The sequence below is a fragment of the Paenibacillus sp. 1001270B_150601_E10 genome (assembly GCF_015558675.1).
Taxonomy (GTDB): domain Bacteria; phylum Bacillota; class Bacilli; order Paenibacillales; family Paenibacillaceae; genus Paenibacillus_B.
Genome location: NZ_JADMOL010000002.1, coordinates 161,975 through 219,645, shown reverse-complemented (window position 1 = coordinate 219,645; position 57,671 = coordinate 161,975). Strand labels below are relative to the sequence as shown.

Annotated in this window: 48 protein-coding genes (1 of these 48 cut by a window edge); 18 read left to right on the top strand and 30 right to left on the bottom strand. The window is 48.0% G+C overall.

The genetic code is table 11. From position 1 onward, the window contains the following. Positions 1 to 168, top strand: partial view of a glycosyltransferase family 4 protein gene (locus I2H74_RS05965; RefSeq protein ID WP_195572440.1) — the end only. Its footprint begins 969 nt before the window's first position; the window shows 168 of its 1,137 coding nt (coding positions 970-1,137); its start codon lies off the left edge, out of view; its stop codon occupies positions 166 to 168. Between the two features lie 94 nt (positions 169 to 262). Here I2H74_RS05965 and I2H74_RS05960 read toward each other — a convergent pair whose 3' ends face one another. The 3 genes from I2H74_RS05960 to I2H74_RS05950 are packed head-to-tail and all read right to left on the bottom strand — an operon-like array spanning position 263 to position 3,482. Further along, positions 263 to 1,216, bottom strand: coding sequence for an NAD-dependent epimerase/dehydratase family protein (locus tag I2H74_RS05960; protein ID WP_195572438.1), 954 nt, complete (start codon positions 1,214 to 1,216; stop codon positions 263 to 265). A gap of 5 nt (positions 1,217 to 1,221) precedes the next feature. Then, entirely contained in the window at positions 1,222 to 2,514 is a 1,293-nt protein-coding gene (locus I2H74_RS05955; RefSeq protein ID WP_195572435.1) for a UDP-glucose dehydrogenase family protein, read from the bottom strand. Next, positions 2,514 to 3,482: a sugar phosphate nucleotidyltransferase gene (locus I2H74_RS05950; RefSeq protein WP_195572433.1), complete on the bottom strand. Its 969-nt coding sequence runs from the start codon at positions 3,480 to 3,482 to the stop codon at positions 2,514 to 2,516. Before I2H74_RS05950 ends, I2H74_RS05955 begins: the two co-directional genes overlap by 1 nt. 223 nt (positions 3,483 to 3,705) lie before the next feature. Between I2H74_RS05950 and I2H74_RS05945 the strand changes: the two genes are divergently transcribed. Together I2H74_RS05945 and I2H74_RS05940 are read left to right on the top strand one after the other, a co-directional pair. Continuing rightward, positions 3,706 to 4,479: a hypothetical protein gene (locus tag I2H74_RS05945; protein WP_195572431.1), complete on the top strand. Its 774-nt coding sequence runs from the start codon at positions 3,706 to 3,708 to the stop codon at positions 4,477 to 4,479. 150 nt (positions 4,480 to 4,629) lie between these two features. Beyond that, positions 4,630 to 5,247 (top strand): TetR/AcrR family transcriptional regulator, encoded by a 618-nt coding sequence (locus I2H74_RS05940; RefSeq protein ID WP_195572429.1) that lies wholly within the window; start codon positions 4,630 to 4,632, stop codon positions 5,245 to 5,247. A gap of 87 nt (positions 5,248 to 5,334) precedes the next feature. Here I2H74_RS05940 and I2H74_RS05935 read toward each other — a convergent pair whose 3' ends face one another. Beyond that, positions 5,335 to 6,081 (bottom strand): SDR family NAD(P)-dependent oxidoreductase, encoded by a 747-nt coding sequence (locus I2H74_RS05935; RefSeq protein WP_195572427.1) that lies wholly within the window; start codon positions 6,079 to 6,081, stop codon positions 5,335 to 5,337. Positions 6,082 to 6,450: 369 nt separating this feature from the next. On the opposite strand from I2H74_RS05935, the gene I2H74_RS05930 reads away from it, so the two are divergent. Together I2H74_RS05930 and I2H74_RS05925 are read left to right on the top strand one after the other, a co-directional pair. Then, positions 6,451 to 8,289: an LTA synthase family protein gene (locus tag I2H74_RS05930; protein ID WP_229106473.1), complete on the top strand. Its 1,839-nt coding sequence runs from the start codon at positions 6,451 to 6,453 to the stop codon at positions 8,287 to 8,289. A 162-nt stretch (positions 8,290 to 8,451) separates the two neighbouring features. Further along, the gene (locus I2H74_RS05925; protein ID WP_195572423.1) at positions 8,452 to 9,117 is read left to right on the top strand and encodes an NAD-dependent epimerase/dehydratase family protein; all 666 of its coding nucleotides are present in this window, start codon (positions 8,452 to 8,454) and stop codon (positions 9,115 to 9,117) included. Here I2H74_RS05925 and I2H74_RS05920 read toward each other — a convergent pair. After that, the gene (locus I2H74_RS05920) at positions 9,114 to 9,917 is read right to left on the bottom strand and encodes an alpha/beta hydrolase (RefSeq protein ID WP_195572421.1); all 804 of its coding nucleotides are present in this window, start codon (positions 9,915 to 9,917) and stop codon (positions 9,114 to 9,116) included. The two genes, I2H74_RS05925 and I2H74_RS05920, sit on opposite strands and share 4 nt — an antisense overlap. A 407-nt stretch (positions 9,918 to 10,324) precedes the next feature. Further along, positions 10,325 to 11,176 carry a rhamnulose-1-phosphate aldolase gene (gene rhaD, locus I2H74_RS05915; RefSeq protein ID WP_195572419.1) on the bottom strand — a complete coding sequence of 284 codons (852 nt, stop codon included), beginning with the start codon at positions 11,174 to 11,176 and terminating at the stop codon, positions 10,325 to 10,327. Between the two features lie 355 nt (positions 11,177 to 11,531). Here rhaD and I2H74_RS05910 point away from each other — a divergent pair, with 355 nt between their 5' ends. Beyond that, positions 11,532 to 12,593, top strand: coding sequence for a LacI family DNA-binding transcriptional regulator (locus tag I2H74_RS05910; protein ID WP_195572417.1), 1,062 nt, complete (start codon positions 11,532 to 11,534; stop codon positions 12,591 to 12,593). 214 nt (positions 12,594 to 12,807) lie between these two features. Here I2H74_RS05910 and nadD read toward each other — a convergent pair whose 3' ends face one another. The 3 genes from nadD to I2H74_RS05895 all read right to left on the bottom strand — a co-directional run bounded on the left by nadD (position 12,808) and on the right by I2H74_RS05895 (position 15,800). Then, on the bottom strand, positions 12,808 to 13,440 hold the full coding sequence (gene nadD / locus I2H74_RS05905; RefSeq protein WP_195572415.1) for a nicotinate (nicotinamide) nucleotide adenylyltransferase: 633 nt from the start codon (positions 13,438 to 13,440) through the stop codon (positions 12,808 to 12,810). Between the two features lie 19 nt (positions 13,441 to 13,459). Continuing rightward, positions 13,460 to 14,908 carry a nicotinate phosphoribosyltransferase gene (locus I2H74_RS05900; RefSeq protein ID WP_195573383.1) on the bottom strand — a complete coding sequence of 483 codons (1,449 nt, stop codon included), beginning with the start codon at positions 14,906 to 14,908 and terminating at the stop codon, positions 13,460 to 13,462. A gap of 97 nt (positions 14,909 to 15,005) precedes the next feature. Further along, on the bottom strand, positions 15,006 to 15,800 hold the full coding sequence (locus tag I2H74_RS05895) for an NUDIX domain-containing protein (protein WP_229106425.1): 795 nt from the start codon (positions 15,798 to 15,800) through the stop codon (positions 15,006 to 15,008). Between the two features lie 333 nt (positions 15,801 to 16,133). Between I2H74_RS05895 and I2H74_RS05890 the strand changes: the two genes are divergently transcribed. Beyond that, positions 16,134 to 18,749 carry a TPM domain-containing protein gene (locus tag I2H74_RS05890; RefSeq protein ID WP_195572412.1) on the top strand — a complete coding sequence of 872 codons (2,616 nt, stop codon included), beginning with the start codon at positions 16,134 to 16,136 and terminating at the stop codon, positions 18,747 to 18,749. A 183-nt stretch (positions 18,750 to 18,932) separates the two neighbouring features. Here the strand turns inward: I2H74_RS05890 and I2H74_RS05885 are convergent, their stop codons facing one another. Genes I2H74_RS05885 through I2H74_RS05875 form a run of 3 tightly spaced genes read right to left on the bottom strand, consistent with a single transcriptional unit; the run spans position 18,933 to position 22,339 of the window. Then, on the bottom strand, positions 18,933 to 20,270 hold the full coding sequence (locus I2H74_RS05885) for a DUF4129 domain-containing protein (protein ID WP_195572410.1): 1,338 nt from the start codon (positions 20,268 to 20,270) through the stop codon (positions 18,933 to 18,935). After that, positions 20,267 to 21,373: a DUF58 domain-containing protein gene (locus I2H74_RS05880; RefSeq protein ID WP_195572408.1), complete on the bottom strand. Its 1,107-nt coding sequence runs from the start codon at positions 21,371 to 21,373 to the stop codon at positions 20,267 to 20,269. Before I2H74_RS05880 ends, I2H74_RS05885 begins: the two co-directional genes overlap by 4 nt. Positions 21,374 to 21,379: 6 nt before the next feature. Continuing rightward, positions 21,380 to 22,339 carry an AAA family ATPase gene (locus I2H74_RS05875; RefSeq protein WP_195572406.1) on the bottom strand — a complete coding sequence of 320 codons (960 nt, stop codon included), beginning with the start codon at positions 22,337 to 22,339 and terminating at the stop codon, positions 21,380 to 21,382. A 299-nt stretch (positions 22,340 to 22,638) separates the two neighbouring features. Between I2H74_RS05875 and trhA the strand changes: the two genes are divergently transcribed. Both trhA and I2H74_RS05865 read left to right on the top strand, forming a co-directional pair. Beyond that, positions 22,639 to 23,280, top strand: coding sequence for a PAQR family membrane homeostasis protein TrhA (gene trhA, locus I2H74_RS05870; RefSeq protein WP_195572404.1), 642 nt, complete (start codon positions 22,639 to 22,641; stop codon positions 23,278 to 23,280). Positions 23,281 to 23,522: 242 nt separating this feature from the next. Then, positions 23,523 to 24,017 (top strand): DinB family protein, encoded by a 495-nt coding sequence (locus tag I2H74_RS05865; RefSeq protein WP_195572402.1) that lies wholly within the window; start codon positions 23,523 to 23,525, stop codon positions 24,015 to 24,017. 103 nt (positions 24,018 to 24,120) lie between these two features. On the opposite strand, the gene pcp is transcribed toward I2H74_RS05865, so the two are convergent. Continuing rightward, entirely contained in the window at positions 24,121 to 24,783 is a 663-nt protein-coding gene (gene pcp, locus I2H74_RS05860; protein WP_195572400.1) for a pyroglutamyl-peptidase I, read from the bottom strand. Between the two features lie 135 nt (positions 24,784 to 24,918). Between pcp and I2H74_RS05855 the strand changes: the two genes are divergently transcribed. The 3 genes from I2H74_RS05855 (at position 24,919) to I2H74_RS05845 (ending at position 29,799) form a co-directional block, all read left to right on the top strand. Then, on the top strand, positions 24,919 to 25,362 hold the full coding sequence (locus tag I2H74_RS05855; protein WP_195573379.1) for a DUF441 domain-containing protein: 444 nt from the start codon (positions 24,919 to 24,921) through the stop codon (positions 25,360 to 25,362). 462 nt (positions 25,363 to 25,824) lie between these two features. Next, complete coding sequence (locus I2H74_RS05850; RefSeq protein ID WP_195572398.1) at positions 25,825 to 27,564, top strand: ABC transporter ATP-binding protein; 1,740 nt, start codon at positions 25,825 to 25,827, stop codon at positions 27,562 to 27,564. 60 nt (positions 27,565 to 27,624) lie between these two features. After that, on the top strand, positions 27,625 to 29,799 hold the full coding sequence (locus I2H74_RS05845) for an ABC transporter ATP-binding protein (RefSeq protein ID WP_195572396.1): 2,175 nt from the start codon (positions 27,625 to 27,627) through the stop codon (positions 29,797 to 29,799). A gap of 92 nt (positions 29,800 to 29,891) precedes the next feature. Here the strand turns inward: I2H74_RS05845 and I2H74_RS05840 are convergent, their stop codons facing one another. From I2H74_RS05840 to I2H74_RS05810, 7 genes are all read right to left on the bottom strand, one after another. Continuing rightward, positions 29,892 to 30,086 (bottom strand): DUF2524 domain-containing protein, encoded by a 195-nt coding sequence (locus I2H74_RS05840; RefSeq protein ID WP_195572394.1) that lies wholly within the window; start codon positions 30,084 to 30,086, stop codon positions 29,892 to 29,894. A gap of 149 nt (positions 30,087 to 30,235) precedes the next feature. Beyond that, positions 30,236 to 30,373, bottom strand: a complete 138-nt coding sequence (locus tag I2H74_RS05835) for a hypothetical protein (protein ID WP_195572392.1) — start codon at positions 30,371 to 30,373, stop codon at positions 30,236 to 30,238. 196 nt (positions 30,374 to 30,569) lie between these two features. Beyond that, complete coding sequence (locus I2H74_RS05830) at positions 30,570 to 31,436, bottom strand: SDR family oxidoreductase (protein WP_195572390.1); 867 nt, start codon at positions 31,434 to 31,436, stop codon at positions 30,570 to 30,572. Positions 31,437 to 31,439: 3 nt separating this feature from the next. Beyond that, complete coding sequence (locus I2H74_RS05825) at positions 31,440 to 33,185, bottom strand: methyl-accepting chemotaxis protein (RefSeq protein WP_195572388.1); 1,746 nt, start codon at positions 33,183 to 33,185, stop codon at positions 31,440 to 31,442. A 186-nt stretch (positions 33,186 to 33,371) separates the two neighbouring features. After that, positions 33,372 to 34,169 carry an ABC transporter ATP-binding protein gene (locus I2H74_RS05820; RefSeq protein ID WP_195572385.1) on the bottom strand — a complete coding sequence of 266 codons (798 nt, stop codon included), beginning with the start codon at positions 34,167 to 34,169 and terminating at the stop codon, positions 33,372 to 33,374. Next, a complete protein-coding gene (locus I2H74_RS05815; protein ID WP_195572382.1) occupies positions 34,162 to 35,088 on the bottom strand; it encodes an ABC transporter permease in 927 nt (308 codons plus the stop codon). The genes I2H74_RS05820 and I2H74_RS05815 overlap by 8 nt, the downstream gene beginning before the upstream one ends. 124 nt (positions 35,089 to 35,212) lie before the next feature. Further along, positions 35,213 to 36,250: an ABC transporter substrate-binding protein gene (locus I2H74_RS05810; protein ID WP_195573377.1), complete on the bottom strand. Its 1,038-nt coding sequence runs from the start codon at positions 36,248 to 36,250 to the stop codon at positions 35,213 to 35,215. Between the two features lie 655 nt (positions 36,251 to 36,905). Here I2H74_RS05810 and I2H74_RS05805 point away from each other — a divergent pair. From I2H74_RS05805 to I2H74_RS05795, 3 genes are read left to right on the top strand one after another with little or no spacing between them, the layout of a single operon-like run. After that, positions 36,906 to 37,151, top strand: a complete 246-nt coding sequence (locus I2H74_RS05805) for a FeoA family protein (RefSeq protein ID WP_195572380.1) — start codon at positions 36,906 to 36,908, stop codon at positions 37,149 to 37,151. Between the two features lie 4 nt (positions 37,152 to 37,155). Continuing rightward, positions 37,156 to 37,890, top strand: coding sequence for a FeoB small GTPase domain-containing protein (locus tag I2H74_RS05800; RefSeq protein WP_195572378.1), 735 nt, complete (start codon positions 37,156 to 37,158; stop codon positions 37,888 to 37,890). Further along, the gene (locus I2H74_RS05795) at positions 37,868 to 39,280 is read left to right on the top strand and encodes a ferrous iron transporter B (protein ID WP_195572376.1); all 1,413 of its coding nucleotides are present in this window, start codon (positions 37,868 to 37,870) and stop codon (positions 39,278 to 39,280) included. Before I2H74_RS05800 ends, I2H74_RS05795 begins: the two co-directional genes overlap by 23 nt. Before the next feature lie 137 nt (positions 39,281 to 39,417). Here the strand turns inward: I2H74_RS05795 and I2H74_RS05790 are convergent, their stop codons facing one another. The 6 genes from I2H74_RS05790 to I2H74_RS05765 all read right to left on the bottom strand — a co-directional run bounded on the left by I2H74_RS05790 (position 39,418) and on the right by I2H74_RS05765 (position 47,976). Next, entirely contained in the window at positions 39,418 to 40,842 is a 1,425-nt protein-coding gene (locus tag I2H74_RS05790) for an NAD-dependent malic enzyme (RefSeq protein WP_195572375.1), read from the bottom strand. Positions 40,843 to 41,325: 483 nt separating this feature from the next. Next, the gene (locus I2H74_RS05785; RefSeq protein ID WP_195572373.1) at positions 41,326 to 42,858 is read right to left on the bottom strand and encodes a copper amine oxidase N-terminal domain-containing protein; all 1,533 of its coding nucleotides are present in this window, start codon (positions 42,856 to 42,858) and stop codon (positions 41,326 to 41,328) included. 268 nt (positions 42,859 to 43,126) lie between these two features. Further along, positions 43,127 to 44,023: a hypothetical protein gene (locus I2H74_RS05780; RefSeq protein ID WP_195572371.1), complete on the bottom strand. Its 897-nt coding sequence runs from the start codon at positions 44,021 to 44,023 to the stop codon at positions 43,127 to 43,129. A gap of 49 nt (positions 44,024 to 44,072) precedes the next feature. Continuing rightward, positions 44,073 to 45,713, bottom strand: a complete 1,641-nt coding sequence (locus I2H74_RS05775; protein ID WP_420707426.1) for a UDP-glucose--hexose-1-phosphate uridylyltransferase — start codon at positions 45,711 to 45,713, stop codon at positions 44,073 to 44,075. A gap of 79 nt (positions 45,714 to 45,792) precedes the next feature. Then, complete coding sequence (galE, locus tag I2H74_RS05770) at positions 45,793 to 46,779, bottom strand: UDP-glucose 4-epimerase GalE (RefSeq protein WP_195572369.1); 987 nt, start codon at positions 46,777 to 46,779, stop codon at positions 45,793 to 45,795. Between the two features lie 3 nt (positions 46,780 to 46,782). Next, positions 46,783 to 47,976, bottom strand: coding sequence for a galactokinase (locus I2H74_RS05765; RefSeq protein WP_195572367.1), 1,194 nt, complete (start codon positions 47,974 to 47,976; stop codon positions 46,783 to 46,785). Between the two features lie 168 nt (positions 47,977 to 48,144). On the opposite strand from I2H74_RS05765, the gene I2H74_RS05760 reads away from it, so the two are divergent. The 3 genes from I2H74_RS05760 to I2H74_RS05750 all read left to right on the top strand — a co-directional run bounded on the left by I2H74_RS05760 (position 48,145) and on the right by I2H74_RS05750 (position 52,175). After that, positions 48,145 to 49,110, top strand: a complete 966-nt coding sequence (locus I2H74_RS05760; protein WP_195572365.1) for an AraC family transcriptional regulator — start codon at positions 48,145 to 48,147, stop codon at positions 49,108 to 49,110. A 252-nt stretch (positions 49,111 to 49,362) separates the two neighbouring features. Further along, entirely contained in the window at positions 49,363 to 50,367 is a 1,005-nt protein-coding gene (locus I2H74_RS05755; RefSeq protein WP_195572363.1) for an ABC transporter substrate-binding protein, read from the top strand. A gap of 128 nt (positions 50,368 to 50,495) precedes the next feature. Next, entirely contained in the window at positions 50,496 to 52,175 is a 1,680-nt protein-coding gene (locus I2H74_RS05750) for an AraC family transcriptional regulator (RefSeq protein ID WP_195572361.1), read from the top strand. A 67-nt stretch (positions 52,176 to 52,242) separates the two neighbouring features. On the opposite strand, the gene I2H74_RS05745 is transcribed toward I2H74_RS05750, so the two are convergent. The 4 genes from I2H74_RS05745 to I2H74_RS05730 all read right to left on the bottom strand — a co-directional run bounded on the left by I2H74_RS05745 (position 52,243) and on the right by I2H74_RS05730 (position 57,284). Next, a complete protein-coding gene (locus I2H74_RS05745; protein WP_195572359.1) occupies positions 52,243 to 53,256 on the bottom strand; it encodes an ABC transporter substrate-binding protein in 1,014 nt (337 codons plus the stop codon). A gap of 90 nt (positions 53,257 to 53,346) precedes the next feature. Further along, entirely contained in the window at positions 53,347 to 54,957 is a 1,611-nt protein-coding gene (locus I2H74_RS05740; protein ID WP_195572358.1) for an ABC transporter substrate-binding protein, read from the bottom strand. Positions 54,958 to 55,194: 237 nt separating this feature from the next. Beyond that, positions 55,195 to 56,205, bottom strand: coding sequence for a FecCD family ABC transporter permease (locus I2H74_RS05735; RefSeq protein WP_420707425.1), 1,011 nt, complete (start codon positions 56,203 to 56,205; stop codon positions 55,195 to 55,197). Between the two features lie 23 nt (positions 56,206 to 56,228). Beyond that, on the bottom strand, positions 56,229 to 57,284 hold the full coding sequence (locus I2H74_RS05730; RefSeq protein WP_195572356.1) for a FecCD family ABC transporter permease: 1,056 nt from the start codon (positions 57,282 to 57,284) through the stop codon (positions 56,229 to 56,231). Positions 57,285 to 57,671 lie beyond the last annotated feature (387 nt).

Genomic DNA, 57,671 nt, shown 5'->3' with positions numbered 1-57,671 from the left:
CTGCTCGTGACAGATCCTGAGAATCCGCTTGATTACGCAGAGAAGCTCAACAGCCTGCTGTCCAATATGGACGAATTGAGACAGATGGGCTTAAGAGGCCGGCGCCTGGCGGAAAGCCATTTCCATTGGGATCGAGTCGCTCAGGAGATCTTGTCCGTTTGGGGATAAGGATAGCATAATGAAATGCTTCAAAATGGACTTTTATCTCAAAAAGCAAAACCTCTGTGCTTCTCATCAAAACAGCACAGAGGTTTTCTCATCTCTATTGTTGATACAAAGCCTTTAGATAGCGGACCTCTTCGGCCAATCCTTCCTTCAGATCCACGACTGGTGCATAGCCTAACAACTTTTCCGCTTTGGATACATCCGCCCAAGTGCTCTTAGGCTCGCCCGGAGGGTGGCCCATCCAGCGAATGCTGGCCTTCTGCCCGATCAGCTGTTCAAGCAGTGCAATGCACGTATTGATCGAAGCCCTTTCCTTTCCTCCGATATTAATGGTCTCTCCGATCAGATGCTTCGCCGTCGAGGCAGCTGCAACCGCACGCACACAATCCCCTACATAAGTAAAATCCCTACTTTGAGTACCATCGCCATACAATGGAATGGGCTCTCCTTCAAGCATGTGCTTAATGAAGCGATGGAAGGCCATGTCAGGCCGCTGTCTTGGACCGTACACGGTAAAAAAGCGGAGAATCACAATCGGAATTCCTTCTTGCTCGCCATAAATGCGGCATAAGTGCTCACAGGTTAGCTTGCTGACTCCATATGGTGACAAAGGCAATTCGCTTGCATCCTCATCGACCTTCCCTCTTTTCTCTCCATATACAGAGGAAGTGGAAGCAAAGATAACCCTCTTCACAAGACTTTCTTTACAAGCTTCCAATAACCGCTGTGTTGCAACGATGTTGTTTTCCGCATACAAGGAGAAGTCTGGACCGAAGCTTGCTCTTACCCCAGGCATTCCTGCCAAATGATAGACAATATCTATTCCTGGGAGCAATAGCTCCCAGTTTACCTTCAACAAGTTAATGTTCATAAATGTAAAACGCGGGTGTGTGAGAAGCTGCTTCAGATTGCGTTCTTTTACCCATACTGGCGTTGTATAGTCAAGAAACGCATCGACCCCAATCACTTCGTTGCCTTCTTCCTTCAACAGCTCCTCGCACAGGTGCGAGCCAATAAAGCCTGCCGCGCCTGTAACCAAGATGCGACTCATATGCCTCACCTAACCCCTATACCTTCATAATGGTAACCTAACGCTTTAAGCTTCTTTGCATCGAGCGCATTTCGGCCATCGAATACATAAGGACTTTTGACGAGAGGCCTCCAGTCCTCCCAGGCTCCGCTCACATATTGCGGCCATTCCGTGCACAGGATGATCGCGTGCGCTCCAAGCAGCGTCTCTTCAATGCTTGGAAATGCTTTTATTGATGGAAACTGCAGCTCTCTTGGCAGCTTCGCTACAGGATCATGCACCTTAAGCAATGCCCCATTCTCCATCAGCTCACTCAATATAGCTAGTGATGGGGCCTCTCTTAAGTCGTCGGTGCCAGGCTTGAACGCTAGACCAAGAAGGGCAATTCGCTTGCCTCGAAGCAGTCCAAGCTGGCGCTTTACCTTTTTCAACAAGTAACGATACTGTGAATCATTCACCTTCACGACTCTTTTCAGGATGCCTAGCTCGGTGTAATGCTCATTTCCCAAAGCAATCAGAGATTTCACATCCTTCGGAAAGCAGGAGCCCCCATAACCGATTCCCGCTTGCAAAAAGGACTTCCCGATTCTCGGGTCATATCCCATTCCTTCTGCCACTGTTTGAACAGACACATCCACCTCGTCACATAATCTAGCAAGCTCATTCATATATGAGATTTTGGTTGCTAGAAATGCATTGGAAGCATACTTAATCATCTCGGCCGTCTCGGGATTCGTATGAACGACCGGACAATTCATGTCTCCATAGAGCCGTTCCACCTGACTGCGAGACTCCTCAGAGTCTCCTCCGATAATAATGCGGTCCGGGTGGAATGCATCATGAACGGCGCTTCCTTCTCTTAGAAATTCAGGATTAGACACAACATCAAACGATGTCTTGTACGTGAGCGCATCCTTGATCCAGCGCTTCACACGCTGCTGAGTCCCTGGCGGGACCGTACTCTTAATAACAATCAGCTTGTGGCTTGCCATCAACTGTCCAATTCGTGCTGAAACCTTGCGTACCGCAGACAAATCCGTGCTGCCATCAGGGAGAGACGGCGTCCCGACACAGATAAAAATGACGTCATGCTCTTGAATGGCCTGTACAGAGTCGGTCGTAAACATCAGATTTTCAAGCTGTAGCTGCTTTTGGAGCAAAGGCTCTAGTCCTGGTTCATAAAAAGTAAGCACGCCCTGCTGCAGCCGCTTAATCTTTTCCTCCTCCATATCAAGCCCTGTTACTTGATGACCAAGCTCTGATAACAATATGGCAGTTGTAGCTCCCACATAGCCTGTTCCTATGACTAAAATGTTCATTACGCATCCCCCTCAAGTGGCGGAACCGCATACTGGCGGCTTACAATCGACCCTTTCAGTTTGCAGCGGCTTAAAAAGACATCCTCCAGTATGATGCTATCTTCCATCTCGCAGTGGTTAAGCACGACTTGAGGACCAACTACCACATATGGCCCAACGACACAATGCTCCAAAACACTGCTAGAGTCGATTAGCACAGGTGGAATGATGGTGTTCGTGCCGCTCACATAGGAATCCTGATCGTCGGTTCCCGCAACCTTGTCAAGCATCCATCGATTGGCTTCAAGCCACCGTTCCGTTGTACCTACGTCCGTGTGAGAGTCATAAGTTACGACATAGGATATCGAGAGTCCAAGGTTAATGAGATAAGATATGGCATCTGTCATTTCATACTCTCCTCTTTTAGAAGGAGAGATGGCCTGTACGGCTTCAAAGATTCTTGAAGTGAATGCATAAGCCCCCATAATAGCGAGATTAGATTTCGGATGCTGCGGCTTTTCTTCCAATCCAACGATCTTTCCTTCCTGAATCTCTACAATGCCGTAATCTTGTGGCTTCTTGACTTCCCCAAGCAACAGCGCACCATCGAATCCTTCCGTTACAATTGACTGCTTTAATTCCAGCAAGGAATGCTCAATCAGATTGTCACCCAGCAGCAGCATAAAGGAATCCCTTCCTATGAAGCCCTCCGATTGCTTGACCGCATCCGCAATTCCATTCGGACCCTGCTGATAGATGTAGGTCAACTGGATGCCCCAACGCTCGCCCTTGCCTACAGCATCCATAAACATGTCATGCTGTGCGGGCTGAATAACAATTCCAATCTCGGTGATCCCTAGCGCGATCAGCTTTTCGATGTTATAAAAGATGAGTGGCTTGTTCGCAACGGGTAAAAGGACCTTGGATGTAAGATAAGAGAAAGGCTGGAGCCTGGTGCCTCTGCCTGCACAAAGAATCAACCCTTTCATATCATTCGCCCCTTCTCTTCTACGATATGGATTAAAGTATGTGATTTTAATAGAATCAGTAAGGGCGATTATAGGTTGATAGGGAAAATATACGTCTGTACAACAAGAAACATCCGCGCTTTCCTCTCTTCTATTCACCCAAGCAGTTACGACAACTTTACATAGAATAGATTGTAAATAGAGATTATTTATGTCTACTTCGAACAGAGAGGATTTGATACATTTGGAGAAATTCAATAAAGTGAAGGCTGATTTATTAAGCCACAATATTGAAAACATCGAAGATATCGAGATTGAATATGTAAATGGCGAATCAACGAGTTATAACTATGATGATCTTTTAGAAGCTGGACTTTCTGAAGATAAAGAATCCTCTCTATTATCCTGGTTATCTGATATTGATTGGGAAGAAGTAGAAGAGGTTGAGGTTGAGCTTCTCGACGGCACAAAGTTTGAAATCGATCTGGATCTTCTAGAAGATGAAGAGGACGATGAGGATGAAGTTCTTATCAGCAGTGACGATGAGGATGATGAAGATGAAGACGATGAGGATGAGGACGAAGACGATGAAGTAGACGGCGACGATGAGGATGAGGACGAAGACGACGAGGACTACGTTGGCGATGACGAGGATGAGGACGAAGACGATGAAGTAGACGGCGACGATGAGGATGAAGACGAGGACGACGAAGACTACATTGGCGATGACGAGGATGAAGACGAAGACGATGAAGTAGACGGCGACGATGAGGATGAAGACGAGGACGACGAAGACTACATTGGCGATGACGAGGATGAAGACGAAGACGAAGACTACGTTGGCGATGACGAGGATGAAGATGGAGACGATGAAGTAGACGGCGACGATGAGGATGAAGATGAAGACGACGAGGACTACGTCGGTGATGACGAGGATGAAGACGAAGACGAAGAAATAGTAGATTACGACGATGACGACGATGATGAGGACGAAGATGAAGATGAGGATGAGGACTAATTCTCCTCTTCATATATAGACCTTACCGCTCAGACTTTTTCATAGTTAGAGCGGTATTTTTTATTAAATCACGATTAACCTTCCTGCCTTTCTCCATGTGATCACGCATGTTATACTTAGTACAAAATATGGTTAAAGGAAACGTGAAATATGAGGACGGAACCTAGAAGAGATCCTCGTGTAATTCGAACCCATCGGCTGCTGCAGGAAGCCCTTATCCAGCTGATGGAAGAACAGGATTTCGATCAAATTACGGTGCAGGATATAGCAGACCGGGCAACAATCAAGCGTGCAACCTTCTATCTGCACTTTAAGGATAAGCATGAACTGCTTACTTGCATTGTAGATCAGATCATTAAGGAGCTTCATGACAAAGTGAATATCAAGTGGAAGAGTGCTCCACAAATTAATTTCACTTCCGATAAGCCTCACCCGCTATTTGTAGAGATCTTTCATCACATCGCAGAACATTACCATCTCTACCGAGCAATGCTTGTAACGAATCGAGTTGCTTATTTCACTACAGGATTGTCCGCTGTGCTTCATGAATTCGTCACCTATGGGATTAATCATACCGAACCGGACGATCAGAATCTTACCGCTAGGCGGGAAGTGATTATTAAATATGTCGAATCAGCCTTTCTTGAGGTCATCATATGGTGGGTCGAGCAGCACATGCCTTATGGCGAGGAAGAGATGGCGGAACAACTGCTTAATCTTTCCGTAAAAGGACCCTACATTCAAAATCCGATCACGCGTTATTCTTAGCATGATTTAATAAACAAAGCAGCAGCCGCTATCCAACAAGGGTAGCGGCTGCTTTATAACCTTAATCATAAGGGATCCGTCAAAATATTAGAGGGCTGTCCATCCACCATCAATCACAAGCTCTGCTCCTGTCATGAAGCGGGATTCGTCAGAGGCAAGGAAGAGCACCCCGTATGCAACATCCTCTGGCTGTCCAAAGTAAGGAAGCTGTGTAAAAGTACGGTAGAAAGGCTCAGCGTCCTTGAAGGAATCCTTGGTCATCGGTGTTTCGATAATACCAGGGTGAACGGAGTTCACACGGATATGATCCTTGCCGTATTCAACCGCCGCAGATTTAGACAGCGCCCGCAGTGCCCCTTTTGCAGCAGTGTAAGGACTAGAACCTGCCATCCCTACGATGCCGCCGATGGAGGAGATATTAATCAGCGAGCCGCCCCCTGCCTTCTTCATTTCCGGAATGACAGCCTTCATACCAAGCACGCAGCCATTCAGGTTAATGTTCATCACCTTGTTCCACTCCTCCATTCCCATTTGCACCATTGTTTTTGGAGAAGCTACACCAGCGTTATTTACAAGGATGTCCACCTTCCCGAATTGCTTAACAGCCTCAGCAACGACTTGCTCCCAACCTTCTTCAGATGTTACATCGTGCTTCATCACGATGCCTTCGCCGCCTGCTTCCTTCATTTGCTCAAGCAATTGCTGTAAAGCGCTTTCTTGGATATCCGTCGCAACGACTTTCGCACCTTCCTTTGCGAACAATACAGCTTCCGCTGCTCCCATGCCATTGGCTGCACCTGTAATAATTGCAACTTTCCCCGTCAAACGACCCATGAAAATCACTCCTCGATTGTCATTGTTATATGTGATTATTGTCATAGACTATTGCTTAGGTTTAGTATACATCTATTTGTCTAATTTGTGAAGTATTATACACCGTGTAAATTAAATTACTTTCCACCTGCTCTATGGTTGGAAAACCCCTCCTTTTTTTTATAAAGGGCAGGTCTCAAACGGAAAAGTTGCGGTTCTTTTCAAATATCATTCGATTTCTGAGGAGAAGAGCATTGAACCTGTTTTCGTTATGTGTCACTATATACAAGAACTTAATATTTCAGAGCCTGGTCCACTCTGTATGTAATCTTACAATGCTGAAAGTAGGTGTGTATGGTGTTGGAGTTGCAGACAACACCGAAACGGTGGATGCAAGTCAAGCCTTTTCTTTTTTTCACCGTGGCTCTTCTAGTCAAGAGCTGGTTGGCTTGGTTAGTTATTTTTGACGATGGTCCTTCTTGGACGCTGATCTTTAAGGAACTCCCATTCATTTGGATCATTTTCTGTTTTATTGAGTGGTTCTCTTCAAAACGAAAGATTCCTATTTATTTGACTGTTAATCTAGTTCTTACTGGAATATTATTTGCTGTCATTATGTACTACAAATACTATGGGGTCATCGTTAATTACAAAGCATTAGATCAAGTGAATCAGGTGACTGCAGTAAAGAATAGCGTCTTCTCACTGCTAGACCCATACTTTCTGTTTATTTTTATTGATATTGTTGTGCTTTGGGTTTGGCTCTACCGGAGCAATCATGCAAAAGCCTGGCGTTTAAAACATGCGGTGAAGGTAAAAAAGGGAATCGTTACGACTGTGTTTACCCTATCACTTGCGATATGCTTGTTTAATATCCTGCCAAACCGAGCTACCATGAATGAGCTTGTGAAGGCTGAACAAATGGGGATCTTGAATTATGAGGCTTATACCATCCTTTCTGCCGCGAAGAAGCCTGAGCTGATACCAGCTTCTGAGATCTCACAATCCACGATCGATTCAATTAAAGAGATCTCTACGAATGAGAGCCCTAAGCTTCAAGGCGCAGCCAAAGGGAAGAACTTGATCATTATTCAGTTGGAGTCGTTTCAGAACTTCCTGCTTGGACTTGAGGTAGACGGCCAAGAAGTTACGCCGAATATGAATCAATTGATGAAGGAATCCCTGTATTTCCCTAAATTCTATCAGCAGGTTGGTTCCGGCAACACGTCGGATGCGGAATTCGTCGTAAATGCTTCGATGTATATTCCAAGAACTGGTGCTGCTTCGCAAATGTATGCGCCAAAAGAAGTTCCTAGCTTGCCGAAGCTTCTGAAGAATGCAGGCTATCAATCGGCCACCTTCCATACAAATGTGGTCGAATTCTGGAATCGCGCAGAGCTGTATCAAGCCCTTGGCTTCGATCATTACTATGATGCGGATTACTTTGGCAACGAGGATGAGGTGTTCTTCGGAGCTTCCGATGAAGTGCTGTATCGCAAGACGTTGACAAAATTACAGGAAATGGAACAGACTGACCAGCCATTCTATGCGCAAGTCATTTCGATGACCGCTCATCATCCCTTTACAACTCCGCCTGAGAAGGACAAGATCGTCCTTCCGGAAGCTTATCAGAATACGATGGTTGGAGACTACTTAAGAGCACAAAGCTATGCAGATTATGCACTGGGGCAATTTATTAAGGAGTTAAAGCAATCCGGCATATGGGACAATAGCCTTGTTGTCATATACGGCGATCATCTTGGACTTCCTCTTTACTCATTGGATGCAAATGAAATCGAGCTCATGGAAGAGATTTATGGCCATGAGTATGGATATGCGGAAATGATCAATATCCCGCTTCTCATCCATAGTACGGGTATCGATCCTGAGATCATCAGCCATGCAGGCGGTCAGGTTGACCTTCTGCCTACGCTTGCCAATCTCTTGGGCGTTTCGTTAGAGCAGCAAATTCATTTTGGGCAGGATATCGTGAATCAGCCGAAGAATCTTCTGCCTGAACGCTATTATCTGCCGAGCGGATCCTTTGTAAACGACACAACCTTATTTGTGTCAGGCAGCGGCTATGAGGATGGAGACGAATATTTACTGCAGAAAGATGGAATCGAACCATTAGAATCAACGAACGATCAATATGTTCGTGCGCTCAAGCTTCTGCAGCTATCCGACAGCTTCGTTGAACAGCTTCCTGATCGCAACCCCAAACCGTAACGCAGCTAATTCTAAGAAAGCAAAAGAGCAGGGGTTTCCCCTGCTCTTTTGCTTTAGCTAATGTTTTTGCTCTAACATCTGTGTTGATTGACGTACAGCTCATTAATTAGATACCTTTACCTATAAAAGGCATACTGCATGCTAATGGAGGAGTTAACTAGTATGACTAAGCGAGCCCTGTTTCTAGGCGCAACTGGCCTTGTTGGAGGCCACTGCCTCTCCCTTCTTACCTTTCACTATGATCATATCATCGTGTTAACGAGGCGGCCACTAGACGTTAACCACCCAAAATGCGAGGTACATATCGTTTCATTTGATAACATGGAGGCGTTCTTGCCCCTGTTTCACGTAGACGATGTCTATTGCTGCTTAGGAACAACCATCAAGAAGGCCGGATCACAAGCGGCCTTCCGCAAGGTCGACTACGAATATCCGCTTACAGCAGCCCGCTTAGCGAAGCGGGCAGGGGCGAGTCGATTCCTCGTCATTACTGCAATGGGCTCAGACCAGAAGTCGCCTTTCTTCTACAGCCGTGTAAAAGGAGAGCTGGAGGCAGACTTGGAGTCGCTCAACCTCCATGAGCTGCATATTCTTCAGCCCTCTCTTATTCTTGGAGACCGCTCGGAATTTCGATTCGGGGAGAAGTTCGCGGCTTGGCTTAGCCCGCTCTTCGCATGGCTTCTCATCGGCTCACTCAAGCGTTATCGCCCTATTCAAGCACGCCGAATTGCGATGGCGATGATCGAAGCGGCAACCTTCTCTCAGCCTGGAATCCATCGCTATCGCTCTGATAAGCTGGAGGAGATGGCTGCTCGCTACCCGAGCTAGCACCATCCATGACGACGAAGCCACGATGCACACTGTTCCGTCCACGGCTTGGCATGAGGATGCTGCTCTGCTAATCCGAGACCATGAGGTCCGCTCTCGTAAATGTGCAGCTCATGCGGTACGCCTTGCTGCTTCAATGCTTCTGCAAACGATAGACTATTCTGAGCCGGAACAGCCTCATCATCGGCGGTATGCCAGATAAACGTCATCGGTGTATCCGAGGTTACATACCGTTCGTGCGACAGCTGAAGACGGAGTTCATCGTTAGGCTGATCTCCTAGCAGATGATGAACGGAGCCTTCATGAGTGTAAGGAGGCATGAATGTGATGACCGGGTAGCTCAAGATCATAGCATCCGGTCTGCTGCTCATTTGATCGATCGCTTCTTTGGCGTGAAGCTGACCGCGATCGTACCGGGTTCCCGCTCCTGCAGCAAGGTGTCCGCCAGCAGAGAATCCCAATATGCCGATGCGATGCGGGTCAATGCGCCACGTATCCGCATAATAGCGCACCAAGCGAATCGCCCTTGCTGCATCCATCTGCGCGCTTGGAAAACGATGCGGATGAACCCTGTAGTCCAGCACAAAGGCAGCCATGCCTAACTGATTCAGCCATCTAGCTACAGGCTCCCCCTCATGATAAGCCTTCATTGCATACCCGCCGCCAGGGCATATGATCCACGCCGCGGTTTGTTTCCCATGACCCAATGGATAGGCTGTTAAGGTTGGAATTGCAGATGGATGAATACCAGCAGCTTGAGCTTCCTGTTCGTTCCATAAAGGGAGTGTAAACGTTTGCATTGCAGCTTGACCTCCTCTGTCTCAAGTTGTACGCATCCCGATGAATCATCACATCACTCGCGCTAGCCTATACAGTCTGCTGCTGGGATATCGCGTATATGATGTCATAATTCTTCTTTATCCAACGACTTTGAAAAATGGAACGTACATGATAGGTTATTCGTTGCTGCCGTCCTATCCCCTTCCAGCCTGGATGACTTTCTTTATGTGAATCTTCTTCCAATCCTAATCTGTATGGGGCAAAATCAATGACTCCTCATCTGAGTTCATCCCTGCCATTCTATGATTATGCTGATGATTGCGCAAGAATCCATCGGAACAATAACAACAAAACGACCCAACTTCATCAAGGAAATTGGGTCGTTGCGATCAAATCGATCCTATTAAAGGTTAAGCATACTCGCGAATTAATCAAGGACACCTGGCATTGGCTCAACGCCAAAGGCTTTGGCGAGATCAATAAGCTCTTGATTCGTGATGCGCTGCAGGATAGGCTGATTCGAGCTTACAATCAGCATATAAATGATTGCAGCCTTCTCTATCGTCTCAATTAAGCCAAACGCCTCATCAATCGTTGTGCCTGTTCCGAAGATGCCATGATGCGGCCAAATAACCGCACGATGCTTCTTCATCTTCTCCGCCGTTGCACGACCGATCTCTGTGCTTCCTGGTACCATCCAAGGCAGAATGCCAATGCCGTCAGGGAAGACGACGAGGCATTCCGTGCACATTTCCCAAAGCGTTCTTGTGAAGCTCTTTTCATTCAGTTCATGAATAAAGGTCATCGCGATCACGTTGGTTGCATGGTTATGCATGACAACACGATGATTCGGATCCATCTTCAATCTTTCAATATGGCTCATAAAGTGCGAAGGCAATTCACTCGTTGGCACCGCATTGCCCTTTAATCCCCACAGAATATCAATGCTCTTGCCGTCTGCTGCTACGCGAATAACGCCAAGATTATGTTCAGGGTCAGCCATCATGTTTTTGAAATACTTGCCCGAGCCCGTAACAACAAAATATCGATTCGCAAGCTCTGCAACCGGGAATGTCAATGCGAGCGCACGATCCACTTTCGTAATATCGATGTACTTTGCCACTTCCGCTTCTTCTACAATATAGCTGACATTGCCGCCGTTACGCTCGTCCCAGCCATTTTTCCACATTGTAAACGTAATTTCCATCATTTCACGAAGGAAAGGAGCCTTCGTATGCACATCTTGAGCCGTTGGATTCACAATCGTCAATTGATCCATTATGATTCTCTCCCTTTGTTCTCTCTTGAGATCTATACCCTTATCGTACCAGAATCAATGGCTAAGTCAACATAAACAGACATTAAAATGTTTGTTTTATCTTTGTTTTATGAACTTTTTGTTAGAAAATCCATAATCACAGATGTTTCACTTCTGAACTTGCTGCACAAATGAAGAAATGTTTAATCTACTGACACATTCATTCAATATTTTGGATCGAGAGGATTCATCTGAATGGAGAATATTCATGCAGGCTCTTCTGATCAAGCTGAATAATGAAAAGGCTAAAACTTGCCAGTCCTAGGCCTTCCCTAGTACAATCAGGTTAACAACGGGCGTTATTCAAGGAGGAAGCATGCGCAGCGAAGATATTGCTAAGCTCGCCGGGGTATCCCGAAGTACCGTATCTCGTGTCATTAATAACTATCCAAACGTCCCCGAAGAGACGAAAGCCAAAGTATTGAAGGTCATTGAGGAGTATCACTATGAACCGAACAGCTTTGCTCGCGCCCTAGCCGGCAAGCGTACGGATACCATCGGATTGTTTGCCATCAGCTTGAGCGGAAAAGAACAAGGCAATCGGATTTATCAAAATAATTACTTTGCCCCATTCGTGGAGGCAGTCGTCGATACAGCTAATGCGAAGGGATTCTATGTGCTTATCCATACCGTGTACAGCCGCGAGGACTTTCAGAAGGTAAAACAGGCCTTTTTGCAAAAACGAATTGATGGCGGCATTCTGGTTGGCATCCAAAAGGATATCGAGATTGTCCGAGAGCTTGTGCAATTAAACGCTCCTCTTGTCATCATTGATTATGACATTACGGAGATTATTGCCGAACGTCTCGATAAGGGGCATCTTGCTGTTATCAATTCCAAGGATTACGACGGTACTGTAGAAGCCATGGAGTATTTGATCGGCCTAGGCCATCGCGACATCGGCATGCTGTGCGGCGAACGAAACACCTATTCCGGCAAAGAGCGATATACCGCCTATGTCGATACCATGAACAAGCATGGACTGCCAATCAACGATTCATATGTGCTGGAGGGACATTTCAGCAAGGAATGCGCAGCAGCTGAGATGAACAAGCTGATCGAGTCAGGCGAACGGCCAACTGCGATGTTTGCCGCTAATGACGACATGGCGCTATCCGCCATCGAGGTATTGCACGAACACGGCATCTCGGTACCCGATGAGATGGCGATCATTGGCTTTGATGACATTGATCTCGCATCCCGAACAGTGCCGAAGCTCTCCTCTGTGAAGCTTCCGCTCTATGACATGTCGAAGGCAGCAGTTCAGAAGATTATCAATATGGTCGGGACAACTGATCTTTCATTCAGCACGTTGAGTCTACCTGCGGAGCTTATGATTAGAGACTCAAGCGGAAAGAGCCTGCCGGAGAAGCCCTAAGGCCAGATAAGCATGAGTGGAAATAGAGCAACAGACTTATATCGTTAAAAAGGAAGAGCTTCTTTAAAAAAGCATCCATAAAAACAGGGGAATGTCAGGAAGCAGCATCTGCCGCTTCCTGACATTCCCCTTTCTATGTTCTAAGCCTTATTTTCTTTGGCAAAGCATGTTCAAATCCCGGCCCTGTTCCATTAAGGCTCAACATCAGCCAGAATTATGTTGTCGCCTGATACAGCTTGTGCTCAAGGATATAATCCTCAACCACCCTTGGCATAAGGTAGCGAGGCAAGCTTGCTCCCATCTTCAACTCCTCGCGTATATAGGTAGAAGAGATCTCGATAGCAAGACCCTTATGCAGAAGATCAAAGTTCATCTCGTATCTCCTAAGCAGCGGGTTCCTCGCGATAATCTCAAGCATGTCATATCCGCCTCTTGCCATCACGATAAAGCGGTGCTTTGCCACCAGCTCATCCCCATAACGCCATTCATGAAGATTCGGAAGCAAATCCGCTCCCATGATAAAAAACAGTTCATCCTCAGGGTATTGCTCCTTAAACTGGTTCATGGTATGCAGCGTATAATGCGAGCCTGCTGTCGCATCCAGTTCAATCCGACTCGCCTCGAATAGCGGCTGCCCTGCTTGATTCAAGGGGCCGTGCTCAATGCCTAGCAGCAGCATCTGCCACCGATGTTCATTGCCAGCTTGCAGTTCCTTATCTGTTCTTAGATCTGCTGATGGCACAAAAATCACCTTATCCAGCTTTCTTCGCTCTGCAATGCTGTATGCGGTAAAGCCATGTGCATTCGTAAACGGATCGAACGCACTGCCAAATATTCCGATTCGCACAAGGACAACCTCCTCTTCGCTAACCTTCCTTCTTCGTATGCTCAGCAATCAATCTCATCTTCGTATCCCACACCTGCTGGCTTAAGTCTACAGGGTAGCGCTCAGGATTCAAGTTCCGCAAATATTCGCTCCAGAACATTTCCTTCTGCGCCTCGTGATATTGCTTGAGCTCCTCAAGCGTAGGAGCGGCTTCGGCTCTCTTCCCATTGCGGTATACGAGCTTGTGCAGAGGAACAGCATCAAAGTCCGTAACAAACTTGTGGAGATACGTATGAATCGGATCAAACAGCTTAAGCTTCTGAACCCCCTCAAGGCTCTCCTCCATATCCATCAGGTAGTCCGCCTCAGCACGTCCTGAATGGCGATTGACGATCCGCATCAACTGCTTGCGCCCAGGAGTCGTCACTTTTTCAGGATTGCCAGATATCTTGATGGTAGGCAGCCATTCCTCACCCTCGAGCTTCGCAACAAGCTTATACACACCGCCTAGGGAAGGCGAATCCTGCGCAGTGATCAGCTTAGTGCCCACTCCCCATGTATCGATCTTGGCCCCCTGTGACTTCAAGCTCTGAATCGTGTATTCGTCAAGATCGTTCGAAGCCACGATCTTCACCTCGTTAAGCCCTGCTGCATCAAGCATCTTTCTGGCTTCACGAGACAGATACGCCAAGTCTCCGCTGTCTAGGCGAATGCCTCTTAATGTCTTGCCTTGCTCCTTAAGCAATAGCCCCACCTTGATGGCATTCGGAACCCCGCTCTTTAGCGTATCATACGTATCGACAAGCAGCGTCACATGATCAGGCAACGCTCTTGCATAAGCTTCGAACGCCTCCAACTCACTATTTGCGTCCTGAACAAAGGCATGGGCATGCGTCCCCTTCGTAGGAATGCCAAACAGCTTGCCGGCAAGCAGATTGCTCGTGGCATCGAAGCCGCCGATTACGGCCGCTCTTGCTCCCCACAAGGCAGCAGAAGCCTCCTGCGCGCGTCTCGTACCGAATTCCAGCAGAATGCCATCGGGCGCAGCATGCTTAATACGCGCCGCCTTTGTTGCAATTAGCGTCTGATAATTCATAAAGTTTAGAATCGCTGTCTCTACAAGCTGTATCTCAAACAAGCGACCCTCCACTCGAATAAGCGGCTCATTAGGGAATACAATCGTCCCCTCCTGCACGGCGTATACATCGCCTGTAAAAGCGAACTGCTTCAGCTCCTCCAGAAAGGCCTCATCGTAATTCTCTTCCTGTTCTCTTAAATAAGCGATATCGCTTTCGTCAAATCTGAGCTCCTCCAAATACTGCAGGATGCGCTCCAATCCAGCAAACACAGCATAACCGCCTTGAAACGGATTCTTGCGAAAGTAGGCCTCAAATGTGCGAATTTTCTGATGCGTCCCATTTTTCCAATGCGCATACATCATATTGATTTGGTACTTATCGGTATGTAAAGTTAGATGAGTCTGATCCATATCTCCAACAGCTCCTTCCATATGCTTCCCGTTATCCTTCATTATTCCCATTATGCTGAAGGCTAAGAATAGGCATTCAAATTCTGGTCAACCAGCATTACGAGCGGCTTGGTGCATCCACATATATCGAGAGCGACGGGACATACCCGTCTACAAAGCGGTAAAGCTGCGCCGGACGCTGTGAATAAGCAGTAGAGCATTCACCTTCAACTGGCTCTACGATCGGATGGCTTCTCGTATTCAGCATTTTTCGAATAAAATTGGTCTTCGTAATGGTATAGGAGGGTACCACGGTCTGAATGACCTGCAGCAGTTCTGCAAGCGTAAAGGTCAGATCAAGCAGCTCGCGAGCGATCGTGGTCACCAGCATCTTGCGCTCTGTATGCTTCCTGGCATCCTCCAAGATGTTACGATGGTCAAAGGCCAGCTCAAGCTGGAGCGCTTCTTCCATCGAAAACAATCGAACCTCCTCGGCATCGTCGTTCGCCTTGCGCTTCTCAAGATACCGCTCATTCACCAAGGCCACGAATGCAGCGGAGATAACCCAGCCGCGCTTATCTCGTCCCGGCGTATCATATAAGCCCAGCAGCTCCAAGTGAATATCATCGACACCTGTCTCCTCTACGAGCTCCCGCTTGGCAGCCTCGTACAGCGTCTCCTGTGGAGAAGAGAAGCCGCCTGGCAGCGCCCACTTCCCTCTGTCCGGATGGCCTTTCCGCTTAATCAGCATCACCTTAAGCTCTCGCTTAGGCAGGCTCTTCGTGCTGCCCGTTATCGACTCACTCGTTACGGTGAATAGCACAATATCCGCCGGGACCCCAATCGGACGTTCATAGCGGGTAGGATCATAGCTTTGTAAAAATTGTTCCTCGGTCATGGTTGTATCGGACATGAACATCACCTCATACGCGAATTCGTTATCTGTATCTTATATGGAATGATGGCAGAAGTCAATAATACCATTTCAATAATATTGTTTAATGTATTAAAAATGTTTTTCTACCCTCCCTTAACCCCTACGAGCTTTTTCCGTACTTATCATAGACAAACGCTACCTTTTCGCTTTCAATAGAAATAAATCAACCGATTGATCATTTGATTCGTATACATAGGTATATCCACATCGGTATTGCCGTTCATGCTGTATGCCTTGCCCATTGCATCCTTGCAATGAGGGATGGCTGTACGGCTAAAACAGAGTACTCATCATTAAAGGAGTGAAGAAATGAACCACCCTAAGCAAACTGCTGTCCGCAGCTGTCATATGCTTGCCATTCCCTTTATGGTCTTGCTGCTTATTTTGGGAACAGTCTTACCTGGTTCAGTATCGGCTGCTGCCTCACTGCCTAAGAAGCAAGGGCTTGTCCAAGATACAGCCGGTATGATCCCGAAGGAATCCATTTTCTATATTAAGCAGGCTGCCCAAGGCCAGAAGTATACCTATTACCTGCTCACGGTGGACAGCTTTGAAGGAGAAGAGCCAAGCACCTACGCCACCAATGTCTATCGCTCCTGGGAGCTTACCACGGATGAGATCCTGATCGTTCTCTCCAAGCAGGAGCGCCGCGTGGAGATGAATTTTAACAATGCTGCGCTTCGGGACAAGATTGACGCGCTGCCAGATGACTATAACGGAGACGGCCAGGTTGGGCAGAAGCTGAGTGAATTTGTGGACGCCCACTTCATCCCGGAGGCTAAGAAAGGGAATTTCGCTCGAGCGGCCATACGGCTGATGCAGGCAACCGAGAATTTAAAGGCCGCGCCTGGTGCGGATACACCTGAAGATAAAGCTCCAGCAGACACAGATCAACAGGACTCATCCAATACAACATCCCCTTCCAATCCATCCAAGGATGCAAGCAGCAATGGAGTCTCTAGCCCTCATAGTGGCACGAACTCTCAAGTGAATAAGGGGCCTAGCCTAGCCGAGCGCCTTCAAAGCTTGCCTTGGTCCACCATTGCGCTGGTTATGCTTATCTCGGTGGCAGCTGTGTTTGTATTGCTGTTCTTTTATCGACTGTTCATGTATAAACGGCTCATGCAGCGTATTCCGGACACCATGTCGGATGCAAGCAAAGGGCTCGGCCGTGTTCAAACGTATTCGAATATTTATCAAGGCAATACGCTCCAAGAGGCGAAGGAGATTGAGGTTCAATTGACTGACAATCTCATCATCATCCAAAAAGCTGGTGAAGAGCTTCGCCGCATTAAGCTGCTGCAGCTTCTGATGCCGAGCTATAAGCAGCAGTACAAAACGGCAAAGGAACTGGTTGAAGCTCGCAATGAGAGCAACAACCTGCAAATCGCTCGAATTGCGAAGATTGAGGAGACAGAAAAGGAACTTGTGCAAGAGCTGCAGACAAGTCGTGAACGGATGCAGCAGCTAGAGCGGCTCTATCGTGCAGAGCAGCACACAAGAAGCTGGTCGCTCATTGAGCTTGAACAGCGAGGCCATCAGATCATCCATCAGCTTCAAACCGTTGATGATATGGATGCCTTCGATCCCGTTGGTGCGAATGAGCTTATGAATCAAGTTCAAAGAGCGCTCGAGCAATATGACACGGATGTAAAAGCGGTTTCTGGCTTTGCGGAGCGGTATCGCCAATTTGCAGACACAAGACAGCAGGCCGTTCAAAAAATAGAATCGATCGTAAACGAGCATCGGCTGAAGCTGATCCGGATCGATCCTTATGGAACGCTTGACCAAGCTCAGCAGCAGAATGAGCAAATGCTGGAGCAGTTGAAGCTCGGCCGAATGGCCGAAGTCGCGAAGCTTGCCCAGTCTTCTGCCCAGTTGGTGACTGATGCCGTGCAAATGACCATTCGCATCAAAGAGCTGAAGCTCCGAAATGATCAAGATATCGAGACGCTTCAACAACAAGTTGTTGCCTATTCGAAGCTGGACCTGACTACACAGTCCTGGTCCACCCATGCAGAGCAGCAGTATCGGAAGAAGCATTGGGAGAATGAATACATGGAGGTCCATCATGGCCGTTCTGCCATTACGGAGGCTCAGCGGGAACTCGCACGCATTCGACACTTGAGCTCAGAGGAAATACAGGAATATGAGGAAGCTCATCAAATGCTTGATCTGCACCTCAGACAGGTGCAAGAGCAGCATGAGCTGGCAAAGCGATTCGAATCCCTCGTGCAAGGACTGGATCAGTCATTCGAGCAATCACGCCGTCTGCAAGGCCGGGGCGATCAGGCATTGGATAAAGGGATGACCCTTATCGTCCGTCATGGCTTGGTTCGCATGTGGTCACAGGAGGAAAGTGAGCTCTCGAAGCTGAAGAACGGGATTCAGCAAATGATGACAGCCCCACCATATGATGTAGAGCTGTTAGCTGATCTCGCCATGCAGTATCAAGAGCGAGCAGAGCGCTATCTTCAACAGGTGGAATACGCGTCCGTGCAGAAGAAAAACGCCGAGCGGGAAATTCAGCAGCTGGAGCGCCGGTATCAGTCAACCTATCGAAAAGCGAATCGCAAGATTCATGTGTCAAGATATCAGGCGCAGCATGCAAGCATCATGTCTTCAGTGAATGATCTAATGCGAAGAGGCTCCTATGACCAAGCTGCTCGGGAAGTCGCGCTCTTGGCTGGCCTCATTTCTACTATGGATGCCGCTTACCAATCTGTTCTGGCAGAGGAACGGCGCATCGAAGAAGCGAAACGTGCAGAGCAGCGAAGACGTGAGCAGGCAGCGTGGAACAATAGCAGCAATAGTTCGGTGGGATCAAGCTGGGGAAGCAGCGATAGCTCTAACAGCTCCGGCGGTTCTAGCTGGGGTTCAGATAACAACAATAACAATCAATCCTCTGGCGGTTCCAACTGGTAGATTAAGTTCACGAAGGACTTTATCTTTCATCATGTAAACAAAAAGAAAAGACCTTTCTCTTCAGGATCAAGCATGCGTCCACTCTAGATTTGAATTTGGAAGAATGCCTATTCTTCCAACTGCTTTCAAGGCATGCTCGATCGCTTAGTCTGAAGAGTGAAGGTCTCTTTCTTATGCGATCGATTAACGATCCAACTGCCGACGGAGCTTCTTGACATCCTCATCGGAAACGTCCTTGTCTCCATAGCGGACATCATTATACACGGATGCAAGCTGTGATAACGAGTTCTGTTCTTCTCCGCGCCGATCGCTTGCAATGCTGTGCAGCGTTTCTGAAGGAGTAAGATACTCGTGGCGCTCATAGCCGTCTTTAACCGCACGCTTCACCTGGTCTCGATACAGGAACCGAATCCGCTCCTTGTTCGTCGCGAAGTCCTCGATGCGCGTGCTTCTCCTGCTTATTCGCTCCATCACCTTAGAAAAAGGCTCTGTCATACGATGGCGAAGGCGTTCCCACTGGAACAAATCCGTCTCCTCATCCACATATCCTTGACTGATCGTTCCCCCTTCTTGGCGCTTTAGCCAACGGGTGAGCTTCTTCCATAGTCCTGGCATCCAGGTTTTGATCATTTTTTTGAATAAAAGATACAATACCCATGCCGTCAGCGCTATGACAAGCAGCCATCCTGCTCCAATCATGATGCGCTCAAGCAGCTTGGCGAATGCACTCGGCTCCTTCGCCTCACCAAGTCCCGCTAAGAGGTCATTCGGATTACTAGTCGATGACGGTGGCAGCGCAGGCTCTCCTGTCTCACCCGGCTTCAAGATCATGGCCAGCCAATCATGCAGAAGCTGCGTTACCCGGTCCATAACGGAACTGAACAGAAGCAGAACGATGACCACCACTCCAACGATAAACCATACGAGATATCTTCTGTTAAAGGAATGAATGGATCTCGGAACCTGTCCTTCGCTTCCCTTCAACGCTCGGTTTGCTCTTACTAGCTGCTGATGATTGCTATCAAAGAGCAGGATCAATAGAGCGATCATGCCCGTTACGGATAAATATCCATTTAACACCTCGATGTCATCCACATAGTGAGATGCTGCGTAAACAACAAGAGTTAATCCGATTCCAGTAAACTGCCAATGCCGCTCGATCATGGCTCTAGGACGAGACATCGCTTGAATGCCTCTTATGAACAAGAAGTATAGAACTAATCCAAGCACCGCTTCCTGCCAAGTAAGCCAGAACTGGGTCATCCCTGCGATCAGCCCAATCCCCAAAAGGAAACCGATAGCCACAAGCCACAGCCGTTCCCTCTTCCAGGGAATAAGCAATCGCCAGACAGCACCTGCCAGTGCCATCAGTGGAAACCAAAGGAACCACCATATATTCCATTCGCTCTCAGGAAGCAGCAGGCATGCCAATCCTCCGTAGATCGGAAAGAACATCACATATTCAACCCATACCGCTAGCCATCTTTTGATGAAGTAGGAAGCCCTTTTGGAGGTCGTCATGCGCTTGCCCCCTCCCCTGTAGTCTTCTCATCCTTTTGCAGCTTGATGATATCCACCGTATTGCCGCGCTGGCGTATCCGTCGGATGCTCGCTTCCGCGTCATAAGGCTCAATTGGCGATAAAATAAGAAAGTCTGTGTTCGAGGCTTCCTCCCATTCCTTCATCATCGTCATAAAGGATAAGGACAGCTCAAGCTTAAGCTTCGCCATCGCTTCCATCATCGCCTGCAAGTGATGAGACCCTGCGGCTGACGGGATCAGCATCATCTGTCCCTTTGGCATCTCAGGCAAATAGGCGTTGCAGCAGAAGCCTGTCTCGATGCCTTGCTGGATCGAGACATGAGCGATCGAGGCTGCATAAGACAGCGCCTGCTCTACAAGCTCAGGCTTGGTTACCTTGTCCCACATCTTCTCATCGGTTTCCACATTCACAACAATCATCAACTTGCGATCAGCGGTGTAATCCAATTGATGCACTTGCAGCGACTGCGTTCTCGCTGTCGCCTTCCAATGGACAGACTTTAGAGAGTCCCCCGCCTGATAAGGACGGACCCCCGACTTCCAGAATGGATCCTCCATGATCCAGCGCCGTACCGTAATATCGCCAATCCAGCTTTTATTCGAGAATGGAATATCTCGTAGATTGACGATCGCAGGATAGACCATTAGCTCAATCTGAAGCGGGATTTGCTTAACCTTCTCCGATACCCCGAACAGATCTCCTACTGTTAGCGTAGCCGTATCCAGCTTGAAGACACCGCGCTTGGTGCAAGTTAATTGATGCCTTCTTATCACCTGACGGTAACCGTTTAACGAAAATAAGCTTTTATGATTCTGAGACACGTCGCCAATGCTCATCTCTAGATTCGTCTGGCTTTCAAAAAGTAATGAACTTGGGATCATGGACTCAAGCCGCACCCACGGCAAAGGCAGAAGCTTATCATTTCGGATCATCTCGACCATTTCAAGCGATTCACCTGCATACATGCGATCTTTCGTAAAGTGACGTGAGTAGCTTAGCCGTTTAAGGGATAACCGATTATAGAGCAGACCAAGTCCCGCAACTCCAATGCCTGCGAATAACAGCAACCAATGCAGAGGCATGTTCGATCACTCCGATACAGAAGGCTCGGCAGGAACCGCAACCTGCTTCACAATCGCTTGAAGCGCTTTTTCTGCCTGCACATCGCGTGAATGCTGATTATGATGAAATAGCAGGCGGTGTCCAAGCACAGGGACGAGCATAGCCTTTACATCATCTGGAGTGACATAATCTCTTCCTTTGATGATGGCATACGCTTGAACCGCACGAAGCAGCGCCTGACTGGCACGAGGACTTGCACCAAGGGCAACATCCGGATGCTGTCTGGTAGCCTCTACAAGGCGAACGATATAGCTGATGATCGCTTCATCCACTCGGACATCGACATAATGCTTCTGGCAGGCTACGATCTCTTCCTTCGCCGCTACCGGCTTAATGGAAGCTAGCGGGTCGTCCGCACGGAAGCGTTTAAGAATATCGATGCCTTCCTCAAAGCTTGGATACCCTATAGCAAGCTTAATCATGAAGCGATCAAGCTGAGCCTCCGGCAAAGGGAATGTCCCATAATTGTCCAATGGATTCTGTGTCGCCAATACGAGAAACGGCTTGTCGAGAATATACGTCTCTCCATCAATGCTGACCTGCCGCTCCTCCATGCATTCGAGCAAGCTGGACTGCGTCCTAGGCGTTGCTCGGTTAATCTCATCTGCCAATAAGATATTTGTAAATACAGGACCTGGTCGGAAATGAAACTCTCCGCTTTTCTGGCTGTAGACATTCATGCCGGACAAATCCGTTGGCAGCAAGTCAGGTGTAAATTGAATGCGCTTGAATTGCCCATCGATCGACTTGGCAATCGCCTTTGCGAGCAAGGTCTTTCCTGTTCCCGGCACATCTTCCAACAGGACATGCCCTCCTGTAAACAACGCTACAAATAACAGGTCAATCGTCTCTTCCTTCCCCACAATCACCTGGCTCACATTTTGTTTAATTCGGCGTGCAAGATTTGTAATTTCTAAACGTTCCATCGTATCCCTCCAGTGGTCAAGAAGCAGCCGCTTTACCTGACCGACGGTCTCTTGTCGGCTTGAGTAAGTGCTTACAATTCAAGCGAGATCATATGTATCGAATATGCTTCTCGATGATGCTTATTCCTTTTGTGTTCGACAGCTGTCTTCATTATCCTGCCTTCCCTGCTCCTTTCGCCCCTTGTCCATGATTCATGAAAGCTTCATTTGCAGGGGCAAGCCGAGTTCGATACAATAGAGAAAGAAGATACGCTGTCTGCTTTTCTTGGCAGAAGCACGTGGAAGGAAGTTGATAGACGATGGCGAACACCCACACGTATTCACGCGGTGAAGAGATTGCCAACGCCATAACACACGGCATCGGCGTTGTGCTCAGTATTGCAGCCTTAACCCTACTGATCGTATTTGCAGCAATCTATGGCGGTCCGATGCATGTCGTAAGCTTTACGATTTATGGCGTAACCATGGTATTGTTGTACACGGCCTCAACCCTGGTACACAGCTTTCCTGAAGGAAAGGTCAAAGACTTGTTTGAGACGTTTGACCATTCTTCCATCTACTTGTTTATTGCCGGAACCTATACGCCAATTGTATTGCTTGCCCTGCCTCCTAAGCTTGGATGGACACTGTTCGGGATTGTATGGGCCATTGCCATCGGTGGTGTCGTATTTAAAGCCTTTTTCACGAAAAAGTTCCTATTTGCTTCCACAGCCCTGTATCTCTTAATGGGATGGATTATTGTGATTGCTTGGGGGCCACTGACCAGCACAATGCCTGCAGTCGGGCTTAACCTGCTTGTTACAGGCGGGATCCTGTATTCGGTCGGCACCATTTTTTATGTATGGCGTGCATTTCCGTTCCACCACATGATCTGGCATCTCTTTGTACTTGCAGGATCCATTACTCACTTCTTGAGTGTATTGACTCTCGTGCAGATTTAGCTGACCTATTATTCCTTTATGGAATGAAGCCGTGGTGTTTTCAATACCATAAGATCTTCAATTTTATATGATTATGGAAAGCAGCTCTTTCGCCTATGGAGGAGCTGCTTTTTTTGATGGATTCGCTCATCCCTTCTCTATTTGCATTGCAAACAAGAGTTCGCTATACTACGAGTGACACAAAATGCCAACCCAATACGCGCTGATGATGGTCATCATGCAATCCTTTTAGGAGGGATACAATGTTTAGAACCGTGGAAGAGTTTTTGAACGAATGGAATGTTGAAACCCAAACCACAATGAAAGTACTGCAGCAGCTTACTGATGCCTCTCTTTCGCAGCAAATTGCGCCTGAACACTATAAGCTAGGCGAGCTTGCTTGGCACATTGCCCACAGTATCCCAGTATTCGCACAACAGATTGGTCTTGAAACCATCAGCCTCGGAGACTATCGCAACACGCCTGAGGAAGCTTCAACGATTGTTGAAGGATATGAACAATCCAATAACAGCTTCGTAGAGGTTATCAAATCCTCGTTTAACGATGAAGCTTTGAGCGAAGTTCGCAATGTCTTTGGACGCGACAGTTCCAATGCGAATACTCTTCGCTTCCTCATTCAGCATCAAGCCCATCATCGTGGACAGATGACCGTTCTGATGCGTCAAGCAGGACTTGTGGTACCTGGCGTATATGGGCCAAGCCGTGAAGAATGGGCTGCCATGCAGGCTCAAGGATAATTCATCCTTTGGATAAGAAAGAGACGGGTCTCTTAAATAGAGCCCGCCTCTTTTTTTCATATGTCAATCCTATATGGATCATGGATTCAATTCGGCCATACATTTAATGAAGAGTCCCCGCGCTGAATGTCGATGTCTCCTCGACATCCAATGCCTCAATCGTCTTCTTCAGCGCTTCGATAACCTGCTCAAGCGGCATGCTCGGCTTGCCGGGGTGTTGCACGGCCTGTTCCGGCAAAAAAGGAATATGAATAAAGCCTCCGCGAGCGCTTTGTTCTGCTCCTATAAGACGAAGCTCATGCATGAGGGCGTAGAATGTGGAATTGCACACATACGTACCCGCCGAATAAGAGACCTGGCACGGAATGCCTGCTTGCTTCACGTGCTCTACAATCGTTTTGATCGGCAGCGTCGTCCAATAGGCTGCCGGTCCTCCTTCAACGACGGCAGCATCTACTGGCGCTTGACCGTCATTGTCTGGAATTCTCGCATCCATCAAATTAATCGCAATGCGCTCTACCGTAATCTCCGCTCGTCCTCCTGCTTGACCTACGCATATTACAACATCGGGCTGAAGCTCTTGAATATGCTTCCTTAGCTCGTTCTGTGCTCGATCGAATACGGTAGGCAGCTCGCGGGACTTTACCTCATACGAACCAATCACCTGCCCGTCTATTCGGCGAACCGCTTCCCAGGATGGGTTAATCTTCTCTTCCATAAAAGGCTCGAAGCCTGTCAGCAATATGCGCTTTCCTTGTTTGTTCATTGTTGTCCCTCCTCTGCCTGATACGATTGAATCTTCTTGGTCATCCTGTTAATAGCTTCATTTTCAATCCTGCTTCATTATGTTATGGTAGTAAAATTGAAAGGAGTTGTCCATCACATGAGTCAATTAAGCCAAATCGATATCCCCTCAATCATCCTGCTCGTGCTCGCTGGATTAGGGCTAATTAGCGGCAACTCAACCGTTACCATTGCGATGGTCGTGCTGCTGCTGCTTCGAGTAACAAAGCTTGATGCTCTCTTTCCTTGGATTGAGAAATACGGGCTTACTATAGGGATTATCATCCTTACAATCGGGGTCATGTCCCCCATAGCCAGTGGAAAATATACGCTCGAGACGATGCTCTCATCGTTTATGAACTGGAAATCGCTGCTTGGCATTGCGATCGGGATCTTCGTCTCGTATCTGGGCGGTCGCGGGGCCCATCTTATGAGCCAATCGCCTACAATCGTAGCGGGTCTCCTCCTTGGAACCGTCATTGGGGTTGCCCTCTTCCGCGGCGTGCCAGTGGGACCATTGATCGCAGCAGGATTGCTGTCCCTTATCATTGGGAAAGGCTAAGGATATTTATAGAACAAAGGCTAAAAAAGCTCACCATATAGCGAATCCCTATAATTGTTTTTTACCAATTTCATTGCAAAATTTGGATTGACAATGCAAAGAAATGGATGCTAGAATCTACAAGGCAGGCATGACGATCGTGCCCATAATGAAGTGAAAGGCAGGTGCTAACTGTGTATATGATGATTGATCTACATCACCATGATCTAACAAACCATAATTTCATACATGGAGCCCTGCAGAAGCGTACATAACCTCTCTTACGGATCGCGAGAAGATGTTGACTCTAGGTGTCGACTGAACCATCGCTCGATTTGTAACCTCTTTAGAGAGCAATGCATCATCATACGGGCTCATCGGCTCGTATGCATATTCCATTGTTGCCCACAAGGTATATCGTTTACGACGGTATACCTTTTTTGTTTGCCTGTACCTTTAATCAGAAAAGGAAGTGAAAGATTCATGTTTGACGTATTAAAAAAGCTCGGCTGGTTTTTCCGTGAGCATCGCAAGCGTTATGCGATAGGGATCGCCCTGCTAGTGATCGTTGGCATCCTAGAGCTTGTTCCACCACGTCTCCTTGGCTCTGCCATTGATGACATTGTGTTCGGCACGATAACGTGGGACAGCCTAACGTACTATATCCTCTATATATTAGTATCGATGGCGATTATCTATGTAATCACATATATATGGATGTATTTGTTGTTCGGCGGCTCTATCCTGGTAGAGCGCAAGCTGCGCTCCAAGTACATGGGGCATTTGCTGAAGATGACCCCGCCTTTCTACGAAAAATTCCGTACGGGCGATCTCATGGCCCGCGCTACGAATGATCTTCGCTCCGTATCCGAGACTGCCGGCTACGGCATGCTGCTCATTACCGACTCCACCGTCTTCCTGCTTGTCGTGCTCGTTGCGATGATCAGCTTGATTAGCTGGAAGCTTACCCTTGCGGCGCTGCTGCCGCTTCCTATTATCGCGCTGGCGATGAAGGTGTTCGGTAAGATGATTCATGAGCGCTATACCATTGCACAGGATGCCTTCGGCGCCATGAATGATCAGGTGCTGGAATCCGTAGGCGGTGTACGCGTTATTCGCGCGTATGTTCAAGAGCAGCATGATGAGAAGCGATTCCGGGATATTGTTCAGGACGTGTATAAAAAGAATGTGGATGTAGCCAAGGTTGACGCCATGTTCGACCCTACGATACGGTTCTGCATCGGCCTAAGCTATATGATTGGGCTTGGCTATGGCGCATATCTAATCATCCATAACGAGATCTCTATTGGCGATCTTGTCGCATTTAATATGTATCTTGGGATGCTGATCTGGCCGATGTTTGCTATTGGCGACCTGATTAATATTATGCAGCGCGGCAATGCCTCGCTAGACCGTGTAAATGAGACTTTGAACTATGAGCCGGATGTTAAGGATGGCAAGGAGAGCCTTCCTATCGATCTTCCAGAAACATTGACATGGAAAAACTATCAGTTTCGTTATCCGACCTCTACCGTGGATAACTTGATCCATATCAATCTGACGCTGCAAAAAGGCCAGACGCTAGGCATTGTTGGCCGCACCGGCAGCGGAAAGTCCACCTTTGTGAAACAGTTGATCAGAGAATACCCTGTCGGATCTGGCCAACTGCTTGTAAATGGCCATGACATTACAAAAGTTCCTCTCGACCAGCTCAGAGGCTGGATTGGATATGTGCCGCAGGAGCAAATTCTGTTCTCGAAGACCGTGAAGCAAAATATTCTGTATGGACATGGGCAAGGTTCAGAACAGGATGTGCACGATTCCATTGAAACGGCTTCCTTTACACAGGATGTGCCTACTCTTGCAAACGGCATTGAGACGCTTGTCGGGGAAAAAGGGGTTGCCCTGTCTGGCGGTCAGAAGCAGCGCGTTTCCTTGGCCCGCGCCTTTATCGCGAAGAGTGAAATTCTTATTCTGGATGACGCCCTGTCCGCAGTCGATGCACGGACGGAAGCAAACATTATTGCCAATATTCGCGCTGAGCGTGCAGGCAAGACAACGTTTATTACGACGCACCGCCTCTCTGCCGTAGAGCATGCGGATCTCATTATCGTGATGGATGAAGGCCAAATTGTGGAGCAAGGCACTCATGAGGAGTTAATGCAGCGGGGCGGCTGGTATCGTGAGCAATATGAGCGCCAGCAGTTGGAGTCTTCTTTATAAGCATGTGAAGAATGAGAATATGATTTTAACCACCGATATAGAAATGGAGGGATTCCTCTTATGCATTCCGAAGAATTGGATCAGCCCGTCGAGGCTGTAAAGGCTAAGCGAGTGGGAAGGCGCTTATGGCAGTACGCAATGAAGTACAAAGTCAGCTTTATCGTTGCTCTGCTCATGCTGACGATATCCGTCGCTGCCGAATTGACTGCCCCATTTATTGCAAAGGCCATTATCGATCAGCATATCCTTGGAATCGAGCAGCCTTATTATGAGACGAAGACCGATTCCAAATATAACGTGGCCTATGAGGGCCATACCTATAAGCGCGTAGACCGCTTTGAGCCCGGTGAGACACGCGGCGAAGGCGTCCATATCATTCAGGTCGGCACCTCTTTCTACCTGACGAACGAGGTCGTTCCGAACCCGACAGGGACTCGGAAATATAAGGACGGAATATTAACCATTACCTTGCGAGATCAAGCATGGCAAGGTGAAGCTCGGCTTCTTCCTTTGAAGGAAATGCTCATTTTCTATGAGCCAGAGGTTAATGGCATTATAAAATGGCTCGGTATCTATCTGCTCATGCTGGGTATCAGCATCGTGATGAGCTTTGGTAAGATTCTGGGACTGCAAAGCGCAGCGAACAAGGTTATCCGCAAGCTGCGCGGGGATATTTATGCTCACGTTCAACGTTTGCCGATCCCGTACTTTGATAATTTGCCTGCTGGAAAAGTAGTGTCCCGCATCACGAATGATACGGAGGCGGTGAAAGACTTGTTCGTTGCCGTCTTGTCCAACTTTACATCAGGAATCATCACCATCGTGGGGATCTATACCGCATTGTTTATTCTTGATGCAAAGCTCGCGCTCATGAGCTTGATCCTAATTCCCATACTTATCGCATGGATCGTGCTTTATCGCAAATACGCAACGAAATTCAATACCATTATTCGTTCGCGCCTCAGCTCCATTAATGCAATCATCAACGAGTCCATTCAAGGGATGGCTGTTATTCGCGCGTTCCGTCGCGAGAAGGAAACGATGGAGGAGTTCGAGAAGCTTAATGAGGACTACTTAACGTATTCCAACAAGATGCTCTCGCTCAACTCTCTCACCTCCCACAACCTGGTTACAGTGCTTAGGAACCTGTCCTTTGCTGCCGTGCTGTGGTACTTCGGCGGGGCATCTCTTAGCGGTTCAGGCATGATTACGCTTGGTGTGCTTTACGCATTTACAGACCTGCTTTCACGGATTTTCCAACCTATTACGGGTATGGTCAATCAGCTCGCCAAGCTCGATCAATCCATCGTATCGGCTGGCCGCGCCTTTGAATTAATGGATGAGCAGGGAGAAGAGCTTCATGAGGGTTCTATGCCTAGATACAAAGGACACGTTGAGTTCGACAATGTATCCTTTGCCTATAAAGGCGGCGACTATGTGCTTAAAAACATTAACTTTGAAGCTAAGCCTGGCGAGACCGTAGCCTTGGTCGGGCACACAGGATCAGGTAAAAGCTCCATTATGAACTTGCTGTTCCGCTTCTATGATCCGCAGCTTGGCGAGGTACGGATAGATGGCAAGCGAATTGCAGATCTGCCGAAGCAGTGGCTTCGTCAGCATATGGGCATTGTGCTCCAAGATCCATACCTGTTTACGGGTACGATCGCTTCAAATGTAAGCTTAGGCGATCCACGTATTTCCCGGGAAAAGATTGAGGCTTCCTTGAACGCCGTAGGTGCCGATCGTGTATTAAAGCAGCTTCCTAACGGCATTGATGAGCCTGTTATTGAAAAAGGAAGCACCCTTTCCGCTGGCCAGCGTCAGCTTATCTCGTTTGCAAGAGCATTGGCCTTTGAACCTGCCATTCTTATCTTGGATGAGGCGACAGCTAACATTGATACCGAGACGGAAGCTTTGATTCAAGATGCACTAGACGTGTTAAAACGAGGACGTACAACGTTTATCATCGCTCATCGTCTCTCTACGATTCGATCAGCTGACAAAATTCTCGTTCTTCACCGTGGGGAAATTGTAGAGCAAGGGACACACGATGAACTGATGGCACTGGAAGGACGATACTTCCGTATGTATCAGCTGCAGCTTGGCGGTCAAGCGAAGGATACAGAGCAAGCTGCCGATCAAGTTGATGCAGAGGATCAGGAGCTGGAGTCTGAGGCTCAGTCCCATCCAGATATGAATCAAAAGCTGTCAGCAGCGTCCATTACAGCAACCTAGAAAAGCTGTGAGAAAGAGAGCAGCAATATTTTATACAAAAGACCTGATGCGTAAAAACGCGTATCAGGTCTTTTTTCATAATACATTATGAATTATCGTAGGTCGCACTTATTCTTGATAAAGCTTAATTGATTGTTCAGGTGATTCAGCAGCTGCTGCTGTTCCTCCGTTAAGGAAGCGGATGAAACTGCCGATAAACGCTCTAGCTCCGATTGGATGCGCGGAACGTCAACATGGGCTGCAGCACAGTCATAATTACTATTTAGATCCAAGTTATCCAATGTCATAGCCTAATCTCCTAACGATGCTGACCTTTGTCGTGATTTGCGTCAGCTGTACGTGTCGTTTTATTTTGCTTAGAATGACCAGGTTGTTTGCGTGACATAGCGATCTTCTCCTTTACGGTAGCGCTCACCCTTGAGGGTCGCCGCTCACATTATGATTCTTGCTTGGGAATATGGTTCAAATTCGGTGCACGATTCGCAGCTTTCTTTGGCTTCAATGTAATGCTCTCTTCATTCCATTTGGACTTGTTCTGAAGCTCATGGATACGCTCTGATTTGTTATGCGGCATGATCTACACCTCCTGCAATATAGCGTATCCAGAACCGCAGCAGTTATGAGGGATGGCAGCAATTCCTGTACAGGAGATCACTCTGCAAAAGAAAAGAAGCATCTTCGCCGTACAAGCCGTTCAGATCCTTCTTATTCTTCCATTTATTTCGTTTACAATACTTAACGCAAGCTATAGCCATTTGCCAATGGATGAATTACCTTTTCTTCATCGAAAACCCAAGCACCTTCCAGATCAGTCGCTCAAACAGTCTCCAAGGCATAATCGCTCTTGCTATAAGATTCATCGTGACACCCTTCCCAATCTTATAACGAAGCCGCCGCTTGCCAGCCGGAAGCGCTGCAATTCGAAGCAGCAGATCAACAACCTCCATCGGATCAGCAGCCTGCTCTCCGGTCTTGCTCACCTGCTCCATGATACGGTCAACAAATGGCTTGTTTGGCGAATCGCTCTTTTCTGCAGAGGCCAAGCCACGCCCCCAAATGCTCGTCTTGTAGCTTCCCGGTTCAACCAGCACCACATCCACACCATAGGGCAGCAGCTCGAGTCGAAGCGTCTCGCTGAATCCTTCAACTGCAAACTTTGAGCTGACATAAGGACCTAGCGCTGGAAATGCCATTCTTCCACTGATGCTGCTCATCTGAATGATGCAGCCTGAGCGAGCTTCTCTCATATAAGGAATCACCGCTTTAGTAGCTTGGATAAGGCCGAACACATTCGTCTCGAACTGCTCACGCCATACATTCATTTCAAGATCTTCTATATAGCCGCCTGCTGCAAACCCTGCATTGTTAATAAGCAGATCAATCCTCCCAAATTGATCCCTTATCCGCTGAGCTGTAGCCTGAACCTCTGATTCATCCCGTACATCGAGCTCCCATATATGAACGAAAGACGCATACTGTTCGCCAATCTCCCTTAACAGCTCTTGATAACGCGCATCTCGCTGTCTTATTGACGCAATGACCGTGCAGCCCGATCTGGCAAATGCAGAGGCCGCAAGCTTCCCAAATCCGCTTGAAGCCCCTGTAATCCACACAACCTTAGACGCTATACGAATCACCTCTTACATTTTGAAATGGGTAAGCTGCCGCTCTAACTGTGTGCTTAGATTCTGTAATTGATCCACTGACGCCTTCATTTGCTCCGTCATAGCGGTCTGCTCCTCCGTAGCCGCAGAGACCTGCTCACTGAAGTCATGGCTTTGTACTGCAATATGCGTTAATTCATCCAAAGATGCGGTTACTTCTTCGCACGCAGCAGACATTTCCATCGCTATAATGTTGGCATCCTTGACCTGCTCAGATATCTCATGGACAGCATGGGATATGCTCACGAACGCTTCATCTGCGTCTTGAACCACCTTTAAACCTTGGGTGACAGCAAGCTGCTGCTCTGAAGCAGCTTGTTCTGTTGCCTCACGTCTAGAATGAATATTCGTAATGAGCTGCATAATATGATCAAGCGAGCTCTTTGAATGCTCGGCAAGCTTGCGTACCTCATGAGCTACAACTTGGAATCCCTTGCCGTGCTCCCCTGCTCTCGCTGCCTCAATGGATGCATTGAGGGCAAGCAGTTCGGTCTGCTTCACAACACCTTGAATGAACTTCACAGCGTCGCTAATCTCGGATACTTCCTTCGTCAACCCGGCAAGCGAAGCGTTTGTTTCCTCCGATGCCTGCTGGATCGCGACCATCTGCTCGACCGTGCGAGTAATGACTTCACGCCCCTCGTCAGCTTGAGTGGAGGAAGCATTCATTTTATCAAATACAAAAGATGACGTCTCGGATAGGGCCTGAACCCCCACCGCAATTTCTGCCATCGCCTGTTTTGTTTGCTCTGTGCTTTGCAGCTGCACTTGAACCCCTGAGGCTACCTGCTGCATCGATGCGCTGACATCCGATGCACTAAGCGCTGTCTCTTCTGCTGCCGTCCCGAGCTCCTTCGTGGCTCGTGATACCCCATCCGAAGCGGACTTGACATCAATCAAGAGAGAATTCAGCTTGCCTATCATGAGATTGAAGGCTTGCGCTACCTGGCTGATCTCGCTCTTGCCGGATACCTGCAGCCTTACGGTCATATCTCCGTCCGCCGCCTGCGCAGCAAGTGCCTTCATCCGAATGAGCGGCTTCAACTGGAAGCGTATATACCAGATAAGGGCTAGAATCCCCACCAATTCAATGGCAATAGAAATGGCGATTGTTTCCATCGTCATCTGGTTAAGCTGCTTTTTAATAATCGTGTAATCATAATCCATGCCGAAGACGCCAACCATCTTGCCCTGATTGTCCTTGATCGGTGCAAGAGCCGTAACCAGAATTTGATCATCCACTTGGAACTCCTCGGATAAGGCGATGCCGTTCTTCAGCATCTTGGCATAAGCCGCCTCCATTTGAGGCTGCAAGGGCAGCATGCTTCCTGGCTTAAAGCCTTGCGCATCAAAGTTGGAGCTGCCTTGAATGACTTTAATCTCCTTCGCACCTTCTGACCTTGGCATCATGATAAAAGCATTCAGAATATCATCATTAGCAATAACATCCAATTTTCCCTTCATCAAACGGAAGTTGGGGTTACTTGCAAGATTGTCAGAATTCTTGTTACTATTGAAACTAAAGGAAGCGTTTGTTATAGAAGAAACAATTTCACGGACCTCAAGATTCATGATCACTTCTAACCGCTGTTCAAATGATTGCATGAGGAGTCGTTCTTGTTGGTTATTCTGTCTGAACACAAATAGTGTACAAACGACAATTAGCAAGATTCCGATCACCGCGATCATCTTTACGATAATACTATGCCTTAACCCTCTCATCTTTACATCCCCTCATTCACCAAACATAATAGGCACAAATACCCCTAATCATTTATCGGTTAAGAATGGGCTTTTAATAAGATAGTTAAAGGCGCTTCATTAAAAAAAATCACACTTTTCAACCCTAAAACTTCCTTGCAGGGCATAGAAGTGTGACAGATAAAAGTGCATTTTCCAAATCCAAGATTAGCTCCCTAATACTACACGGTCATCGACGAATTTTTCTCCTCTTAGGAGCTCAAATTCCCGCAGCAGCTTCTCTACGGTCAGCGTCCGTTTTTCCTCTGGACCAATGTTTAATATAATCCGGCCCTTATCCATCATAATAAGCCGATTGCCAAGTCGTATCGCCTGCTCCATGTTATGCGTAACCATCAACGTTGTCAAACCGCTCTCGCGAACGAATTTTTCTGTAAGTCTTGTTACCATCTCAGCACGAGCTGGATCAAGAGCGGCTGTATGCTCATCCAAGAGCAGTAGATTCGGCTTCATAAAGGTTGCCATCAATAGGCTCAGCGCCTGTCGTTCTCCTCCAGACAAAAGTCCCACCTTCGCGGTAAGCCGTTCCTCCAAGCCTAGACCAAGCTCATACAGTTGGGTCCTGAACCATTCACGCCTTCTTTTACCGAGTCCGGGCCGGAGCCCTCTTCTGCCGCCGCGAGCAAAGGCCAGTGCCAAATTCTCTTCAATCGTCATAGATGGAGCCGTTCCAGCCATCGGGTCCTGAAAGACACGGCCAATCCATTTGCTACGGACATGCTCAGACAAGGATGTAACCTCCTTGCCCTGGATGTGAATCGATCCGATATCTGGAATCATGACGCCGGATATGACATTCATAAGTGTTGATTTTCCAGCGCCATTGCTTCCAATAATCGTGACAAAGTCACCTTCATTCAGCTGCAGATTCACATGCTGAAGCGCAAACTTCTCATCAGCGGTTCCTGCGTTGAACAGCTTGCATACCTGCTCAATTCTAAGCATCGATGTGCCCTCCCTTCTGAAGCAGTTCCCCTGCACGCTTGCGGCTAATGCTTCGCTCACGCATGGATCGTCTGGTCATCGGAAGAATCAAGGCTACGATTACGATGCCAGCAGTCAACAGCTTCAAGTCCGTCGAGTTAAGCTCAAGCTGCAATGCAATCGCAATGATCATCCGATAGAGCACTGCTCCTAGGATGACAGCCATCGTCGTTCTAACGATCGTCTTGTGCCCAAAGATCGCTTCTCCGATGATAACGGAGGCTAGACCAATAACGATCATCCCCACTCCTGACTGAATATCTGCGTAGCCTTGGTACTGTGCCACCAGTCCACCCGAGAGGGCGACAAGACCATTGGACAGGCTCACGCCAATAATGATCGTATTGTCTGTATGCACCCCGAAGCTTCGGATCATCCGTGGGTTATCGCCTGTTGCTCGGAGCGCAAGGCCAATCTCCGTTCGCAAGAAGGCGTTCAGCATGAAGCGAATAACAAGGATAAACAGCAGCATCACGATCACAAGCGAGTAGCCACCGCTAAGCGGCGTCAATACCGTATCCTGATTCAATAAGGAGATATTGGACTTCCCCATAATTCGCAAGTTAATGGAATATAAAGCGATCATCATCAAAATACCGGACAATAATGGATTGATCTTGCCCTTCGTATGGATAATCCCGGTTAATGCACCAGCCGCGCAGCCGCCTGCAAAGGCAAGAATAGTACCAATAATCGGCGGCAATCCCGTCGTAATACTGAGCGCTGCAATTGCAGCTCCTGTCGTAAAGCTTCCATCTACTGTCAAATCAGGGAAATCCAGAATGCGAAACGTAATGTATACGCCTAAAGCCATTATCGCGTATATAAGCCCCGCTTCCACAGACTTAAGCAGCGCTTCTGCAAGTGCTGATCCAAGCATCGTATCTTCCTCCCATGTTAGCAGAACAGTCCGAAAGCAACAGAGCTTGATCGAGCACTCTAAAGGCTAACGGACTGCATATTTGTTAAGCTTCATTCATTGAAGATCTTATAAGAAGAACCTGTTATTCAAACAAATTCTCTGGTTTGACCTCAGACTTGATTGCATCTGTCACCTCAAATCCCTGTGCTGCTGCCGATTTAAGATTCAAGGCAAGATCAAGGGTCTCAGGATATTGAACAGCAAGCTCCGCTGGATTTTTGCCGTTCTTCAAAATGTCTACAGCCATCTTCCCTGTCGTGTATCCAATGTCAAAGTACTCAAAGCCAAATGATGCAACGCCGCCATTTTTCACAGAGTCTTTCTCGGCAACAAAGAGCGGAATCTTCTTGTCATTCGCTACCCCGACAACCGTGCTTAATGCACTGACGATCGTATTGTCCTGCGGAACGTAGATTGCTTGAACCTTGCCTGCTAATGATTCAGCGGCCTGCTTCACCTCGGAGCTGTTTGTTACGGGCGCCTTCACGACTTTCAAGCCCAGTTCCTGAATGGCCGCTTCTGCTTCTTTTACATTAGCAACCGTGTTCTGCTCGCCTTCATTGGCCATAATGCCAATTGCACTTACATCCTTTACATTCTGTTGAATAAATTTCATCAAGGTGGATACTGCCTCCGGATGCATGTCGGTCGTGCCGGTCACATTGCCGCCTGGAGCCTCCATGCTCTTCACTAGTCCTGCACCAAGCGGATCAGTTACCGCTGTAAACAAGATCGGCACATCCTTAATATTTTGAGCTGCCGCTTGGGCAGACGGTGTCGCAATCGCTAATACTAAATCCAATTTGTCAGTCGAAAACTTTTGAGCAATCGTCGAGGCGTTGTTCAAATCATTCTGAGCATTCTGGAAATCAACCTCCAGATTCTTGCCCTCTTCATAACCATTATCCTGAAGCGCTTTCAGAAATCCTTTTCTCGCTTCGTCCAACGAGGCATGCTCCACAATCTGCGTAATGCCGATCTTAATCTTCTTTTCCGAGCTGCTGGAAGCTTGTCCTCCACTTGAGCTCGGCTCGCTCTCTGTCTTTGCCCCGCAAGCCGTCATGATCAACATGCAGCTTAAGCATATTGCAAGCAGTACTCGAAAGTTCCTTTTCTTCATCATGACATTCGTCCCCTTTTCTTATCATTTCGATATCATTCGTCACTACAGAAGTCGACTTCGCTTCGGCAGAATGTCAAAGAAGTATAGAGCGTTGAAGAATATTTACCGATGGTTTTACCCATTTAAAGCGAATCTGCATAATCCCTGTAACGCATTATAGTGTTATTGTAATGGCTCTAATTGGCAAGTCAATACTAAAGACTGATATAATTTACATTTTATGGCTAAGTAACAATAAAAAAAGCTGCAGTCATCTTATGAACCTACAGCTTGTTTTAGCTTGTTCCATTCTTTTAAAATAGAGCCCTTCAACAGAGCCGTCAGAGAGACATGACTGTAAGAGTGTACGCCTAACAAATTCCGTTCCAAAATAGGCATTCTCCCATATCCCTTAAGGTCTTTCCCGTACATAAAGCAGGCGAAAAACCTAGGAATTTTGTATACTCCGAAAGTTTCCCTAGGGAAAAATTATGTTGCCGAAGAAACATCTTTGCTATATACTAAACCTGTAATCGCCTATGATATTCGTGATCTCGCGGATCACGCTATTTTTTTTAAATGCATCATCCTTTTTATAAACAAGGGCATATGCTAATGGAAAAGTTGCCTTATTGAAACATTCTGTCCCACGCGAAAACAGGAGGTCCAGCTCATGGCTTCAGCAGAAACGAATTTATTAGAAGCAGGAATAGGCAATCACGTACGCATCACTCGCCTTGAAGTTCAGGGTGTCATGCGCAGACGCTTGTTGGATTTAGGCTTTGTGCCTGGGAATCGGATTGAAGTACTGCAAAAAAGTCCGCTTGGAGACCCTATCGCCTTTCGAGTGAACAATACAACGATTGCCTTGCGCAGTGAAGAAAGCTCCCTGATCTGGGGAGAACGGATAGGAGAGTAAGAGCATGAGATCATACACCATTGCACTAGCAGGGAACCCGAATACGGGTAAAAGCACCCTTTTCAATGCGCTCACCGGAATGCATCAGCATACCGGCAACTGGGCAGGAAAAACGGTGACAAGCGCAGAGGGATATTTTGAGTTTCAACAAACACCGTTCAAGATCGTCGATCTTCCCGGAACGTATTCCTTGTACTCCAACTCCGCGGATGAGGAGGCTGCAAGAGATTATATTATTTTTGAGAATCCAGACGTCACAATCGTCGTTCTTGACGCTACTTCATTGGAGCGCAACCTCAATCTTGCGCTTCAGGTGCTGGAGATGACCAACCGTGCGGTCGTCTGCATCAATCTTATGGATGAAGCAAAGCGGCTCGGCATCAAGATTGACCTGAACAAGATGCAGCAGAAGCTTGGTGTTCCGACGGTAGCCATCTCTGCCCGCAGCAAAAAAGGCATCGGTGAGCTGCTTCAGCAGGTGCTGCTCGTTGCCAGCGGGGAGCTTGTTCCTGAACCTATTACGATTACCTATAGTGAAGACATTGAGCAGAAGATCAAGCAGCTTGAGCCACAAGTTCGCGATATGTTCGGCAGCCATCTGCCGGCAAGATGGATTGCGCTGCGTCTATTAGATAATGATGAGAGCTTGCTTACATCCATAAAAAATTGGCTGCAGCGTGGGCAGACGACAGCACAGCTTGAGGGGGTGATTCGGTATGGAGAGACCGCTTGCCACTAGTGCTGCGAATGTTTCCGCTCTTGATGCCCTGCTGGAGAAGGCACGCGGCCTGTCACAGGGCGATGCCGTAAGGGACGGAATCGTCGGTGACATCTATAAAGTCACTCATGAGATCTGTGATACCGCGATTCACTACGAGAATCGGGAGAAGCTTGCCAGCACAAGCAGGCTGGATCGCATCGTCACCTCGAAGATATGGGGATTCCCGATTATGCTTGCGATGCTGGCTGTTGTGTTCTGGCTGACGATCGCCGGAGCGAACGTTCCTTCCGCCATGCTCGCGGATATGTTTGGCGTCATCGAAGGCTATATCACGATGTTCTTTCATGCGATTCATGCTCCGGATTGGCTGCATGGACTGCTCGTTCTAGGCCTGTTCAGAGGCTCTGCATGGGTTATTAGCGTCATGCTGCCGCCGATGGCCATCTTCTTTCCTACGTTCGCGCTGCTTGAGAACTTCGGTTATCTGCCTCGGGTTGCTTTTAACATGGACCGAATCTTCAAGCGTGCAGGCGGACACGGGAAGCAGGCATTAACCATGTCGATGGGATTTGGCTGCAATGCTGCCGCCATTCTGTCTACGCGCATTATCGAATCGCCGCGTGAGCGAATGCTTGCCATCCTTACGAACAACTTCGTGCCCTGCAATGGCAGATGGCCGACGCTGATTCTGCTTGCTTCCTTATTTATGACTGTAAGCGTCAGCGGTGGACTGCAATCGTTCGCTACAGCCGGCGTCGTGCTTGGCATGGTCATGTTCGGAATTATCGTAACCTTTACGGTATCTTGGGTACTGTCCAAAACAGTGCTTCGCGGCGTCCCGACGCACTATACACTGGAATTGCCTCCATATCGTCGTCCACAGTTCTGGAAGACGATCCTGCTTGCTACACGTGACAAATCGTGGAACGTGCTGAAGCGTGCGGTCATCGTCGCAGCGCCTGCCGGTGTTATTACTTGGATTCTAGGGAACGTATTTGTCGGCGGGGACAGCATTCTCAACCATATGGCGGGCTTCTTTGATCCATTCGGCCAACTGCTTGGCATGGACGGCTTTATCATCATGGCCTTCCTGCTCGGGCTTCCAGCCAATGAAATTGTCCTGCCAATCCTTCTTATGGGCTACCTGTCCTCAGGAGCTATGGTAGATGCGGACGGTATTGATAATATTAAGGAAATCTTCGTTAACCACGGTTGGACATGGCTGACGGCACTGAATATGATGTTGTTTTCCTTGCTGCATTACCCTTGCGGAACAACGCTCTTCAACATCTACAAGGAAACGCACAGCAAGAAATGGACGCTGTTATCCGCCCTCATTCCATTAGGTATTGCGATCTTAGTTACCTTTATCACTGCTCAGCTTGCACGCGCATTTGGCTGGGTGTAAGAAGCACAGCAACGATACGGAAAAATGAATCATAAAAAAAGGACTTCCGGCAACCACTGACCCGTGGTGCTGAAAGTCCTTTTTCTTTTATGCTCGATTCTTTATCTGAATCAAAGCAATTCATCCCTTAATCGATGCTATTTCTTATCTCTAAAGTCACGGCGGCGTGCAACGCCATCCGCATAAGCGGCATCAATAACCGCATCGCGCACCTTAGGAACGACTTTATCATTAAATACAGATGGAATAATGTACAGTTCGCTCAGTTCATCCTCAGATACAACCTCTGCAATCGCATGCGCAGCCGCAAGCTTCATGTTCTCCGTAACGCGTGAAGCACGGCAGTCCAGCAATCCGCGGAACAGACCTGGGAAGCACAGCACGTTGTTGATCTGGTTTGGATAATCGGAACGGCCTGTAGCTACAATTCGAGCAATTCCTTCAATCTCGTCCGGATCAATCTCAGGTGTTGGGTTCGCCATTGCGAATACAATCGGATCCTTCGCCATTGCTTCAACATCCTCGCGCTTCAGCACGCCAGGGCCGGATACGCCGATAAAGATATCTGCGCCTTTAATGACATCCGACAGCGTCCCCTGCTCTAGATCAGGATTCGTCTTCGCTGCAAAAGCATTCCATGCTTCATTCTCATACGGAGTCGTGCGAACGAGCACGCCCTGACGATCGACCCCGATCACCTTCGTAGCCCCTGCCGATAGAAGCATTTCCGTACAAGCCATACCTGCAGCTCCAATACCGCACAGTACGATCTTGCAATCCTCAATCTTCTTGTTCACAATGCGAAGCGAATTGAGAATGCCTGCAAGCAGTACAACCGCCGTTCCATGCTGATCATCATGGAATACCGGAATGTCCAGCGCTTCGGTCAGACGACGCTCGATATCGAAGCAGCGCGGTGCAGAGATATCTTCCAGGTTGATGCCTCCAAGACCTGGTGCAATCGCTACAATGGTTCTTACGATCTCGTCAGCATCTTGCGTATCTAGACAGATCGGGAATGCATCTACTCCAGCCAGCTGCTTGAAGAGCATTGCTTTCCCTTCCATGACAGGCATTGCTGCTCGTGGACCGATGTTGCCGAGTCCTAGCACCGCTGTGCCGTCGGAAATAACCGCAACCGTATCGCGCTTAATGGTTAGCGTAAAGGCACGGTTTGGATCCTCATGGATCGCCATGCATACGCGAGCGACTCCTGGTGTGTATACACGTGATAAATCATCGCGATTTCGAATAGGAATCTTAGGCTGCATCTCGATCTTGCCGCCCAAGTGCATCAGGAACGTCTGGTCAGATACGTTGATGACCTGGATGCCCTCAATCAGTTTCAAGCGTGCTACAATGCGGTCCCCTACACTTCCATCAAACACATTAACCGTTAAATCCCTCAGTGTCACTGCGCCACTGCTGCGAATAACGTCGATCGCCACGATATCACCGCCGCTTTCGCCAATCGCTTGGGCAACCTGAGCGAAATTGCACTTGCTCTTGTCGATCTCGATCCGGATAATGATGTTCGTGCTCGATCCTAATGATTTGGCCATGAAAGTTATTCTCCCCTTGTTCCTTACAGGCATCGCAAATCCTATGCGCCTTTGGATAATGAATTGCAAATTAATTCCACTATTCTATCAATTCTACTGCTACCGCATCGGGTCTGCCTAAGCAATAAACCCCATGCGCATAGACTGAGTCATGTTGTCCAAAGAGGACGATCTGCTCAGCCAGATCCTAGTTTACCACTAACAAACAACGTGTGGAAAGGATGTCTATCATAACTCTTCTTCGTCTTTTTCCAAATTCCTTCAATTTCTAATTATTTTGACCACTGGATGATATAAATTTCTTTATGATGCCGCTTAAAAACTTTTATTCGTCTCGCAATGGAACGGACAGCTGCATGCTATTTCATTTCCTACAGCATACAATTCTATTAAAAAGGACAAAAAGCCCAAGCAGGAATGAATCACAAGGATTACTTTACTTCCTGCTTGAGCTTTTGAGTTCCTATCTTTACAATGTACAAATTATTGGCGTTCAACTGTTACATAGCTGCCATAGCCCGAATCCGGCTCAAATTGTACTTTTGCACCTAGCAGCTCAGAAACAGAACGAAGCGGTACATATACCGTGCCATCTTTGCTAATGACCAGCTTGCCGCTGATCTTCTTCTGAACGCCATCTACAAGGGCGATATTACTGCCCAGCTTAAGCACAATCTTGCTGCCAGTAATGTCATCCATCATCGTAACTTGCTTCTGCTTGCTGTCCCATTTTACAACCGCATCCAGCTCTTCTGCAACATAGCGAAGCGGTACCATTGTTACTCCTTTTTCCACATAAGGAAGCGGAGAATCGTTCAGCCACTCATCGTATTCACCTTGAGACATTGGAAGATAGATGAATTTGTATGTGATGCCCATTTGTTTGAGCAGGTCCTTTGCAAGTGAGCCCTCCTCGAAGAATCTCAGCCATTCACCTGGCGTCAATTCTTCTTCCATCACATTTACCGCATTTTCAACGTTGATAGGTTCAACCTTCACCGTATTATTATGATTTTTCAGCTCCGATGTCGTTTGAATCAGAATGCTGTTTACTGGCATATCGTCTGTAGATGGAAGCTGAATATTCAATTCCATATTCGTCTTATGAATATTTTTGGCGGAATCGCTATACATATCGAGCTTCAGCTTCGTCTTATCGCTTAGCACCTGTGCAAGCTCTGGAGATTCCTTAATCGCCTGCTCCCAGCCTGTCGTAAGCTCTTTTAGCATCTGGTCCGCATTTTCTTTCAACCATTTGTAGGCAAAGGTAGCAAAGAGTTCGCCATCCTTGTAGATGTTAGCGCCGCCAATCTCCTCTTCCTCCAGCATCGTGGTAAGGAGCGGTCCGTAAAGCTTGCCAATCTCTTCAAGGAAAGCCTTCGTTCCTTCTTCATCGGCAATTGCAGCCTTCACGAAGCCTTGGATCCAGCCAAGAGTCTCGTCTGCTCCAAACTCTAGATGAATCCGATCCAAGAACTTGGACTCACCGAACACAGATTCCATTCCAGATGTTACGGTTGCCACTTTCGGATTAGGAGCATTCTTTGAGAACCATTGGATGAAGGCCTTTTGGAAAGCTTCCATTTGCTCTAGATCAGGCGTAAGTTCAGCCATGCTAGGATCCACTTCCGCTGTTGGAATAACGATCGCTTCCTTCGCGCCCTCTACATCAAGTGCTACCTGCTTAGGATCTACGGAGATGTGAAACGGAAGCTTCTTGTTCCCAATCTTCAGTTCGCCTCTAGCGGACATCTTCTCATTGGATTCTTTCTTTGTATGTATATCGATTTGCAGACCGTTCAAGAGGTTGATGAATTGTTCATCCTCTGGATCAAGCTTTGCATCTTTTTTCACATCAAGCTTTACGGTTACGGTTTCTTTCGATTCTACTGACTTCACATTCAAGGATTGATTGACGACTTGAGCAATATCCACTCCGCCAACCGACTGACATCCTGCAAGGACAATCAGCATCATAGCAAGCATCGCTGCCAGCCCTGTACGAATACGCATCATGAGTACACCACCCTATTATATGATTATCATAACCTCTTCATTATGCAGGCGTAGGAAGGTTCTGTAAAGAGAGGAAAAAGGACTATTGTAGGACATTACTTTGAACATAAATGCCTGATCCCGCTTGGAGAACCAAACGAAATCAGGCGATTTCAAGAATAAGAGAATAGAAGGATGGTTTATAAATAAAAGAATAAGTCTTCTCCTATCAATCTGAGCTCTGTTGAACCAAAGGAATGTCCATTGCTTTCAACCTCTTTAGCCTCTATTACTGATTACGGTAATGAGACACCGTTCGACCTGTCACCAGCTTCCATGTCTCCTTATGCTCTGCGGTCTGCAAAGGCTCAAGCTTATCAAGCGGAGCCAGCGTCTCAAGCTCCATCATGTGCTCATTCGTATAGCATTCAAAGGAACAGCCTCCATCCGGATATACGGCACCCTCAATATGCTCGAAGCGAAGCTCAAAAGTCACATCAGGATAGATGCAGGCTACCAATCCCGGCTCGTGATTGATGCCGATCTTAAAAGCAGACGCCGCATCTCGGGACTGCTTCACGACAATCGCATCGTCGCCCCACTCCACTCGCTCATCATTCATCTTCGTATACGGCCAAAGGATCAGATTCCGATTTGGAAGAAGGCCTGTATCACGGCTTACTTGAGGAATAACCGCTGTGCCGCCAGGCGCCATCACATTCAACGACCAAGGCGCTGTTTCAATCGTCCATGCCCCTACGTTTGTGACGCGATGAATAAGCTCGACTTCATCCTCTACAAAGCGGACTTCAATCTCTTTTTGGAGATGGGTCCAAGGCTCAGGCTGAGACGTGAGGATCACCCCATGATCCGTCTCTTTCCATGAAATAGGCTGATCATCCGGAGCATAGGTGCGAGGGAATGCCTCAGGACTCGTCCAGAGACGGTGACCCCCTCTTAGCTTCCAGCCGTCAGAGCCCATCTTGTGGAAGGCGTCCCCTTCCTGCTTGATCGCTTCCTCAACATCATGGAAAAACACATTGCAGCCTTCTCGCAGGCTAAAATGAATAATCCGAATCCCGTAATCGAGCGGGAACATCAGCGTATACTTCTCATTTTCAAGGCTCAAGCAATTGCCGTATTGTTCATGTACGACCGTTTGTACGGATACAGACACCGTTGCCATCTTCTCGTCTCTCCTCTTATTGAAGTTAATGGTATGGTTCATTGGAGGTTTACAAGCTATCAAGCCCAAGATGAGCTGCAAAGCGGTAGAAAGCCTGGCGCCCTGCGTCATCCTGCTTATATACACCTGCCTGACCTAGTATTTCGACAAACAACCGTCCCATATCCTGCTTGATCGCCGTTTCTGCTTCTAGCTCAGTCATAGCTGTGCCAAAGCGTGTCAGCAATTCATCGATCCACGCACGATGTACATGCAAAGGATCTTCCTCGGTCATTGTGTTCCTCATCGACTCCCATTGAACTGAGCCCGTCAATAGCGGAACGATAGCCGCAACGGACGCCTGCAGCCTAGCCGGTAGAATTGCAAGGCCCATGACTTCAATCAGCCCAATATTTTCTTTCTTCAAATGATGCATTTCCCGATGCGGATGGTAGATACCTTCTGGATGCTCCTCGCTCGTCACATTGTTGCGAAGGACAATATCCGCTTCATATTCGCTGCCTCTTCTTCTTACAATTGGCGTCACCGTGTTATGCGGAACTTTCTCCCCATCATTATCCGTAAAGGCATGAATATGAACAGCCGGATCACTGTACTGCTGCCAGCACTCGTAAATCACATGCACCGCCTCCGCAAGCTGCTTGTGATCGCTTCCTGTCAGGCGCAGCACACTCATAGGCCAGCGAACAATGCTCACTCGAATATCCGGGTAGGCTTGCCAACAGAACTCGCGCTCTACACGAGCATTCTCAATCGCGAAGGTATGCCGTCCCGCTTGAAAGTGATCATGGCTTAGAATCGAGCCGCCCACGATCGGCAGATCAGCATTAGAGCCGATAAAGTAGTGCGGGAACTGTTCTGTGAACGCTAACAAGCGCTCAAAGGTACGCTTCGTCAGCTTCATCGGAACATGTTCATGATGAAGCACGATGCTGTGCTCGTTATAGTACACATATGGAGAATATTGAAAATACCAGCTTTCTCCCTCAAGCTCAATTGGAATTTGGCGAAGATTCTGGCGGGCAGGATGATTCACATGTCCTTCATACCCTACATTGTCTGCGCATAGCAGGCACTTCGGATAATGAGAGGTGGCTGCCTTCTTCGCCTCTAATATCTCCTTAGGGCTCTTCTCCGGCTTCGACATGTTGATCGTCATTTCAATAGAGCCATATTCGCTTTCATAGCGCCAATAGCTGTTCTTGCGAACACGGTCCATTCGTATATAATTACTGTCAATGCACAGGTTATAAAACTGTGTTGTGGCCTGCTCGATTCCCACAGCGCTAACTGTATGCTTGAATGCTGCAATCGTTTCGGAAGGGCGCGGCAGGAGCAGCCCTGTAATCCGAGCATCCAATAGATCCCGCTCCGTTACGGTATTGTGCTTGGTCAGCCCGATCACATGACCGTAATCCAGCAGGGTTCTGAGAATAGACTGAAGCTCTTCTTCGTCCCCTAGTGATTCTTGTCTTGAATACTCCGTCTGATATTGAGGATGCGGCTCCTGCAAATGGTACAAGTCTAACAGGGCATTGCGCACATAAGGGCAGTCTGACGGCTCCATCAGCCGCTTGTTTACCCCATATTGAAGCAGTTCTTCAATACTCCGCTGTACCTGCTCAGTAAGCGACATCCCTGCATCCTGATCGTCTTCATGAACCATATCCTTATTTCCTCTATCCTGCATCGCAGCATTCCATTGATTGCTCATGGCCTATCCCTCCTCATCGATTCTTCACTGACATTTCACTCTAACGAGGCTATTGTCAGTCCGAGTATCCGTTCGGACGCGAGGAATGCCAGCGCCATGCGCTCTCGACGATTTGAGCCAGCTGATCACGCTTCGGCAGCCAGCCGAGCACCTGCTTCGCTTTGTCAGCCGATGCAATAAGTACGGCAGGATCCCCTGCACGGCGTTCCTTCATAACCGTTGAAATCGGCTTGCCTACAACCGACTCTGCAGTCTTGATCACCTCAAGCACCGAGAAGCCTGTTCCATTGCCTAGGTTGAATACATCGCTTGTTCCGCCTTGCCGCAAGTATTGCAAGGCCAGCACATGCGCGTCTGCCAGATCACTGACATGAATATAATCCCGAATGCATGTGCCATCAGATGTTGGATAATCGCTGCCGAATACCGCAATCTCTGCTCGCTTGCCTAATGCCGTCTGCAGAACAAGCGGGACGAGATGGGACTCTGGACGATGATCCTCCCCGATCAAGCCATTTTCATGAGCACCCGCCGCATTGAAGTAGCGCAGAGCCGCATAGTGAATGCCGTAGCTTTGATCAAAACAGCTCATCATTTTCTCCATCGCTAGCTTTGTCTCGCCATAGACGCTCGTTGGATTCGTTCGGTCGCTCTCCAGAATCGGCGTCCGTTCCGGCTCTCCGTAGGTTGCTGCGGTAGAGGAGAAGACGATATGCTTTACTCCATGCTCCTGCATCGCTTCTAGCAGCACCAGCGTACCATGTACATTGTTGTCATAATATTTGCCCGGATTCGTCATGCTCTCTCCGACTAGGGAATAAGCCGCGAAGTGAATAACCGCATCAATGGCGTGCTTCGTAAATACCTCTTGTAAAAAGGCTTTATTCCGAATATCTCCAATCTCGAGCGTCCCGCCTAATACGGCTCCACGGTGTCCCGTTTCCAAGGAGTCGACAATAACAACCTCTTCCCCGCGGGCAATCAGTTCCAGCACCGTATGAGAACCGATGTAGCCTGCTCCGCCAGTCACTAATACAGCCATCTCTTACACCTCCGATGTAGAAGTTTCGATTAAGCATTCCTGTACGCCATCGCCTACTTCACATACATAGAATTCTGGAATAATCCCAGTGCGCGCCTCATAACGCGTTCCAACCGCTTCGATAAATGCCTCGACCGCATCCTCTTGAACAAGAGATACGGTACACCCGCCAAATCCTGCGCCAGTCATTCTGGAACCGATCGTTCCTTGAACATGAAGCGCCTCTTCCACCATGACATCAAGCTCGGTGCAGCTAACCTCATACAGGTCGCGAAGAGACACATGAGACGCATTCATCAATGAGCCAAACTCTGTCAGCTCCCCTTGGCTAAGGGCGATCATGGACTGCTTAACGCGCTCATTTTCATACACAACATGCTCGGCGCGCTGACGGACCGTCTCATCTGTGATGACTTGCTTGGATTGCTCAAAGGCTTCCGGGCTCAGATGAGCCAAATATTCAAGCGTTGGATGCACAATCTGCAGGGCAGCAAGTGCTTCCTCGCATTGCGCTCTACGCTCATTGTACTTCGAATCTACAAGCCCACGGCGCTTCTTCGTATTGCCGATAACGAGCTTATAGCCTTGAATGTGGAATGGAACATGCTCATATTCTAGCGTATCGCAGTTCAAAAGAATCGCATGATCCTTCTTGCCTTGAGATACGGCGAATTGGTCCATAATGCCGCTGTTAACGCCAACAAAACCATTTTCCGCCCGCTGCGACAATACTGCCAGTGCCGTACGGTCGATCTCATACCCTTCCATGGTCATTAACGCGTACCCGGATACAACTTCGAGGGAAGCGGATGATGAGAGTCCCGAACCATTTGGAATATTGCCGGTAATTAAAATATCATATCCGTTCTTCACAGGCTTATGGTCCTTCTTCATTTCCTGCATAACGCCATAAACATAATCCGTCCATACGTTAGCCTTTGCTTCAGGCAGGGCATCGACCGAGGCTTCGCCCACTTCTGGAAACTGCATGCTTGCAAGTCGAACCAAGCGGTCCTGTCTCCGTCTGATCATTAAGGTTGTGCCAATATGAAGCGCTGCCGGCAGAACGAGTCCCCCGTTGTAATCAATATGTTCACCGATGAGGTTTACACGTCCAGGTGCATGGAAAAAACGAACCCCCTCTGAGCTTTTTCCCATTCGTTTCTCAAACTCTTCTTGCCATTGCATGTGATCCATCTGAACACTTCCTCCTTTTTAGCTTTATGCTAAGCGTTTTCTACTTATCTTCATCTTACTGGCTCACGATATCGTTCGTAATAGTCTGATGTGAACTTCATATGGATAAATGTGATATGATAGAACCAACATGATGCTGAATATCTTTTCCAAGTCAGGAGTTGTGCTATGAGCGAGGAATGGAAAGCCATTAAATCGAGCGCTGTATCCTCTCCACTGTCGCCTGATGACGGTGAACGGCCAAGCCCACAGCAGCTAGCTGGACAAGCAGACAAGCATGAATCCTATGAGGTATCTCCTAATCCTGTCATGATTGAACGCGAGGACATCCATGTCCTGTTTGCCGGTGAAGCCCGTACGAAGCCTAACCATCATTTAGGTCCTAAGCTTTATGACTATTATCTGCTTCATCACATCATCGACGGGCGCGGCCTCTTCTCCACAGAAGCGAAAACCTATACATTAGGTCCAGATGATGCCTTTCTTATCGCTCCAAACCAACTGGTCAGCTACCAAGCTGATGCAGCTGAGCCGTGGCTGTATCAATGGGTGGCTTTCAAAGGAAACAAGATCGAGAGCCTTATTCGCAGAGCAGGCTTTACGCTGAACAGTCCTGTCGCGCATCTCGAGAAGGATTCGCTTGTCTCCGAATGGCTCTACCGCATTCGCCATGACTTCAAGCAGCGAACAGCAGCCTGCGATATGTCTGCTGCCGGCTATCTTCATCTTATCATGGCGCGGTACGCTGAGGTTAGAACAGACGAGACCCATGACGCACATCTGCGTCCAGAGCACGAATCGGAGCAGATCGTTAGGCAAATGATCCGCATGATGTCCACCCAGTATGCTCATCCCTTTACGATGGAACAGATGGCGACGAGCCTTGGATACAGCAGAGCTTATCTGTCGCGTTTATTCAAGCAGGTCACTGAGATGTCTCCTGTCACCTTTTTATTGAAGCTTCGCATCGATAAGGGACGACAGCTCCTACGCGAGCGTCCTGATCTCACGATTGAGCAGATCGCCTCGTCCGTAGGCATCCCAGATGCCTTGTATTTCTCAAGGCAATTCCGCCGCTTCTATCAGCAGTCGCCGACCCAATATCGACAGCAGGTATTTGGGACCCATCTCTAATAGGTACTCGTAAATAGATAGGGAGAAAGAGGCCATCTCATTCTTTCTCCTTCCGCTTTTAATTGAGGATCGAAGTCGTGAATCCCATTCCTTACCCCAATACCCGTGCTTCTATTGGATGGCTTTCTTTTGATTTTATACAAAATGAACAGGGTATCTAAAATTTATCCATTGAGGTCCAATCTCTTATTTTATACTATAATTTTAGTTGATAATGATTATCATTATTGTTATAAATATTAGGAGGACCCAATGTTACAGAAATCAAAATCGATTACCGCCTTACTATGCATCATTACTTTACTAGGCTCGCTGCTCACCGCTTGCGGTTCAACCACGGAAGGCACAAAGGCAGCCTCCTCTGAGCCTAGCCAATCAGCTGTTTCGGATAAAGCAGAGGGCAAAACCTCAACCACATCAGCTGATACCAGAACCTATACCGATTATGTGGGTCATAAGGTGGAGATCCCTGCTTCTCCAACGCGAGTCGTCTTTCATGGTGAATCGATTGGTGACCTGCTCGCTCTCGGTATTATGCCAGCAGCTGCTGCTGCAAGTTTCACTGAAGGAACCATCTTTGCAGATCAAGTAAGCGGGCTTCCTGATGTCGGCTTCCCTATTAATCTGGAAAAAGTACTGGAGCTGGAGCCTGATCTGATTCTGATCGGGACTACCGATGAAAAAATATACGAGCAGCTGTCTAAGGTTGCGCCTACGCTTGTCATCGATACATTTGCTCCTCTTGATGAACGTATGCGCATTATCGGTGACCTTTTCGGAAAGAAAGACGAGGCTGAGCAGTGGCTCACGTCCTATCATGCAAAGGAACAAGAGATGTGGGAGCAGCTCAAAAAGTCAGAGATGAAGCCAGGAGAAACCGCAAGTGTTCTGACCTATTACCCTGGCAACCGATTATTCGTGATGGCTGTAACAGGCTTTTCCCAGATTCTCTACAATGAGAATGGCTTCAAGCCTACCCCTCGCATTCAGGAAGTATTAGATGCAGGCAAAGGATTTGAGGAAATCTCAATGGAGCTCTTGCCCGAAGTAGCAGGAGATCGGATCTTTATCCTTACTCCTGTTGACGAAGAGGCAGTCCATTCTACGAATGAGATGATGAATAGCAAGCTGTGGAGCGATCTGCCTGCCGTCAAAAATGGCAAGGTGTATCAGCTTCCTATTCGGAAATCCGAAAGTGACGCGACGTCTAGGGAAAATATATTGGCGGAGCTTCCCGTCATGCTAAGCAAGAAATAAAGCAGACTTCCCGTCCTGCTGCTTCGTCCATAAAGATTGCTTTTCAACCTCGTGTTGAAAGGCTTCTTTATTTTTCACCACTCATTCATTGGGGATTATTCTCATCCATATCAAAGGAGCTGCAGCGTATGCCATTAACCTATAAGCCCTCTCAACCTCTTCGTTCCCTACGGTTTCAATTCGCAGAAATCCTCTATATGAGGCACACCTCGAATTGTACCTTTGAACGAATCGAATGCGAGCTGCACTCCTTATTCGTGTTCAGAGAAGGAACCGGAGGATTGCTGATTGATCAACATCCTTTTATTTATACAACGGGAAAATGCTATATTGTCCCCCCTGGAACCTCTCTGTGCATCACAAGCGATGGTTCCAGCACCGTCAGCTATTATCAGATCACCTTTATGATCGATCATAGGAAATCCAATGCCAGCGTGCCTTATTACGATTCTCTCTTCCCTAATCAATATGAGGTATCCATCTACCCTTGGTCTCGCCTCCTAAGGTCGATTGAGGATATTCACGCGAATCGGAATCATCAGTCGGAGCTGGAATGGTTCAACCAGCAGGTACGGTTCATGCAGCTGATGAGCACCGTGTTCGAGCATAATTTGCGCTTAGGGCAAGAGCTTAGTCCTACCCAGTCTGTGGAGCACACTGTCCAATATATAGATAACAATTACAGTGAACCGATTACGGTAAAGCAGCTGTCTCAGCTTGCAAATGTTCCTGCTTGGCGCTATACGCCCATTTTTCAAGAGCTGACAGGAAAGAAGCCCTTGGACTATGTAACCGATATCCGCATGAAGAAAGCCCAAGAACTGCTGCAGCAATCAGATGATCCCTTGCGTGAAATTGCCTTTCAGGTCGGATTCACCGATGAATATTACTTTAATCGCAGATTCCGACAGATGACGGGGATGACGCCCAAGCAGTACGCCAGACAAATGCGCGGCAAAGTAAAAGTAAAGGATTGGACAGGCCATGAAGTGGACATCCCGATTCACCCTAAGCGTTTGATTTATCACGGGGAGACCTTCGGTGATCTCATTGCGCTTGGCGTTGAAGCAATCGGAATCTCATCTGTCTTTATGAAGGGCTCGATCTACGAAGATTTGCTCCACCATATTGAAGATGTGGGTCATCCCTTTGATCCGGATACAACGAGAAAGCTTGCTCCCGATCTCATCATTGTGGCTAACGATGACGAGAAGCTGTATCAGGATGTGTCCAAGATTGCGCCAACGGTAACGTTCAATTCCTTCGCCCCGCTTGATGAGCGCCTTCAGACGCTCGGGATGCTGCTTGGCAAGCAGCAGGAGGCAAAGCAATGGCTTGAGGCTTTCCATCGAAAGGAGCAGGCCATGTGGGAAGCAATCAACGCACATATAGGGCCAGGTCAAACGGCATCTGTATTTATTTATGATCGTGGAGAACGATTGTTTGTGATGGGGAGCACAGGATTGTCTTCTGCACTCTATTATCCTAGCGGCTTTAGAGCCATAGATGGCATTCAGAAGCTGCTAGATACGAATCAGAGCTACTTGGAGATCGCCGAGGACGAAATCCCTATCTTTGCCGGTGACCGCATCTTCATGCTTATAAGCAGAAATGAAGTGTCTAAACAGGCAGCCATGCGAATGATGAAAAGCGAGTTGTGGCAGCAGCTCCCGGCTGTCCGAAGTGGCAATGTGCATGTGGTCAATGCGATGCACTGGAATTTGAACGATGCGCTTACAAGAGAAAGGCTGCTTCACGAGCTTCCATTGCTTATTGGTCATAAGACTGCCGCTTATAAGCAGAAATAAAAATGACGCACCCCATCCCGATACAGACCTGTAAAGACTGTGCGGAGACGAGGTGCGTCTTGTTCGTTTAGTTCTTGCTTGTGACAAGCCATTCTGCCAGCTCTTCCGTCTGGGCTAATACCGCAAGCGGATCATAATACCAGGAGCGTTCTTCCGGCCATATATACACCTGCCCGTTTTTCACCGCGGGAAGATTCGACCAGATGGCGTCCCGCTTCAAATCGTCCAGTGTAAGCCGATCAGACGTTAAAATGATGTAATCGCCAGCATACTTGTCCAGCAGCTCAAGAGAGATCTCTGCCCACTTCTTTTCCATAATCTCATCTTCTATTTCTGCCGGTGCATTTCTTTCCAGAGACTGATAAATCGGTTGTCCCCCGCGTCCAAAATTGTCCCCATACACCCAGACCTTCTTCCCCCCATCCTCCATGATCGAGAATGAAGCATCTTGAGGAACAGCCGCATCCACTTGGGACTTGGCAATCGCGATGCGTTTATCGTATTCCTCCAGCCAAGCCTTTGCCTCTGCTGCCTTATCGAACAACTCGCCAAAGAAGCTCAACTCTTCATGCACACTTTTCAATTGGCCGTATGGAATGACGATCGTTGGCGCTATTTTGCTTAACATCTCATAGCTCTCTCCACTGCCAGTAATGATAAGATCAGGCGTTAGCGCTAGAATATTCTCTACGGATGGCTTCCCATATACACCCGTATCTGCAACACCAGTCAATGCTTCTTTAAAATAATAGTTGTTAAGGGTCAATCCAGGAGCCCCTACAGGAATAACATCTAACGCAATTAAGCTGCCCAGGTATTCTTCAGCTACGATTCGCTTAGGATGGACTGGAATCTCAATATCGCCGTTAACGGTGGAGATGGTTTTGACTTTAGCCTCAGACTCAGCACTAGAGCTGGATTGGGCTGCTGTATTCATTTCCTTATCGGCTGCAGGCGTTGTATTTATGCTCTGAGCAGCATCTGTAGCTCCGCATGCTGATAATAGGCACATGAATAAGAGCAATAGAGCCGTGCTTATCGCAAGCTTGGACACTTTTTGATGACAGTATTGAATAAACATGATGAATCCTCCCTATGTAATAACGATAATCATTCTCAATAAATGTATTACAAAAAGGAGAATATGCCCATGCCTAAACGTGATATGCTGTCATGCAAATTTGTGATCTGGACACATGGCATGCATCAGCTTACTGAGCTGTGCCTGTGAAGATATCGGATCATAGCCGTAAAACAATTCAGAATCATCTAAAATATAGACCTGCTTCTGAAGCACAGCCTCCATGCTGCGCCATTTCTCTGATTGGAACAGTCGCTCCACGCACGCTCTGCCTTCAAGTTCCGACGGTAGGGACGTAATGAACACATAATCGGCAGCATAATCTGCAATCGAGTAGATAGGAACTTCAACATAACCTTGAGTCAGCATCCCTTCCTTTATGGCCTTGGCAGGCGCTTGAAAGTTTAGATCCTCATAAAGGACCTGGGCTCCTCTTCCAAATCGACTGCTAATTCCATATGCCGCATGATTGCATATTTCCCATACCATTGCGGTTCCTCGCTTGTTCATTGTCTGATTCAGAAGTTGATTGCAGCCTTCAATTTGATGGTCATAATGCCGCAGCCATTGTGCTGCCTGCTCGCGCATCCCTACTACCTCGGCTAAAAGCTCATATTGCTCGCGCCACCCCATATCCATAAATGGGATTTCCAGCACAGGTGCAATGTCCAGAAGCCGAATATTTTCCTTTTCAGAAGCATAGCTAACGATCACATCCGGCAGTGCTGCCGCTATCGATTCGTAATAGGCATTCTTATCAGCTGGAGAGCGCTTCAACTTATGCTTCGTTGAAGGGGTGTGCCGAAGCCTGGCTCGATCAAGCCACGTCGTGTAAACTCCGAGCTCAGGCGTAATGCCTAAGGCAAGCAGGCTCGCGGTATGATTGAGGTTCAGCGCTGCAATACGCTTTTGTTGGTGCTTATAATAGGTTGGCGATACCTGCACAAGCTCCTTGAATTTTCGGCTAAGATAAGTCCCCTCTTTATAGCCTACCTCTTGAGCCAGCGTATTCAGATTAGGCGCTCCAAGCAGCAAGCGGCTCTGTGCCTTTCGGATTCGAAGCAGTGTCAAATGGGCGCTGTATGTTCGTCCAGTATGCTTTTTGAACATGCGTGAAAAGTGCTCTGGACTCACATGTACAATGGCTGAAAGCTGTTCTCTCGTAAGCTCCTCCATATAATGCGATTCCATATAACGTAACGCCTTCTCCAACCAATGCGCAGAAGGCTGCTCATTCGCTGATCGTTCCTTCTGCAGTTCAATCAGCATGTCTGTAAACCATTTCTGTGCTCGAAATGGTTCATCCTCTCGAGGATAGAGCCACGCATGCCTCAATTCTAATGCAAGCCTTTTGAGGGCGGGCGAGCATCTGCTTAAGGGAGCTACTTCCTGCAATGGGGAGGGAATCATGCCGTTATCGCGGAAACAACGATATTCAATCTGGATTCCACGCAAGGGTGTTCTAGAATCGCATATCATCCTGACGCTCTCTTCGGGATAACAGAGCAAAACACTGTTTTTTGCCATATGCTGCTCTTCATTATCCAACAGTAGCGTAGCATCCCCGGCCCAAATGATCAGTATTCGGTAGAATGAGGATTGCTCGTCTACTCCCCCATTTTGGGAAGCTCCATCCAGATCGGTCAGATGAACAGGCACGCAAAAAACAGGAGAGTTCGGATGTCTCTCATCATCTGCCAATACACATACACCTCCATTGACAGCAGCAAGGGAGTATTTCTCTTGAAGCCCTTGGCTTATCAAGCTCCCAACCTATATTCATGCTTAAAGAAGGAATGCATACTCCTTTATGCAAAAGCAAACGGCTGAGGTAAATGTGAACTTCGTCCCTTCTGTCACAAGTTCATCGAGCAAGCTGCCGATATAGAGCTGTGAACTATTGAGGGAGTCAGGAATTTCACTTGCACCTTGCCTGAATTAAGCTTTTGTCTTTGCCAGCAGATATAGAAAGTAGGGTGCTCCAATAACAGCAACCACGATGCCGGTTGGAATCTCGGAAGGCTGAAGAATCCAGCGGCCGATCGTATCTGCGGTCAGCACCAATAGGATACCTACTAAGGCCGTCGTCGGCAGCAGCAGCTGATGCTTTACGCCTACAAGACGTCTAGCGAGATGAGGCCCAATCAGGCCTACGAAGCCGATTCCGCCGCTTACTGCAACGCAAGCGCCTGCGAGAGCTACCGCGATAGCGATGAGACCTAGCCGTTCTCGTTCGACCGCTGCGCCTAGCCCTGCAGCAATCTGATCTCCCAAGTTCAGCACGTTCATCGAACGGGCCTTGTAGTACGCAAGCGGCAGCAGGATCACAATCCATGGCAGCAGCGCAAGCACAAACTTCCAATTGGAGCCCCAAATGCTTCCCGCTAGCCAAGAGGCGACAAACTGATATTTCTCAGGGCTTAATCGCAGCGTCAGCACAATCATCGCGGCGCTTATCCCAGCAGCCACAGCAATTCCTGTCAGCAATAAGCGGGTTGGCGATATCCCTTCATGCCGCTTATAGGCAAGGATATAAATCACCGCGGCTGTGAGCCCTGCTCCAATCAAAGCCAGCAGCGGAAGCAGATAAATAGGCGCTGCCGCAGTGCTTGGGTAAAAGGAAATCAAGAGCATAACCATCAGTCCAGCGCCTGCATTGATGCCTAGAATACCCGGATCGGCAAGTGGATTGCGCGTGATCCCTTGCATAATGCATCCCGATACCGCTAGACCTGCTCCGATAAGGATCGAAATGACGATGCGCGGCAGGCGGAAATCAAAAAGGACGAGGTTCTGCTTGTCCGTTCCTTTGCCCAGCAAAGTGCGGATCAGCTCTTCCGGAGTCAGGCGTATCGGTCCCGTATTCACGCTGATCATAAAGGAAAGGAGGATGAGAATGATTAAAACGAGACAGACCATAAGAGTCTTTCTTGTCTTTTGCTGTTCCATTGATGCCACTGCTGAATGTCTCATTACGAAAGCTCCCTTCTCTCTTTGCGAGCCAGATATAAGAAGAAGGGCACGCCAATTAAAGCGATAATCGCACCAAGCGGCGTCTCATAAGGAGGATTGACCATTCTTGCGGCAAGATCCGCAAATACAACCAGCAGGCTTCCAAGCACAGCCGAGCATGGAATGATATAACGATAATCCACACCCACCAGATACCTGGCTGCGTGGGGGATCATAAGGCCAACAAAGCTGACCGCTCCCACGACAGATACTGCTGCCCCAGCCAAAATAATAACGATAACCGTACCCGCTAATCGCACCAAGCCTGTCCGTTGGCCAAGACCAATGGCGATATCCTCGCCAAGGCTCAGCATCGTAATCGAACGTGACAACACGATCGCACCGAGCAGTGCGACTGCAATCCATGGGAACATCATATCCAGCTGATACCACTTCGTTCCCGCTACCCCGCCTGCATACCAAAACGCTAAATCCTGTCCCACGCGAAAATAGAGTGCAATACCTTCACTAAGCGCCGTCAGCAGCGCACTTAAGGCTGCACCAGCCAGAACAAGTCGAACAGGCGAGGTCTTCCCTTTGCCTAAGGAGCCGATCCCATAGACCAAGCCTGCACCGAGGGCTGCGCCGATAAAGGAATACATAATGAGGTACATAAAGGGCAGGCCGGGGAAAAGCGCGAAGCACAGCGCCAGCATGAATCCAGCGCCTGCGTTCAGTCCGAGCAGTCCCGAATCTGCTAATGGATTCCGCGTCATGCCCTGCATCATGGCGCCAGCAACAGCAAAGCAAGCGCCCACCATCGCTCCGCCAAGCACTCGCGGCAGCCGGATCTCATGGATGACCTGGTGTGCAGTAATACTGCTATCAAAGTGGAAAATGGAATTCCATACCACCGCAAGCTTGATATCCGCTGCGCCAAAGGACACAGAAATGCCGATGCCAAGCCCTAACAACATTAAGCCGCCAACCATAATGATGGTTGCAGCTAAGGGCCGTGATCGAAGCTTAACGGCCGGCTTGGCTTTCTCATTCGTTGCGTGCATGGTAGCACTCATAAGCTGTCACCCTTAATGTATATAGTAAAATAAATGAAAATGATATTGATTATCAATATCATAAAAACTATTGTATGTCGATAAGGGTTCAAATGGCAATAGACAAACTCGACATTTTCTTTGGACATAATCGAAAGCTACGTGATGATCAAGGAATTCTTCATGCTGATAAACATCCAGACACAAAAACACCAGCCCAGAAAAAAGGCTGGTGTTCCTATTCTTATCGCCTGTGAAAGAGGATAGCGGTCGATTCGTACCCTGTCTGTGCTCTAGATCTGTGCTTTAGCTTAGGCGCCGCAGCTCAGCCGCCATCTTCACATACTTGCTCTCAAAGACCTGCTCATACTGCGCATGAAGCGCCGAATTCGGCTCCAGCTTCTCCAC

Coding starts and splice junctions, on each gene's coding strand:
- I2H74_RS05735 (WP_420707425.1), bottom strand. CDS start 56,205: ATGGAACAGCAAAAGACAAGAAAGACTCTTATGGTCTGTCTCGTTTTA.
- pcp (WP_195572400.1), bottom strand. CDS start 24,783: ATGAACAAACAAGGAAAGCGCATATTGCTGACAGGCTTCGAGCCTTTT.
- I2H74_RS05850 (WP_195572398.1), top strand. CDS start 25,825: ATGTTTGACGTATTAAAAAAGCTCGGCTGGTTTTTCCGTGAGCATCGC.
- I2H74_RS05845 (WP_195572396.1), top strand. CDS start 27,625: ATGCATTCCGAAGAATTGGATCAGCCCGTCGAGGCTGTAAAGGCTAAG.
- I2H74_RS05885 (WP_195572410.1), bottom strand. CDS start 20,270: ATGACGACCTCCAAAAGGGCTTCCTACTTCATCAAAAGATGGCTAGCG.
- I2H74_RS05955 (WP_195572435.1), bottom strand. CDS start 2,514: ATGAACATTTTAGTCATAGGAACAGGCTATGTGGGAGCTACAACTGCC.
- I2H74_RS05930 (WP_229106473.1), top strand. CDS start 6,451: ATGCAAGTCAAGCCTTTTCTTTTTTTCACCGTGGCTCTTCTAGTCAAG.
- I2H74_RS05750 (WP_195572361.1), top strand. CDS start 50,496: ATGCCATTAACCTATAAGCCCTCTCAACCTCTTCGTTCCCTACGGTTT.
- I2H74_RS05745 (WP_195572359.1), bottom strand. CDS start 53,256: ATGTTTATTCAATACTGTCATCAAAAAGTGTCCAAGCTTGCGATAAGC.
- trhA (WP_195572404.1), top strand. CDS start 22,639: ATGGCGAACACCCACACGTATTCACGCGGTGAAGAGATTGCCAACGCC.
- I2H74_RS05940 (WP_195572429.1), top strand. CDS start 4,630: ATGAGGACGGAACCTAGAAGAGATCCTCGTGTAATTCGAACCCATCGG.
- I2H74_RS05925 (WP_195572423.1), top strand. CDS start 8,452: ATGACTAAGCGAGCCCTGTTTCTAGGCGCAACTGGCCTTGTTGGAGGC.
- I2H74_RS05810 (WP_195573377.1), bottom strand. CDS start 36,250: ATGAAGAAAAGGAACTTTCGAGTACTGCTTGCAATATGCTTAAGCTGC.
- I2H74_RS05760 (WP_195572365.1), top strand. CDS start 48,145: ATGAGCGAGGAATGGAAAGCCATTAAATCGAGCGCTGTATCCTCTCCA.
- I2H74_RS05910 (WP_195572417.1), top strand. CDS start 11,532: ATGCGCAGCGAAGATATTGCTAAGCTCGCCGGGGTATCCCGAAGTACC.
- galE (WP_195572369.1), bottom strand. CDS start 46,779: ATGGCTGTATTAGTGACTGGCGGAGCAGGCTACATCGGTTCTCATACG.
- I2H74_RS05780 (WP_195572371.1), bottom strand. CDS start 44,023: ATGGCAACGGTGTCTGTATCCGTACAAACGGTCGTACATGAACAATAC.
- I2H74_RS05835 (WP_195572392.1), bottom strand. CDS start 30,373: ATGCCGCATAACAAATCAGAGCGTATCCATGAGCTTCAGAACAAGTCC.
- I2H74_RS05920 (WP_195572421.1), bottom strand. CDS start 9,917: ATGCAAACGTTTACACTCCCTTTATGGAACGAACAGGAAGCTCAAGCT.
- I2H74_RS05815 (WP_195572382.1), bottom strand. CDS start 35,088: ATGCTTGGATCAGCACTTGCAGAAGCGCTGCTTAAGTCTGTGGAAGCG.
- I2H74_RS05790 (WP_195572375.1), bottom strand. CDS start 40,842: ATGGCCAAATCATTAGGATCGAGCACGAACATCATTATCCGGATCGAG.
- I2H74_RS05935 (WP_195572427.1), bottom strand. CDS start 6,081: ATGGGTCGTTTGACGGGGAAAGTTGCAATTATTACAGGTGCAGCCAAT.
- I2H74_RS05960 (WP_195572438.1), bottom strand. CDS start 1,216: ATGAGTCGCATCTTGGTTACAGGCGCGGCAGGCTTTATTGGCTCGCAC.
- I2H74_RS05795 (WP_195572376.1), top strand. CDS start 37,868: ATGGAGAGACCGCTTGCCACTAGTGCTGCGAATGTTTCCGCTCTTGAT.
- I2H74_RS05730 (WP_195572356.1), bottom strand. CDS start 57,284: ATGAGTGCTACCATGCACGCAACGAATGAGAAAGCCAAGCCGGCCGTT.
- I2H74_RS05865 (WP_195572402.1), top strand. CDS start 23,523: ATGTTTAGAACCGTGGAAGAGTTTTTGAACGAATGGAATGTTGAAACC.
- I2H74_RS05890 (WP_195572412.1), top strand. CDS start 16,134: ATGAACCACCCTAAGCAAACTGCTGTCCGCAGCTGTCATATGCTTGCC.
- I2H74_RS05950 (WP_195572433.1), bottom strand. CDS start 3,482: ATGAAAGGGTTGATTCTTTGTGCAGGCAGAGGCACCAGGCTCCAGCCT.
- I2H74_RS05820 (WP_195572385.1), bottom strand. CDS start 34,169: ATGCTTAGAATTGAGCAGGTATGCAAGCTGTTCAACGCAGGAACCGCT.
- I2H74_RS05825 (WP_195572388.1), bottom strand. CDS start 33,185: ATGAGAGGGTTAAGGCATAGTATTATCGTAAAGATGATCGCGGTGATC.
- I2H74_RS05875 (WP_195572406.1), bottom strand. CDS start 22,339: ATGGAACGTTTAGAAATTACAAATCTTGCACGCCGAATTAAACAAAAT.
- I2H74_RS05900 (WP_195573383.1), bottom strand. CDS start 14,908: ATGGATCAGACTCATCTAACTTTACATACCGATAAGTACCAAATCAAT.
- I2H74_RS05785 (WP_195572373.1), bottom strand. CDS start 42,858: ATGATGCGTATTCGTACAGGGCTGGCAGCGATGCTTGCTATGATGCTG.
- I2H74_RS05755 (WP_195572363.1), top strand. CDS start 49,363: ATGTTACAGAAATCAAAATCGATTACCGCCTTACTATGCATCATTACT.
- I2H74_RS05880 (WP_195572408.1), bottom strand. CDS start 21,373: ATGCCTCTGCATTGGTTGCTGTTATTCGCAGGCATTGGAGTTGCGGGA.
- I2H74_RS05765 (WP_195572367.1), bottom strand. CDS start 47,976: ATGGATCACATGCAATGGCAAGAAGAGTTTGAGAAACGAATGGGAAAA.
- I2H74_RS05840 (WP_195572394.1), bottom strand. CDS start 30,086: ATGACATTGGATAACTTGGATCTAAATAGTAATTATGACTGTGCTGCA.
- rhaD (WP_195572419.1), bottom strand. CDS start 11,176: ATGGATCAATTGACGATTGTGAATCCAACGGCTCAAGATGTGCATACG.
- I2H74_RS05800 (WP_195572378.1), top strand. CDS start 37,156: ATGAGATCATACACCATTGCACTAGCAGGGAACCCGAATACGGGTAAA.
- I2H74_RS05805 (WP_195572380.1), top strand. CDS start 36,906: ATGGCTTCAGCAGAAACGAATTTATTAGAAGCAGGAATAGGCAATCAC.
- I2H74_RS05895 (WP_229106425.1), bottom strand. CDS start 15,800: ATGTCCGATACAACCATGACCGAGGAACAATTTTTACAAAGCTATGAT.
- I2H74_RS05775 (WP_420707426.1), bottom strand. CDS start 45,713: ATGCAGGATAGAGGAAATAAGGATATGGTTCATGAAGACGATCAGGAT.